The sequence below is a fragment of the Psychromonas ossibalaenae ATCC BAA-1528 genome, from assembly GCF_000381745.1.
Classification (GTDB): Bacteria; Pseudomonadota; Gammaproteobacteria; order Enterobacterales; family Psychromonadaceae; genus Psychromonas; species Psychromonas ossibalaenae.
In genome coordinates, this window is sequence record NZ_KB906974.1 from 61537 (window position 1) to 119207 (window position 57671).

39 protein-coding genes (1 of these 39 running past the window's edge) are annotated in these 57671 nt (G+C 44.3%); 27 read left to right on the forward strand and 12 right to left on the reverse strand.

What is annotated here, in order from left to right; translation table 11 throughout:
• The first annotated feature begins 684 nt into the window (after nucleotides 1-684).
• From G327_RS24045 to G327_RS0105905, 5 genes are all read left to right on the forward strand, one after another.
• Nucleotides 685-2520, forward strand: a complete 1836-nt coding sequence (locus tag G327_RS24045; RefSeq protein ID WP_019613831.1) for an alkaline phosphatase D family protein — start codon at nucleotides 685-687, stop codon at nucleotides 2518-2520.
• A 279-nt stretch (nucleotides 2521-2799) separates the two neighbouring features.
• Nucleotides 2800-3828 (forward strand): helix-turn-helix transcriptional regulator, encoded by a 1029-nt coding sequence (locus G327_RS25940; protein ID WP_019613832.1) that lies wholly within the window; start codon nucleotides 2800-2802, stop codon nucleotides 3826-3828.
• A 401-nt stretch (nucleotides 3829-4229) separates the two neighbouring features.
• The gene (locus G327_RS0105895) at nucleotides 4230-4472 is read left to right on the forward strand and encodes a hypothetical protein (RefSeq protein ID WP_019613833.1); all 243 of its coding nucleotides are present in this window, start codon (nucleotides 4230-4232) and stop codon (nucleotides 4470-4472) included.
• 293 nt (nucleotides 4473-4765) lie between these two features.
• Nucleotides 4766-6478: an ABC transporter substrate-binding protein gene (locus G327_RS0105900; RefSeq protein ID WP_019613834.1), complete on the forward strand. Its 1713-nt coding sequence runs from the start codon at nucleotides 4766-4768 to the stop codon at nucleotides 6476-6478.
• The gene (locus G327_RS0105905) at nucleotides 6465-7256 is read left to right on the forward strand and encodes a substrate-binding periplasmic protein (protein WP_019613835.1); all 792 of its coding nucleotides are present in this window, start codon (nucleotides 6465-6467) and stop codon (nucleotides 7254-7256) included. The genes G327_RS0105900 and G327_RS0105905 overlap by 14 nt, the downstream gene beginning before the upstream one ends.
• Nucleotides 7257-7327: 71 nt before the next feature.
• Here G327_RS0105905 and norW read toward each other — a convergent pair whose 3' ends face one another.
• Together norW and norV are read right to left on the reverse strand one after the other, a co-directional pair.
• A complete protein-coding gene (norW, locus tag G327_RS0105910) occupies nucleotides 7328-8479 on the reverse strand; it encodes an NADH:flavorubredoxin reductase NorW (protein WP_019613836.1) in 1152 nt (383 codons plus the stop codon).
• Nucleotides 8476-9960, reverse strand: a complete 1485-nt coding sequence (gene norV, locus G327_RS0105915; protein ID WP_019613837.1) for an anaerobic nitric oxide reductase flavorubredoxin — start codon at nucleotides 9958-9960, stop codon at nucleotides 8476-8478. The genes norW and norV overlap by 4 nt, the downstream gene beginning before the upstream one ends.
• Before the next feature lie 199 nt (nucleotides 9961-10159).
• Here norV and norR point away from each other — a divergent pair, with 199 nt between their 5' ends.
• Nucleotides 10160-11704: a nitric oxide reductase transcriptional regulator NorR gene (norR, locus tag G327_RS0105920; protein ID WP_019613838.1), complete on the forward strand. Its 1545-nt coding sequence runs from the start codon at nucleotides 10160-10162 to the stop codon at nucleotides 11702-11704.
• 75 nt (nucleotides 11705-11779) lie between these two features.
• Here norR and yiaY read toward each other — a convergent pair whose 3' ends face one another.
• Nucleotides 11780-12928, reverse strand: a complete 1149-nt coding sequence (gene yiaY, locus G327_RS0105925; RefSeq protein ID WP_019613839.1) for an L-threonine dehydrogenase — start codon at nucleotides 12926-12928, stop codon at nucleotides 11780-11782.
• Nucleotides 12929-14323: 1395 nt separating this feature from the next.
• Between yiaY and G327_RS0105935 the strand changes: the two genes are divergently transcribed.
• The 6 genes from G327_RS0105935 (at nucleotide 14324) to G327_RS0105960 (ending at nucleotide 22386) form a co-directional block, all read left to right on the forward strand.
• Nucleotides 14324-16387, forward strand: coding sequence for a bifunctional 2',3'-cyclic-nucleotide 2'-phosphodiesterase/3'-nucleotidase (locus G327_RS0105935; protein ID WP_019613841.1), 2064 nt, complete (start codon nucleotides 14324-14326; stop codon nucleotides 16385-16387).
• Nucleotides 16388-16561: 174 nt separating this feature from the next.
• Complete coding sequence (locus tag G327_RS0105940; protein ID WP_019613842.1) at nucleotides 16562-17335, forward strand: substrate-binding periplasmic protein; 774 nt, start codon at nucleotides 16562-16564, stop codon at nucleotides 17333-17335.
• A gap of 105 nt (nucleotides 17336-17440) precedes the next feature.
• Nucleotides 17441-18349: a M14 family metallopeptidase gene (locus G327_RS0105945; protein WP_019613843.1), complete on the forward strand. Its 909-nt coding sequence runs from the start codon at nucleotides 17441-17443 to the stop codon at nucleotides 18347-18349.
• 260 nt (nucleotides 18350-18609) lie between these two features.
• Complete coding sequence (locus G327_RS0105950) at nucleotides 18610-19329, forward strand: substrate-binding periplasmic protein (protein ID WP_026339208.1); 720 nt, start codon at nucleotides 18610-18612, stop codon at nucleotides 19327-19329.
• Between the two features lie 187 nt (nucleotides 19330-19516).
• Nucleotides 19517-21634, forward strand: coding sequence for a methyl-accepting chemotaxis protein (locus G327_RS0105955; protein WP_019613845.1), 2118 nt, complete (start codon nucleotides 19517-19519; stop codon nucleotides 21632-21634).
• Nucleotides 21635-21786: 152 nt separating this feature from the next.
• Complete coding sequence (locus tag G327_RS0105960) at nucleotides 21787-22386, forward strand: hypothetical protein (protein ID WP_019613846.1); 600 nt, start codon at nucleotides 21787-21789, stop codon at nucleotides 22384-22386.
• A 79-nt stretch (nucleotides 22387-22465) separates the two neighbouring features.
• On the opposite strand, the gene G327_RS0105965 is transcribed toward G327_RS0105960, so the two are convergent.
• Entirely contained in the window at nucleotides 22466-22885 is a 420-nt protein-coding gene (locus G327_RS0105965) for a VOC family protein (RefSeq protein WP_019613847.1), read from the reverse strand.
• A 264-nt stretch (nucleotides 22886-23149) separates the two neighbouring features.
• On the opposite strand from G327_RS0105965, the gene radD reads away from it, so the two are divergent.
• Nucleotides 23150-24883, forward strand: coding sequence for a DNA repair helicase RadD (gene radD / locus G327_RS0105970; RefSeq protein WP_019613848.1), 1734 nt, complete (start codon nucleotides 23150-23152; stop codon nucleotides 24881-24883).
• Between the two features lie 40 nt (nucleotides 24884-24923).
• On the opposite strand, the gene G327_RS0105975 is transcribed toward radD, so the two are convergent.
• On the reverse strand, nucleotides 24924-25532 hold the full coding sequence (locus G327_RS0105975) for a LysE family translocator (RefSeq protein ID WP_019613849.1): 609 nt from the start codon (nucleotides 25530-25532) through the stop codon (nucleotides 24924-24926).
• 74 nt (nucleotides 25533-25606) lie between these two features.
• Nucleotides 25607-26542, reverse strand: coding sequence for a LysR family transcriptional regulator (locus G327_RS0105980; RefSeq protein WP_019613850.1), 936 nt, complete (start codon nucleotides 26540-26542; stop codon nucleotides 25607-25609).
• A 161-nt stretch (nucleotides 26543-26703) separates the two neighbouring features.
• Here G327_RS0105980 and G327_RS0105985 point away from each other — a divergent pair, with 161 nt between their 5' ends.
• From G327_RS0105985 to G327_RS0105995, 3 genes are all read left to right on the forward strand, one after another.
• The gene (locus G327_RS0105985) at nucleotides 26704-27369 is read left to right on the forward strand and encodes an SDR family NAD(P)-dependent oxidoreductase (protein ID WP_019613851.1); all 666 of its coding nucleotides are present in this window, start codon (nucleotides 26704-26706) and stop codon (nucleotides 27367-27369) included.
• A gap of 304 nt (nucleotides 27370-27673) precedes the next feature.
• On the forward strand, nucleotides 27674-34891 hold the full coding sequence (locus G327_RS25945; RefSeq protein ID WP_019613852.1) for a PAS domain S-box protein: 7218 nt from the start codon (nucleotides 27674-27676) through the stop codon (nucleotides 34889-34891).
• Between the two features lie 41 nt (nucleotides 34892-34932).
• Entirely contained in the window at nucleotides 34933-35949 is a 1017-nt protein-coding gene (locus G327_RS0105995; protein ID WP_026339209.1) for an HD-GYP domain-containing protein, read from the forward strand.
• Between the two features lie 289 nt (nucleotides 35950-36238).
• Here the strand turns inward: G327_RS0105995 and glgC are convergent, their stop codons facing one another.
• Nucleotides 36239-37510, reverse strand: coding sequence for a glucose-1-phosphate adenylyltransferase (glgC, locus tag G327_RS0106000; protein WP_019613854.1), 1272 nt, complete (start codon nucleotides 37508-37510; stop codon nucleotides 36239-36241).
• Between the two features lie 621 nt (nucleotides 37511-38131).
• Here glgC and G327_RS0106005 point away from each other — a divergent pair.
• From G327_RS0106005 to G327_RS0106025, 5 genes are read left to right on the forward strand one after another with little or no spacing between them, the layout of a single operon-like run.
• Nucleotides 38132-39277 carry an efflux RND transporter periplasmic adaptor subunit gene (locus tag G327_RS0106005; protein WP_019613855.1) on the forward strand — a complete coding sequence of 382 codons (1146 nt, stop codon included), beginning with the start codon at nucleotides 38132-38134 and terminating at the stop codon, nucleotides 39275-39277.
• Nucleotides 39270-40580, forward strand: coding sequence for a TolC family protein (locus G327_RS0106010; RefSeq protein WP_019613856.1), 1311 nt, complete (start codon nucleotides 39270-39272; stop codon nucleotides 40578-40580). The genes G327_RS0106005 and G327_RS0106010 overlap by 8 nt, the downstream gene beginning before the upstream one ends.
• Complete coding sequence (locus G327_RS0106015; RefSeq protein WP_019613857.1) at nucleotides 40577-41794, forward strand: ABC transporter permease; 1218 nt, start codon at nucleotides 40577-40579, stop codon at nucleotides 41792-41794. The genes G327_RS0106010 and G327_RS0106015 overlap by 4 nt, the downstream gene beginning before the upstream one ends.
• Before the next feature lies 1 nt (nucleotide 41795).
• On the forward strand, nucleotides 41796-43076 hold the full coding sequence (locus G327_RS0106020; RefSeq protein WP_019613858.1) for an ABC transporter permease: 1281 nt from the start codon (nucleotides 41796-41798) through the stop codon (nucleotides 43074-43076).
• Nucleotides 43077-43096: 20 nt separating this feature from the next.
• Entirely contained in the window at nucleotides 43097-43816 is a 720-nt protein-coding gene (locus G327_RS0106025; RefSeq protein WP_019613859.1) for an ABC transporter ATP-binding protein, read from the forward strand.
• A 113-nt stretch (nucleotides 43817-43929) separates the two neighbouring features.
• Here G327_RS0106025 and G327_RS0106030 read toward each other — a convergent pair whose 3' ends face one another.
• From G327_RS0106030 to G327_RS0106045, 4 genes are all read right to left on the reverse strand, one after another.
• The gene (locus tag G327_RS0106030) at nucleotides 43930-44367 is read right to left on the reverse strand and encodes a universal stress protein (RefSeq protein ID WP_019613860.1); all 438 of its coding nucleotides are present in this window, start codon (nucleotides 44365-44367) and stop codon (nucleotides 43930-43932) included.
• A gap of 424 nt (nucleotides 44368-44791) precedes the next feature.
• Nucleotides 44792-44956: a hypothetical protein gene (locus tag G327_RS26795; protein WP_019613861.1), complete on the reverse strand. Its 165-nt coding sequence runs from the start codon at nucleotides 44954-44956 to the stop codon at nucleotides 44792-44794.
• A 37-nt stretch (nucleotides 44957-44993) separates the two neighbouring features.
• Nucleotides 44994-46361: a DegQ family serine endoprotease gene (locus G327_RS0106040; RefSeq protein WP_019613862.1), complete on the reverse strand. Its 1368-nt coding sequence runs from the start codon at nucleotides 46359-46361 to the stop codon at nucleotides 44994-44996.
• 91 nt (nucleotides 46362-46452) lie between these two features.
• Nucleotides 46453-46902: an Hsp20 family protein gene (locus tag G327_RS0106045; RefSeq protein ID WP_019613863.1), complete on the reverse strand. Its 450-nt coding sequence runs from the start codon at nucleotides 46900-46902 to the stop codon at nucleotides 46453-46455.
• A gap of 304 nt (nucleotides 46903-47206) precedes the next feature.
• Here G327_RS0106045 and G327_RS0106050 point away from each other — a divergent pair, with 304 nt between their 5' ends.
• The gene (locus G327_RS0106050) at nucleotides 47207-49213 is read left to right on the forward strand and encodes a cation:proton antiporter (protein ID WP_019613864.1); all 2007 of its coding nucleotides are present in this window, start codon (nucleotides 47207-47209) and stop codon (nucleotides 49211-49213) included.
• 157 nt (nucleotides 49214-49370) lie between these two features.
• Nucleotides 49371-51860: an ATP-dependent Clp protease ATP-binding subunit gene (locus G327_RS0106055; protein WP_019613865.1), complete on the forward strand. Its 2490-nt coding sequence runs from the start codon at nucleotides 49371-49373 to the stop codon at nucleotides 51858-51860.
• 176 nt (nucleotides 51861-52036) lie between these two features.
• Here the strand turns inward: G327_RS0106055 and G327_RS0106065 are convergent, their stop codons facing one another.
• Complete coding sequence (locus G327_RS0106065) at nucleotides 52037-52477, reverse strand: universal stress protein (RefSeq protein WP_019613866.1); 441 nt, start codon at nucleotides 52475-52477, stop codon at nucleotides 52037-52039.
• A gap of 684 nt (nucleotides 52478-53161) precedes the next feature.
• On the opposite strand from G327_RS0106065, the gene G327_RS24065 reads away from it, so the two are divergent.
• From G327_RS24065 to G327_RS0106085, 4 genes are all read left to right on the forward strand, one after another.
• A complete protein-coding gene (locus G327_RS24065; RefSeq protein WP_019613867.1) occupies nucleotides 53162-53629 on the forward strand; it encodes a CS1 type fimbrial major subunit in 468 nt (155 codons plus the stop codon).
• A gap of 84 nt (nucleotides 53630-53713) precedes the next feature.
• Complete coding sequence (locus G327_RS0106075; protein WP_019613868.1) at nucleotides 53714-54484, forward strand: hypothetical protein; 771 nt, start codon at nucleotides 53714-53716, stop codon at nucleotides 54482-54484.
• A gap of 46 nt (nucleotides 54485-54530) precedes the next feature.
• Nucleotides 54531-56999, forward strand: a complete 2469-nt coding sequence (locus tag G327_RS0106080) for a TcfC E-set like domain-containing protein (RefSeq protein ID WP_026339211.1) — start codon at nucleotides 54531-54533, stop codon at nucleotides 56997-56999.
• A gap of 94 nt (nucleotides 57000-57093) precedes the next feature.
• Nucleotides 57094-57671: the 5' portion of a hypothetical protein gene (locus tag G327_RS0106085; RefSeq protein ID WP_157601004.1), read on the forward strand. Its footprint extends 445 nt past the window's final position; 578 of the gene's 1023 nt are visible here — the first part of the coding sequence; its start codon is at nucleotides 57094-57096; the stop codon falls past the right edge of the window.

The window sequence follows — 57671 nt, forward strand, 5'->3', positions numbered from 1 at the left end:
TCTACCTCTACCTCTACCTCTACCTCTACCTCTACCTCTACCTCTACCTCTACCTCTACCTCTACCTCTACTTCAACCTCAACCTCTATCTCAGCAAAGTAAGTAAAACCTGCCTCCTGTCATTTTTGTTTAATGCTGCTGTTTTTATTTCGGCCCAATTGTGACCCTGCTCGAATAAAAAATATCGGGAATGTAAATGATAAGTTTGCGAGCTGTAATGATAACCGCTTTATAACCTGTCTGGAATAATCTATACCCGTTATCATTCAAGATGCAAAAATCAGCAAGTCGTAAGGTGAACATATTCTAGGCGTGAAGGTGAAGATCTAATGGGTTAAATCGAGACTTCATAACAACGAAAATGATTGCCTTACGGCTTGCCCTGTGGGTCACCAGCTCGAAAACCAATACTGCGTTGCAACATTTGATAAGGGCTAGCCATTGTCATCATGTTGTGCCTTGTCTTGGTGTCCGAGCTAGCGACTGATAAATGCATTTTGATTGGTAACGGGTATAAGTCCGTCCATTGAATGTAACAATTAACAAGCAGTTTTAACTCTTTTCATTGTGAACAGCAGTATTAATCGAATTCCACGGTGCAGCGCAGGTTATTTCGGCCGAAGGGCAGGCGCTTAAATGGATTTTAAATAGTTATCTTCCACTTAGAACAAGGAACTAATAGATATGAGTAATAAATTTACACGTCGTGATTTTCTAAGAATGTCTGCTGCAGGTGTCGGAGCAGTGGTTGTTTCATCAGGTTTAGCTGGTTGTAATTCAAGCGACAGCAGTGCAGGTATTGAAAGCGGCGGTGACAGCGGCGGCAGCCAGGGAGAAGTTAGTCTAGATAAGCGCAAAGCTTCGTTTAATCACGGTGTAGCCAGCGGCGATCCGCTCAGTGACAGGGTTATTTTATGGACTCGTGTTACGCCGCTGCTGCTTGACGGTGAAACGGTCGAAACAATTGCTGAGTTTGCCGTCAGCTGGGAAGTGGCAGAGGACAGCGGTTTTAAAAATGTGATCCGCACCGGCTCGACTAATACCAGCTATGCAAGTGATTTTACCGTTAAAGTTGATGCGGTTGGCCTTGATGCCGGTGTTGATTATTACTTCCGCTTTATTTACAACGGCGTAGTGTCGGCTGCTGCTAAAACTCGTACTCTTCCGGAGGGAGATGTTGCACAGGCCAGATTTGCGGTAGTCAGCTGTGCTAACTATCACTGTGGTTATTTTAATGTCTATAAAGAGATTGCTAAAGAAGACGGCCTTGATGCGGTACTGCACTTGGGTGATTATATCTATGAATATGGCGATGAACACTCCAATGTGGCGCTGTTTGAAAGCAAGTCCGGCGGTGCACAGCGTCTCACCGGTATTGGACCTAAAGGCGGCTGTATTACACTGGCTGATTACCGTAGCCGTTATGCGCTGCATCATCTAGAGCCGGAACTACAGGAAGCGCACCATAAGGTGCCTTTTATCACGGTATGGGATGACCATGAACTGGCTAACGATGTGTATATGGATGGGGCCGAAGCACATAATCCAGATATACACGGCCCCTGGGAGCCTCGCCGTGCAGCCGCTTTACAGACTTATTTTGAATGGATGCCGATTCGCCCTGCTTCCTTCGGTGATAACGAAACGATCACCCGCCAGTTTAAGTACGGCAATTTAGTTGATCTGATGATGCTCGATACCCGTATCGCAGGCCGTGAAGTGCCGCCTGATATGTTTAACTATATTGATTTCAGCAACGGTACACTGGATAAAGATAATTACCTGCAGGATGTTGCTCAGGAGCGCGGTATGTTAGGTGCCGAGCAGTTCCACTGGCTGTCCACTAAGCTGTATGAATCGACAGCCAAATGGCAGGTGATCGGTCAGCAGGTGCCGATGGCAAGACTGGAGATGCCGACTACGCCCTTTATGATGTGCTTTGGTGGTGCAGGTGCGCATACTCCGGCCATGATTGACGGACTTATTGATATTAAGAATCGTATGGCGGCTGGCGATCCGACCGTTAGCGATGCACAGAAAGCACAAGTCGCAGACGTTATTCCGTTCAGGTCTACCGCCTGGGATGGTTATAACAGTGAACGTAATATGCTTCTGCAGAATGCTAAATATCATGGCGCGAATTTAATCGTGCTGGCTGGAGACACACATAATTTCTGGGCAAACCGTCTAACGCTTGATAACGGTGAGTCTGTTGGTGTGGAGTTTGCTATCGGTTCGATCAGTTCATTTGGTCATGAAACCTACTTTAAACTTGAAGATGCCGATGCAGCAGAGATCGGTCCCCGCTTAGGTGCATTTGCCGATGATGTCGAATACTTTAACCTGTATCGCCGTGGTTTCATGCTGCTGAGTTTCACTCAGGCAGAAACCACGGCCGAGTTTAAGTATATTGATACGGCATTCAGCCGTGATTATAACAAGGTGGCAGGTCCGGTATTTAAAGTAGATGCTTCAGACTGTACTAAGGTGATTACGGTATCGGATCCGAATCGGCTGTAACGCCTGCCTATCAATTACAAAAAATCTCTGTTTAGGTTTGATGTAAATGATTTTTCCAGTATAACCTATTGTTATTACTACGAAATGGTTACTTGTTTTTTCAAGTAACCATTTTTTGCTTTAAGTGGTGGAAACGTTGACATTATTTTAGTGAAGCGCTTTACGCTGTTACGAAATGTTACGATATTGTTCTTTTGGATAAAGTAAATTGAAGCGCATAAACGAAAAATATAGAAGAGAAATTGGACTAAATTTATAAGCAGTATACAGGGAGAAATAATGTTTTATTTAAACAGTTGTGCGTTTGCTCTTTACCACATATTAAAAGAGATAGATCCCGAGAATAAGGTATTAAATACCATAAAGTTAGAAGCGTTTTCAGGGGCGGAAGCTTGTTTTATCAGTGAGCAACGTGTTTTACCGGTGTTATATGCACTCTATGAGACCGGGTTTTATCATCGTTTTGAGTTGAAATTCTTAGCAACAGCCGCTGACAGTTATGTTGAACAGGGACGTTGTCTTTCTGTGATGGCCCGAGGGGATCTTGGTAGTGTTGCCCGCAGTTATATCTGTAATGCACCAACTATGGGGCATTTTATTAAAAGGATGATTGCGGATATTACGTTCGGTAACCGGGCTCTGTCCTTTGATATTAAACACAGCAATGATTATGTTGAAATCAGGCTTAGTTTTAATAATGAAGAGAAAAATTTTAATCACGGGCAGGGCTTGTTATTTTTTATTGCTTATCTTGCTCAGCTGTTCTTTGGAAGGCAGGTGAAGATTGATTCATTTTTCTGTACTGAAGATAAACTGGATCTTGCGACATACCGCTCGCATGTATCGGGCACTTTAACCTCTGCTGGAGAAAATTACATTCGTTTTAAAAAGGATGATTTTGATCTGCTTAATAAGCATCATAATGCTTATGTAGATGATGAATTAAAATCAATGGTCCAGACATTAAGACCCTGCGAGCCTGATTTTGATAATATTAAAGAAGATGTATTAAGTAAAATTAAAGAGTACTTTTTAGAAACCAACGACTATATTTCAGCGGATGCAATGGCCCGTCAGTTTAATATGAGTCAGTCTACCCTGTATAGGAAACTCGAAAATGTTCATACCTCTTATCGCGAACTGGTTGAATTGACTCGAAAAGAGCTAGCGCTGACATTAATCAGAGAGAGTGCAGTTTCATTTGGAGAGATCAGCCATAAACTGGGATATTCTAATTTAACTGGTTTTAACCGAGCATTTAAGCGCTGGTTAGATATCAGCCCGACCGAATATAGACGTAATTTATAAATATGAAATTACTTTGTAGAAATAGCGCGGATGACAAAGGAAGACAGGTATGTCTTTTAACCCTTTTGAATCTGTGCTGCCTAACAAACTTCAAAATATCCAACAAAGCTCAACAAAACCGCTGCTGGAATAATTTATACTGCTCTGTCGTATAGAAGAGTCACTTGCGCTTGTCTAGGAAAGTTCTGCTTTTTCTGTTCTGTACGTATAATACCAATTCCATTAATTAAATGATCTATTTAGGCGTAGGAAAAATGGATGAAAGCAAGGCATTGATTGCAGTAACTAGTTTTTCTAATTACAAAATCAAGAACGAAGCTAGCGTCCATTTTAACCAGCATAAATGAACAGAAAATTAGTGGATTTGGTATAAATATGTAATTTAATTTAGGAAGTCATTCATGGAAAAAAAAGACAATATGCCGCTTTGGGCATACTGGGCTCTATTGGGAATAAAAACACGTAATACAGCGCTGAAATTTTTAATCGGCTCTTTGGTTTTATCGGTAGTTATCACTATTTACGGAATAGTTATTAAGGATTACTCCCTGGCATCACTTTTCTTCGTACCCTTATGGTACTTCATATCCATTAAATGGGTTGATGTCTATTCGACCTGGACACCGCCTGAGAATTCAGAATAAGCAATGTCTCAGATTTTTTAGAAAAAGGATTATTCGAGGGTCTTGTGTTTTTACTTTTTTGTGAAACACAAGCCTGTCAGCTTAAACCCGTAACTGTTTCAAATAATTACCTGCACCGCTTTACTCACCCCGCAAACAGCTATAGCCGTTAACTCTTCACCTTTTTCTTTACGTTTATAACCAGTTAGCTGCGGTTTACTAATTTCTACGCCTTAAATGATAACGGCTATAAATTGGCAAAGTTCAGCTGAGTCAGCCATAGTTGTAGCAGGCTTGTTGTCTGGGGACTGTAAATGGCTGCTTTTTCTATGCGTTTTATGGTTATTTTATTGCTCACTATGCTGCCGGATGTCTTGGCACAGGCCTCTGCTTTGCAAAAAAAAACGGCGCAAAAGTGGACTGCACAGGAGTTTCAGCCTTCAACATTAAATCTCAGTGAACAAATGCAGGAGATGAGCTGGTTTATTGAAGCGTCAAAACCTTATCAAGGCATGCAGATCCGCGTTGTATCAGAACGAATTGCTACTCATTGGTATGAAGCATCTGTCCTGGCAAAAGCCTTCTTTGAAATTACCGGTATTCACGTGGTGCATGAGTTAACCGGTGAAGATGATGTGATTAAAAAACTCTCTGCGCAGATTTTAACCGGTCAGAATATCTATGATGCCTATATTAATGACAGCGACCTTATCGGTACACACTTTAGATCCGGTGCGGTTGTTGCTCTCTCTGATTTTATAAAAGCTGAGGGGGCAGATGTTACCCTGCCTAGCTTAGATCTACAGGACTTTATCGGGCTTAAATTTACCACCGGCCCCGACGGCAAGCTTTATCAGCTGCCGGATCAACAGTTTGCCAACCTCTACTGGTATCGCCATGACTGGTTTAATCGTGCAGACTTTAAATCTGCTTTTAAATCGCTTTATGGTTATGAACTGGGCGTACCGCAGAACTGGCAGGCATATGAAGATATTGCCGCATTTTTCAGCGAAGATATTAAAGAGATAGACGGTCAGCGTATTTATGGTCATATGGATTATGCGAAAACGGATCCTTCTCTCGGCTGGCGAATGTCAGATGCGTGGTTTTCCATGGCCGGAGTTGGTGACCGGGGACTGCCTAATGGACTTCCCGTTGATGAGTGGGGGATCAGAGTTGAGCAGTGCCGTCCGGTGGGAGCAAGTGTAAGGCGCGGCGGTGCGTTAAACAGCCCGGCTGCGGTTTATGCGGTTGATAAATTTAAACACTGGTTAACTCAATATGCGCCTGAACAGGCTTCTGAACTGAATTTTACTCAGGCAGGGCAATGGCCGGGAAAGGGCATTATTGCCCAGCAGATATTCTGGTATACCGCGTTTGTTGCAGATCTCACCAAACCTGGATTAGCGGTAATGAATAGCGACGGAACACCAAAATGGCGGGTCGCACCTTCTCCGGTTGGTAAATACTGGCAGGGTGGTATGAAGTCGGGTTATCAGGATGCCGGGGCCTGGACGCTGCTTAAGAATACACCGCTGAAACGTCGCCAGGCCGCCTGGCTTTATGCGCAGTTTGTAGTATCTAAAACAGTCTCGTTAAAAAAAACCTTAGTCGGATTAACACCGATCCGCTTATCCGATATTGAGTCCGATGTGATGACAGAGCGTGCACCGTACCTGGGAGGATTAGTCGAATTTTACCGAAGTTATGGACGTGAAGTATGGACACCGACGGGAACTAATGTACCGGATTATCCCGGGCTGGCTGATTACTGGTGGCAGTATATTTCGCAGATTATTGAGGGGAAGGTTTCCACGCAGACGGGACTGAATAATTTTGCCGCTGCTGTAGACAGACACTTAGCCAGACTTGGTGAGTCGGCCCCGGGCAGATGTGCGCCAATGTTGAACCCGCTTTCCGAAAAAGGTTTCTGGCTGAATAGAAGCGGTTCGCCTAAACCGGCTATAAATGAGCATCCGGCGGGTAAGACTCTGCCTTATCTGGAGGCTGTCGATGTCTGGAAATAGTAAGAACAGTGATCATGTCAATCTGCTTTCCAATCAGATAAATATTCGTCTGACATCTTCGTGTAAAGCTGCCGTGTGTATTTTTTTACTCTTACTGCCTGTGTTTACGCTCCGCGCTGAGCCGATTAATATATTAACTTACGAAGAGTCTCCCTATGCTCTGATGGTCGGCAAAACCCAGAAAGGTTTATTGGTGGATATGCTTGCTGAATTATTTTCCCGTACCAGTCTGCAGTATAAGCTGCGCTTTATCCCTCTGAAAAGAGCGATAATCACCGTCGAGCGCAAGTCCGGTTATTGTGTTTTACCTATTGTCCGCAGTCAGGAGCGTGAAGCGAATTTTCAGTGGATCAGTCCGATGCTGGTTTCCCGTTACGGTTTATACAGTCAGGAAAAACGTTCAATTCCACTGGTTACTTTAAATGATGCTAGGCCTTATAAAATCGGCAGTTTCCTCGGCAGCGGTATTGGCGAATATTTAACGGATCTAGGGTTTGATGTCCAACTGACATCCCTGAGTGCTTTAAATCTTCAGAAATTAAAACGGGGACGATTTGAACTATGGGCGGAAGATCTGATAAGTGCACGGGAAATGATGCGTAAACAAGGCATTAAATTCGGCCGTCCGGAACTAGTTTTTTATACTTCTATCCGCGCCATGGCCTGCCATCGAACTATGCCGGTTGAGCAGTTAAAGGAACTGCACAGCGCGCTGCTTAGTATGTACCAGGATGGATTTATGAAAGCGTTATACCTTGAATATGGTGTTGAGATGTAAGTAGATAAATAAGTGGCTGTATCGACAGCCGCTTATATGTTTTGGGGGGAGAAAAAACAGTTTATCCTGACTCAGAGGACCGCAGGCAGTTGTCTAAGCAGAGGAAATGCCTGTTTCATATTATCTTGAGTGACCACAAAACCAATCAGCTGGTTTTTATCGTCAAATGCTTTAGCTGTCATACCCTGAGCTGCCGCATCAATCTGCCAGCGGGCCCCTGCCTGCGTGGTATTGCCGCAAAGCTGAATCGGGTAGTGCGGTGTTTTTACTTTCACCAGCATAGCCGGCAGTTTTATTTCACTAGGCCGGCCAAGCAGGGTTTTTGCCAGTGCATTGGCGCTTAATAATATCGGCTGTAGAAACGGCAGCAGTTTACCGTCTATTTCTGCACAGTCGCCAAGTGCGTAAACATCGCGGGCAGAGCTTTGAAGCTTAGAGTCAACGATTATACCGCGACCACAGGTGATTCCAGCTTCACTGGCCAGACGGGTATTGGCTTTCAGCCCGGCGGCAGAAATAACACCGTCAACCTGAAAAGTACGGCCATTACTGAGTGTGACATTAATACTCTGCTCGTCTGATGTCTGCTCAAGTCTGCTGACCTGCGTGCCGAGGTTAATATCGACCCTTGAATTTCCTAAGCTCTGGTACAGCTGGGCTGCTATAAAATCAGGCAGCAGGGCTGCTAACAGGCTCTTTGCCGGATCGACCAGCACAACCTGTCTGCCGCTTCGGTTTAAATCCATAGCAATTTCAGTACCAATCAGACCAGCTCCGATAACCAGCACCGATTCTGCAGTGGTGAGTTTCTCCTGAGCGGACTTATATTCAGACAAACTGTTTAAGGTGATTATCCTATCGGCAGCATCTCCCTCCGTCGGTGGTACAAAAGCGGATGCGCCCGTTGCTATAACCAGCTTGTCATAAGCGAATTGTTTATTATTAGCTGTTAAGGTTTTATTAAGCGTGTCGATTGAGTCGACCCTATGCCGGGTTAACAAAGTGATGTTGTATTCAGTGGCAAACTGTAATGCATTCATTCTGACTAGATCAGCCGCTGTTTGTTTGTTAGAAAACACATGGCTTAGATCCGGTTTGCTGTACTCGTCACCTTCGCAGGCGGTGATCACTGTAATCGCCTGCTGTGTATTTTCTCTACGCAGCGTTTTCACCAGCTGGTAGGCGGCAAAGCCGCTGCCGATAATAATAATTGGTTTAATCATGCTGCGCCAGCCTCGCTGTATTTTTCAAATACCTCTTTGCCAAGATTACACTCTGGACATAAGAAATAGTCAGGAACTTCATCCCAGGGGGTACCCGGTGCTACATCCTGATTGGGCTCACCCTCCGCAGGATTGTATACCCATTGACAAACTGTGCACTGCATAAGCTGCTCATCTGATGTTTGTTGGCTTACTGCTTGTACGGGCTGTTGTGCATTTTCCAGTATCACCGGCGTGGAAGCTTCATCGGCAGCCGGTTCAATATCTGTAACCGGATCCAGTTCATGTAGTGCCCATTGGTGTGCGATTACACGGCCATGTTCACGGCAGGCTAACAGAGCTTTACCATCCGGACGCCATTTGGCTTTTAAACTGATGCAGGTTTCAAAACCGGAATCAGTTAACCGTGAGTGGATGCGGTCCACTGCACCGCCGTTCCAGCCGTAGCTGCCGAATGCGCCGGCTTTTTTGTTTTTGAAGCGCAGACCGGTGATCTCTTCCAGCATAGCCGCTACTTTGGGCATCATGACATTATTCATGGTTGATGAACCGACTAGGATCCCTTTAGAGCGGAACACATTAGACAGGATTTCATTTTTATCATGGCGTGCAACATTAAATACTTTTACGCTGACGGCCGGGTCAACCTCGTGGATACCTTGCGCGACGGCATCAGCCATCATGCGGGTATTGTTAGACATGGTATCGTAAAAAATAGTGATATGGTCTTCCTGATACTGATCAGCCCACTGCAGGTATTTTTCAATAATCTGTATCGGATTATCCCGCCAGACAACGCCGTGCGCAGTGGCAATCATATCTACCGGTAAATTAAAGCTGAGCACTTCTTTGATTTTTGCCGTCACTAACGGGCTGAACGGTGTCAGGATATTCGCGTAATAACGCAGGCACTGATCCATTAATTCATTTTGATCGACCTGGTCGTTGAACAAACGTTCATCACAATAGTGCTGTCCGAATGCATCGTTACTGAATAATACCGCATCACCGGTCAGATAGGTCATCATGCTGTCCGGCCAGTGCAGCATAGGAGTCTCAATGAAAATCAGCTGTTTGCCGTTACCAATATCCAGAGTGTCGCCGGTCTTAACGGTGATAAAGTTCCAGTCAGGCTGGTGATGATGGCCGACAATTGAGTCGATCGCATTTTCAGTACAGTAGACAGGGGTATTAGGAATTTTGTTAAGCAGGGCGCTTAGTGCACCGGCATGATCTTCTTCAGCGTGATTGATAACGATATAATCAATGTCACTGAGATTTATTTCCATTTCTAAATTTTGAACAAATTCATGACTGAATTTATGATCAACAGTATCAATCAATACTGTTTTTTCTTCGCGGATCAAATAACTGTTGTAACTGGTGCCTTTTTCCGTTTTGTACTCGGTGCCGTGAAAATCACGTACTTCCCAGTCTCGTTGTCCGACCCAGTTAATGTTGTTTTTGATATGAATAGCCATTGAGGTACCTTATAAATATTATTAATAAAAAAGAAAACATATTTATAGTATTGCAACGGCTGTGCCAGGTTTGTAATTGCTTGTATTTAAAAGGTTATGTTAGGATTCAATAAGATTCACTGTCATAATGACATGTTTGATTTTGTGTCATAATGACAGTAAGATGTCCGAATGACATTGTATCAATAGGAAATTGTTTATGTTTTATGATTCAAAGGATCTGACGGAACTGGCCTTAGATTTAACCAATATAAGTTCAGAGCAGGACAGGTTTGAACGTTTATTAGCCACTATACGCAAGTTATTTAAATGTGATGCATCAGCTCTGCTGGCATTTAAAGGCGGCCAGTTTAGCCCCCTGGCAATTAACGGGCTGTCGCAGGATGTATTAGGCAGACGCTTTGCGCTGGATCAGCATCCGCGTATGGAAGCGATTGCCCGTGCAGGTGATATTGTTCGTTTTCCTGCTGACAGCAGTCTGCCGGATCCCTATGACGGACTGATCCCTAATCATACTGAAGAGCTGAAAGTACATGCCTGTATCGGCCTGCCGCTGCTGGCTGATCAGCAGCTGATTGGTGCCGTGACGATTGATGGTTTTGATCAGCATCAGTTTGATCAGTTCAGCGATGATCTGCTCCGCAAAGTTGCCGCTTTAGCTGCTGTAAGCCTTAATAATGCTATGCTGATGGAACAGCTTGAGAAACGCGGCGGCGATATCTCCCGCGTTGAACCTGTATTGTCCCATACAAATTCTAATCCTGAAATTATCGGCAGATCTCTGCAGATAAAGCGTTTACAGTCACAAATAGAGGCTGTTGCTAATACAGAACTGACGGTGCTAGTGACCGGGGAAACCGGAGTAGGTAAAGAGCTGGTTGCCTCTGCCGTTCATAAATTGTCATTAAGATCCCAGGCTCCTTTGATTTATCTTAACTGTGCTGCACTGCCGGAGTCGGTTGCTGAAAGTGAACTGTTTGGTCATGTTAAAGGTGCCTTCACCGGTGCGGTCAGTAACCGCAGTGGTAAATTTGAGCTGGCAGATAAAGGTACTCTGTTTCTCGATGAGATAGGGGAATTATCTTTGTCTCTGCAGGCAAAACTGCTGCGTGTTTTGCAGTCCGGCGATCTGCAGCGGGTTGGTGATGATCGGCGCTTACAAGTTGATGTACGAATTATCGCCGCGACTAACAGGGATTTAAATAAGGAGGTCGTCGCCAATAATTTCCGTGCAGATCTGTATCATCGTTTAAGTGTTTTTCCGCTGCCGGTACCGCCGTTACGAGAACGTGATAATGATATCTTATTACTGGCGGGTTTCTTTATTGAACGCTGCCGTACTAAGCTGGGATTAATGCACTTAAGTTTAGCGGAGCGGTGCCAAAGCAGGCTGCTTGATTATGCCTGGCCGGGTAATGTCCGGGAGCTTGAACATAGTATTTATCGAGCTTCGATTCTTGCCAGAGCAGAAACGCGTGATATACATGTTATTATCCAGGATCATCATTTTGATATTAGCGGGGGCAATGCTGGTTCTGTTAATCAATTCAGTACAGGTGCCGCTCCTGATCAGAAAAAAACGTTGATTGAGCTGACGTTAAAGGATGCAACCGAACAGTTTCAACGCCGTTATATTAAACAAGCATTACAACAGAATGAAAATAACTGGACTGCCGCGGCTAGAACGCTGTGTGTGGATGTTGGTAACCTGCATCGTTTAGCAAAACGGTTAGGCATGAAATAAAAAATCCGGCAGCACAAGCTGTCGGATTTTTATCATTAGCAGATGTTTGTTACCCGCCTAAACAGCGGGCTATTTTTACATTGCCTGACGGTAAATTTCAGTAATTTCAGCATGAGTCGCTTGAATTGGATTTGTAAATCCACAAGCATCTTTTAACGCATTTTCAGAAAGAACATCAAAATCTTCTGCCTTAACACCTAGATCTGTAAGACCTGCCGGGATACCAACATCAGTAGAAAGCTGTGCAATAGCTGCTAATGCTGCATCAGCACCTTCTTCATTTGACATGTTTTCTACATTTACACCCATTGCTTTTGCTACATCTTTAAGACGGGCTGGAGCGACTTTTGCATTAAAACGCTGTACATGAGGTAATAATACCGCATTACAAACACCGTGCGGCAGGTCGTAGAAACCGCCTAACTGATGCGCCATTGCATGTACGTAACCAAGAGAAGCATTATTAAATGCCATACCGGCCATGAATTGTGCGTATGCCATCTGTTCACGTGCTTCAATGCTCTGGCCGTCTTTAACAGCGGTGCGCAGGCTCTGCTGAATAATTTCGATTGCTTTAATTGCAACTGCGTCTGTGATTGGAGTTGCCGCGATTGAAACATAAGCTTCAACAGCATGAGTTAATGCATCCATACCCGTTGCTGCTGTTAAAGAAGCTGGTTTAGCAAGCATAAGTTCAGGATCATTTACAGACATAAGCGGCGTTACGTTTTTATCCACAATTGCCATTTTGATATGACGTGCTTCGTCAGTAATAATACAAAAACGCGTCATTTCAGAAGCAGTACCAGCAGTAGTATTGATTGAAATTAGTGGTAATTGTGGTTTAGGTGACTGGTCAACACCTTCATAATCAGCAATTTCACCGCCGTTAGCTGCAACAAGCGCGATGCCTTTTGCACAATCATGCGGTGAACCGCCGCCAAGAGAGATGATAAAGTCACACTGGTTGTCTTTTAAAATCTGTAAACCAGCTTCTACGTTACCAATCGTTGGATTTGGCTGAGTACCGTCAAATACAACTGTTTTTACTTCACTTGCAGCTAATAAATCTGAAACTTGTTTAACCATACCGATACTGCTTAAGATTTTATCGGTAACAATCAGGCCTTGTGTAAAACCTTGCGATTTAATACTCGCAACAGCATCACTCAAACAACCCGCACCCATTAAATTAACAGTTGGCATAAAAAAAGCAGAACTCATAAGTAACCTCTAGATTTGTTGTAAAAATATTTATGTATAGTTGATTAATTTGTTTATTAACGCCGCCACGGTGATCAAAAACATTCAAACATTCAGCTGACCAGATATAATTCTCAGTGATTCTGTTGAGTGCTTATATAGGGTACAGACCGTAAATAATTAAACTTCTGTTATTATCAATAAGATTTATTCTAATCCGTTTCTAATTTACGGCTTTAAAAACACTTAACTATAAGTAGTTGAAATAAAGTGCTTTTAGTTTGACCAATCTATATAGATAAGCAGATAAATGTTTGTTAAATGCTGACACCTTGTGGATTAATTAATTGAAATCAGTTTATTTACTAATCCATACAAAAAGTGTGAGCTATAGCTACAGAATAAAAATAACTGCGATTTTCAAAAAAAACGTTTACAAAATCTGTTGTCTTTATGTTTTTGTGACTGCTGGGGAAATCGTTGTTTTTGCTGATTAAATTTTGATTGTCTGGGGGCTGTTCAGATTGAATTTGTTAATTGTAACCCCGTTTTATAATCTGTTTTTATGTTTGCCGGTGCTTAAAATTTACTGTGTCAATAAAGGCGCATAACAGATAAAGTAGTTTTGTCGCCCGTTTTTCTGTCTTTAAAGTGCTGCAAATACAAATACTTATACTTTAATGGAGAATATTGGTCGTGTGCAGAGTTAATTTAATCGTTACTGCCGGCTTATTAAAAGAGATCTGATTTAAGCTTGTTTCAAAAAGCTCATTTGTTTAAGTGTTGAACATTTGAAGGCTCGTTTAAATTGCGGAATTTTGATGTTGTTTATTTGATATTTCTATATCTATCTATTTGTGTAGAAAACTAAAATAACAGCAAATAAAAAAAATTATTTTCTAACTTGTGCTTTAATGCAGTCTGAAATCAGGCATTTGAGCCTCTCATTTTGAGCTTTATCACACTTTTAAGTTTTCCTTTTCCGGCGTTTTTTAATCAGCTTTTGGATTTTTTAACAATTTGCTCACTTCCCCTTACCCTTTGTAACAAAGTTTGTTTTTCAATTTGTTAAGTCGTTGATCAGCAGGAGTAGGTAAATCTGCAGCTCTTGCTGGGCTGTTTGCAACAGCTGCAGAAGACTGGCCCGCAAGGGCATGTTTGATTTTTTACAGCTTAATTATTAATTATCACCTGCATTGCTTGTTTGTATTTAGCTGTAGATATTTCCCTGTGAAAAAGCTGAGTTATATTTAAGAACAAGAGCGGTCACTCTAACTTCCGTGTTATAAAAATGATAAGTCTTTGCCTTTAATTTATAAATAGTTATGAATTTATCTTTGTTAGCATGCGCTCCCTAGGTGATCAATTGTGCATCACTGAGACATATGAGATAAATTGTAAGAAGGATTAATTGTAATGGTAAACAAGTTAACAAAAGGCTTAGTGGCGTCCGCAGTACTGGCAGCTTTAGCCGGGTGTACTGCTAATGAAGATAAAGCTGCATCTGCGCAGGTGACACTGCGAATTATGGAAACCACGGATCTACATAGCAATATTATGGATTACGACTATTACCAGTCGCGAACGGATCCGACTATCGGCCTTGCCCGTACTGCCGGTCTGATCCATAAAGCCAGAGAAGAAGTCAGTAATATTGTACTGGTAGATAACGGTGATCTGCTCCAGGGTAGTCCGATGGGGGACTACATGGCTAAGAACGGCTTAAATGACGGGGATGTACATCCTGCTTATAAAGCGATGAATCGCCTCGATTATGATGTCGCTAATATCGGCAACCATGAATTTAATTATGGTTTAGATTACTTATATAAAGCCTTGAGCGGCGCTGATTTTCCTTATATCAATGCCAATGTTTACTGTGCAGCCGACGACTGCTGGAATGACGTTAAAGACGGTGAAAACCTGTTTACCCCGTATTTAATCCAAGACAAAGTCGTGGTTGACAGTAATGGTAAGGAACACAGCATCAAAATTGGTTATATCGGTTTTGTCCCGCCTCGGATCTTAACCTGGGATAAACGTCATCTTGAAGGGCGGGTGACGGCTAAAGGTATTGTAGAAACTGCTGAGAAGTTTATACCCGAGATGAAAGCTCAGGGCGCTGATGTGATTATTGCTATTCCGCATTCCGGTATCGGCTCGACAGAGAACCCGGGGGATCCCATGGCGCCTAATGCAACTTTTGCGCTGACTAATGTAGAGGGTATCGATGCAATCATGTTTGGTCATAGCCATTCAATTTTCCCGCATGCAAATTATGCCGATCTGCCTAATACAGATGTGGAAAAAGGCTTGTTAAACGGTGTGGCTGCCGTTATGCCGGGCCGCTGGGGTGATAACTTAGGGGTAGTTGATCTTAAGCTTGAACTTAAAGGAAAAACCTGGACTGTCACTGACGGGCGCAGTGAGGCTCGTCCTATTTATGACGGCGCCGCGCAAAAGGAACTGGTGAGTGCAGATTCAGGCATTCATAAGGCAGTAGAAAAGGAACATCAAGGTACATTAGATTTTGTGGATCAGCCTATCGGAGCATCCGCTTCCGAGATGTACAGCTTTTTAACACTTGTACAGGACGATCCTACGATACAGATTGTTGCTGATGCGCAGATTGCGCATGTTAGTGCTAATTTACCACCTGAATTGAAAGGCATTCCGGTATTGTCCGCAGCCTCTCCTTTTAAAGCAGGCGGGCGTTTTTCAACAGAAGCAGATGCAACCCAGTATGTCCAGGTGGATGCTGGCGAACTAACCTTTAAAAATGCCGCGGATCTGTATTTATACCCGAATACAATGGCTGCTGTAAAAGTTACCGGTGTAGAGGTAAAAGACTGGTTAGAGTGCAGTGCTAATCAGTTTAATCAGATTGATCCTGACTCTAGTGCACCTCAGCATCTAATTAACTGGAACGAGCACCGAACTTACAATTTTGATGTGATAGACGGGGTGACTTATAAAATCGATGTTACTCAGCCGAGTAAATTTGACGGTGACTGTGCGCTGGTTAATGCAGATGCCTCCCGCATTGTGGATTTAACCTATACAGATGCGGACGGTACCGTTGTCAGGGGCAGTGACTTAGATAACAAAGAGTTTATTATTGTTGCAAACAGCTACCGTGCTTTTTCAGGAAAGTTTTCCGGTACGGGCGCTGAATATGTTGCACTCGAGTTTCCCGATACCAACCGCGACGCATTAGCTGCTTATATTACAGCACAATCTAAGCCGAATAACAGCGGCGGTTATGACAGTATGGTTGACCCGCGTGCTGATTTTAACTGGGATTTTAAAAATATTGAGACAAAAACTAAACTTGATGTACGTTTTGAAACACAGAACAGTGCCAAAGCAGACAGTTTTATACAGAAAAATCAGTTACGTGAGATGATCAAACTTGATGAAACAAATGACCTTGGTTTTGCTGTTTACAAAATTGATTTAACAACATCACCCACTAAATAAATGCATAAAAGAGATTAACCACAGAGTAAACAATAATCCGCTGCTGATTCAGCGGATTTTTTGTTTATACAAAACTTATTGCGCTGGTGTTTTTGCTAAGATCTAAGGCGCTTAAAAAATAACGGCTAATCGGTTGTATAATTAGTGCACTGGGTGAAAAATAGTGAGTAATTTATGAAGTTAGCCGTCTCTCTTAAATATATGCTTATAGCCGGATTAGTATTTTTTAGTGCCTATGGTACAGCTAAAGAGATGCGGGTTGTTTTTTCTGATGGTTATCTGCCGTTTTCCTGGCAGCAGGATAACCAGATTAAAGGTATATTAAAAGATTTATTAGATGAAATTCTAGTACAGCGTATGGGCATAAAAGTCAGTTATGAAATATGTCCTTGGGCCCGGTGCCAGATGATGGTAAAAGAAGGTCAGAGAGATGCTTTATTTACGGTTTCCAGTACCAAGAGAGACAGGTACAGCATGAAAACGGAGCTGCCGCTGTTTATCTCTGATTTTTTTATTTATAGTGGTGCTAATAATAAAAATTTACCCCTGTTGCAAAGAGTTAAAAATTTAGAGTCATTATTAGCGTTAGAAAACTTGCGCTATGTTTATCTGCTTGGATCCGGCTGGCACGATCAGAACCTTGCGACTGCCCATCATGTTACTACGGTTTTATATCCAGCTAAGATTTTGGATCTTCTTAAATTCAATCGTGCGGATGTTTATATTGAGCAGGCGGTATCGATGAATTACCAGATAAAACGTTTAAATCTGAATCAGGGTATTATACAAATACCCGCGGTAATGGATCACACCAGCTGGCATTTGTATATTGGTAATAAGTCCGATTATATAAGCATACTGCCGCAGCTGGACCGCATGCTTGATAAAATGCAAAAAGAGGGGAGCCTGCAGAAACTACACGACAAAATATTTTCTAAATACCAGTAAATAAAAATCTTCGCAGTTTAATACATTAGGGCTTTTACAACTAATTTCCAATACACTAGTTAGATATAATCATTTTTTCCGAACACCTATAAAAGAGGCGTATTCATGAATCAGCAGCAGACCCCTTTAAAAAAATGGGGAAGTGAACAAAAAACAGCCTGGTTATCCAGACAGAAAAAGCACCGTTCTTACCAGGATAATGTAGTCAAGAGACTGAACGCTTTAACGAATAATTTTAACCTTATTCAGTATGGTCTGCTTGATTATGCCCTTGATCAATATCCGCTTTATGCCGTTACAACACGGTGCTGGGATAACAGAAAACCGACTGTTCTGATCACCGGAGGTGTCCATGGTTATGAAAGCAGCGGTGTCCACGGTTCTATTGATTTTCTGGAAAAAAGAGCATTAGATTATGTCGAAAATTTTAATATTATTGTGGCGCCGTGTGTCAGTCCATGGGGATATGAGACAATTAACCGCTGGAATCCGCAGGCTGTCGATCCCAACCGCTCTTTCTATGAAAACAGCCCGTCTCAAGAGGCCGCCTGTTTAATTAAATATATTAAGTCACTTAATACAAAGATCACTGCGCATATCGATTTACATGAAACAACTGATACAGACAACACTGAATTTAGACCTGCATTAGCAGCTAGAGATGCGCTGCCGCATGATAACTGGGATATTCCTGATGGTTTCTATCTAGTTGGTGACAGTGAAAATCCAGCAGACGATTTTCAGCGTGCGATCATCCGGTCCGTAGAAAAGGTAACTCATATAGCACCGGCTGATGATAATGGTAAGATCATTGGAAAGTCTTTAGCACAGCACGGTGTGATCAACTATGCCTGTCATAAACTGGGGCTTTGTATCGGTTTCACTAACGGGGTTTACTCAACTACCACGGAGGTTTACCCTGACAGCCCTAAGGTCTGCGACCAGGATTGTGTTGATGCACAGATAGCAGCAGTTAGCGGCGGGCTTGATTTTCTTATTTCGCAGCAGAACTGAGGTTGACAGCAGCTGCTGAGTGTCGCTTAATTTATTGGCCCTGACTCGAGAGACTGTTCAGGTGTTATTTATATGGATGTATAAAAGCTATATTTAAAGGGAGTTAAATATTAACTTATTTGTTAAAAGTGCAATGGTATATGAGTCATAGATATTCGTTTAGGACTCATCTTGTGTTTGTTCTTAAAGGGAGTTTAAGTCACCTCTGCTGTTTATTTCTGTTGTTTGCGGCTGGATCTGCCTGCGCCCAAGATAAGGCTTTGCCCCATAAAAAGGGCAAGAATGCAAAGTCCTTAGTGGTTGCTAGTGATCAATGGCCGCCGTTTCGTATGATTGACGCACAGGGAAATTTTTCTGGTTTTGATATCGACATACTAGAGGCGGTTGCAAAACTCACTGCTGTTGAGTTTAAGGTCAAACGCTACCCCTGGACACGTGCACTAAAAACAATGAGTATTGGCGGGGTTGATATGATGACCGGCCTGGCATATACCAAAGAGAGAGCGTTATATATCAATTATGTGGATTTTCCGTATTACAGCTGCTCACCTGCTTTTTATATGCAGAAACATTTACATAGTGATATTAAACAGTATCGCGATCTTTATCAGTATAAAGTCGGATATGTATTAGAGTCTGCTTATTTCGAGCCGTTTAATTCCGACCCTAAGATCGTACGTCATGGTGTGGTAACTGAAACCCAACTGTTAAAAATGGCGGCTAGAGGGAGACTGGATGTCTTTATCGGTACTGACTGTCAGGTTGATTATGAGATAACAAAAAGAGGTTTGTGGTCTAAGTTAAAAAAAGCCAGTTTCAGTCCTGCCGGAAAAGTAGATCTTTTTCTCGGAGTATCGCGGCGCAACAGTTCTAAAGAACTGCTTAATATGCTGCAGGTGGCTTTAATTGAACTGCAGGAATCCGGCCAGCTGAAGCAGATTGCCGCAAGGTATTTTTCTCCTGAAGCGCAAAACAATTAACGTCGCTTTTATTGTTTATATATTCCCGTTAGATCTTCACCTTCATTCTTAAAAACTACTCCTCTCTATTTACTTATTTTTACATTCATAATGCTTATGGGGGTATAAGCAATTTGCCTAATTTTTAAAAGGTGCATATTCTCTTGGTAGCGTGTCTGTTAATCAGCGCCAGTATCAGGAGGATGCAATGAGAAAATTATCCGTCAGTACTAAATTACTGTGGATCACTTCCGGTCTTTTTTTGGCGACAATCAGTATATTATCTGTCAGCTTATGGTGGGCATTGAGCAGTAAAAATGCACAGATAAGTGCAGAGGTTAAACAGGCGATTAATGAAGAGGCGATTGCTAAATTAGAAGCAAAAGCAGATCAATACGGGCAGATGATCGGCGGCTTTATCAATGAAGCATACCGCATTCCTTATTCGTTTGCCGGTACCGTCGAGCAGCTGTCCGGCACCGAACTGTTAAGCCGTGAAACAGTTGAAGCGAGTGTCGGCGCTGTTTTAAAGAAAAACAAGCAGTTATCTTCTATGTATGCACAGTTTGAAGCAGACGGCTTTGATGATGATGATGCACTGTATCTTTCGGACAGCAGCCATAGTGTACCGGGAGCCGGCAGTTTAGAGCTGTACTTTCTGCGTAACAGTGACGGCACTATTGAACAGGAGCAGGTTGATGATGCCGATGAAAAATATCTGGCCGGCGTTAATGAATTCGGTATCCGAAAATCGGAGTGGTATTTGTGTGCCAGAGATAAGAAAATGCCGTGTTTAATGGAGCCTTACCTGGATGAGGTTACGCCGGGTAATAAGATTCTTATGACTTCATTAACGGTACCGGTAATGAAAAACGGCAAATTTTCCGGCTTGATCGGTGTGGATATTAATTTACCGATATTTCAGAAGTTAATAAAAGAGCTGTCAGATAACCTTTATCAGGGACAGGCTAAGGTTACTTTACTGAGCAGTAAAGGTTTAATTGTTGCTTCAAGTCATTATGACAAAATTTCCCGCCCGCTGAAAGAAGCTATCAGTGCTGATTTTGCTTCTACGCTGCTGGCACTGCATAAAAATAAGGGACATTTTGAAAATGCACAGCAGATAGCCGTATCGCATGCGATTGATATTCCTTTAGCAGGCAGCCGCTGGTCATTAGTGATTCAAATTCCTAAAGATGTCGCCTTTAAACGCTCCATAGAGGTCAATGCTGATATGCATTCAATGGCACAGTCATTAGGCAGTCTGCAGTTGACTTTAGGTGTACTGGTTTCTGTTATTGCGGTGTTTAGTATCTGGATAGTTATCCGCAGTATTATTTCGCCCTTGAAAATGATCCAGAACAGGGTGGAAAATCTGAGCAGCAGTGAGGGGGATTTGACTCAGACAATTGAGGTTGAATCCCATGCCGAGTTGATTGCGCTAGGCAGCGGTTTTAACGCATTTATTACTAAGCTTAAATTATTAATTGTGGAGCTAAAAGAGCTTACCGGACAAACTCAGCAGGAAAGTTTATCGGTTGCGCAGATCGCTGAAAATATCCGCGATAATGTTAATCACCAGTATAAAGACATAGAAAGTGTCGTTACCGCAGTTAATCAGATGAGCGCTACCGCATTAGAAGTTGCTAAAGCCTCAGAGCAGACGGCGGCTGAAACGGATTCAATGAGCCGCAATGTAAAAACAAGTGAGCAGGGCTTAGAGATGGCGATGCAGTATGTGACCACCATGTCGGAAGAGTCAGTACAGGCAAAAGAAGCCGTCGGTAAAGTATCTGAGAGCAGTGATAATATCAGCAGTATTGTTGAAGTGATCCGCTCTATTGCAGAGCAGACTAACCTGTTAGCTTTAAATGCCGCCATAGAGGCCGCTCGTGCCGGGGAACAGGGAAGAGGCTTTGCAGTGGTGGCAGATGAAGTTAGATCGCTTGCTTCAAGAACTCAAAGTTCAACTGATGATATCACTAAACTTATAAATTCACTGCAGATTGATGTCAGCAGCGCATCGGATGTGATTGAACAGGGAACTGAAAAGGCGCAGCTTGCTGTCATTAAAACCCAGGAGTCACTTGCATCACTCAATGAAATGGTTGGACAGATTGGTGAAGTTTCTGATCAGGTTACACATATTGCAACGGCCGCGGAGCAGCAGAGTGCAGTAACAGAAGAGGTAAATAACAATATTACCGGAATATCCGATTCAGCTTCTGAGCTGGCATCATTGTCAGATCAGGCTCTGCACAGCAGTAATACTCTGGCCGAATTAGTTAAATCCCAGGATGAGCATCTGGGCCGATTGAAAACTTAAAGCATAAGATTTTTAATGATCTCGACAGGGCTGTATGCCTGCTTAAAATGCGCGCTTCTGCCCGGCGCTTCGATTAACTGTAATTGTTGATTGTATATTGTTGTTAAACTATTTAAGATCAGATCAATTTACTTTATTGAAAGGTTCAATCAATGATCCCGGAATTATATTTCATTTACGACTCCCACTGTCCGTGGAGTTACGCAAGTTTACCACTGGTTAATGCACTTGAGAAAGCCTACCCGGAAATGATCATTCATGTCTGGCATTGTGCACATTATGACGGCAGCGACAGCGCGGGTTATAAGCAGATGGATGATGCTGCGCATCAAAGTACGGTGAAATTTGGTCAGGAACATATCCGTTTTGTTGATAGTCCTAAAAATTCAACCATGACGGCTAATTTGATGGCCTGGCTGCAGAATAAACAGCCGCAGAAAACCTTAGCGGTATTAAATGCACTGCAGAAAGCGCATTTTATTGACGGTAATGTTTTCGGCTGCAAGCATGACTTTAATGCACTGATTGAGCAGTTTAAACTGTCACCTCCGAACAAAGTTTTTAGAGACGAGTTAAGCGATGAAGCTTTATATACTCAGTCTGATATTCAAGAGCTCCGCGAGTTTATCGGAACAAATGCATTTCCCGTTCTGTTATTAGCTGCGGATGATAACGCGACACTATTGAATCATTCTTTATATCTAGCTGATCCTGACGCCATTGTTGAAGCTGTAAAACGAGAATTAAAATAACTGCTTTACTTGACCGATGCTAACCAGATAATTTTAAATACCGCGCTTCTAACAGCGCGGTATTTTTTTATAAGCTGAATTAAATATTTAGGTTTCTCTGCGCGGTCAGATCGCTAAAATACTGTACAAACTCTACCTCGTTACCATCGGGATCGATAAAATATATATTCTGACGGAAAGGGTGCTCCGGTCCGCGTATTCTTGGTTTAAACCCCGCATTCTGCAGGCGGTGGGTAAGGCCTTCAATATCACCGACTTCAAAGGCAAAATGTGCGATACCGACCTGATGGCCGGTTAATTTTCGACTCTCCTGCTCACCGTTGTCATTTAATGTTAGATATAAATTGTGATCCCCAAAGTGAACCCAGTTCCTCGGTTTGCCGTACCATTCGGACTCACCGCCGTCACGAATTATCCATTCAGGAAAAGCCGCCTGATAAAATGCAAGGCTGATTTGAATATCTTTAACTACCAGGTTGAGGTGCTCTAATCTAATCATAATTTATTCCTCTTTATTCACTGCTATTTTAGTGCATATCGATTATTTATTCACTGTCATGTGCACCTGCCTGCGCAGTTTTTTTCTCTTAGGAATCAGGCTCCATCAGCCTGTTTTCTGATTTAGCAGTTATCAGCAGCCAGTATTAACGATTAGAAGGAGCTCGATGCCGCGTTGATAATATTTCAGCAAAAAATAACCGGATTTATTAAAATCAGGTTAAACTGCACCTTCCCTATAAGTTAATAACCAGTTATTCCTATTATGTATACTCTTCGCCCATATCAGCAAGACAGTGTTAAAGCGACCATTCATTATTTCCGTAAAAATTCAACACCTGCTGTGCTTGCGCTCTCTACCGGGGCGGGAAAAAGTCTGATTATTGCCGAACTGGCACGTCTGGCAAAAGGCAGAGTGCTGGTGCTGGCACATGTTAAAGAGCTGGTGGAACAGAATCACAGTAAGTATGAAAGTTACGGTCTGCAGGCGTCTATTTTTTCTGCCGGACTGGGCCGTAAAGAAACCGGGCAGCAGGTGGTATTTGCATCGGTGCAGTCTATTGTCAACAGCCTGGAGCAGTTCAGCGAACAGTTTTCTCTGCTGGTTATTGATGAATGCCACCGCGTACCGCAGGATGAAAACAGCGCCTATCAAAGGGTGATTAAACATCTGCAGGAAACCAATGGCGATATTAAAATACTGGGACTTACTGCGACACCATACCGCCTCGGACTTGGCTGGATTTATCAATATCATACCCGTGGCCAGGTGCGCAGCTTAGAAAAGCGTTTTTTCCGTGACTGCATATTCGATCTGCCGATCCGTTTTCTTCTCGATGAAAAATTTCTGACGCGTCCTAAGGTAATGGATATGGCGGTTATGGGTTATGATTTTTCTAGTCTTAAACCCTCAGCCTCCGGACATTATCAGGAAGCGCAGCTCGACAGCGTGGTCAAAAAATCAGGACGTGTGACCCCGCTGATTATCAAGCAGGTGATAGAGGCTGCTAAAGACCGCCTCGGCGTGATGATTTTTGCTTCGACGGTTAATCATGCGCAGGAGATTATGGGTTATCTGGCAGCTGAAAATGCGGCTCTGGTAATTGGTGATACGCCGCTTGATGAGCGTGACCGGATTATTAACGGCTTTAAAGAGCAGAAAATAAAATATCTGGTTAATGTATCGGTACTAACCACAGGGTTTGATGCGCCGCATGTGGATCTCATTGCTATTCTACGGCCGACGGCGTCTATCAGTTTATATCAGCAGATTGTCGGGCGCGGCCTGCGTTTGTTTCCCGCTAAAAAAGACTGTCTGGTGATGGAGTTTGCCGGTAACTGCTATGACTTGTATCAGCCGGAAGTCGGCGAGGCGAAGCCTGACAGTGACAGTGAAATTGTCAGCATTCCTTGTCCAGCCTGCCGCTTTAATAATAACTTCTGGGGGAAGCTGGATCCGGCCGGATTTGTGTTAGAGCATTACGGCAGGCAGTGTCAGGGTTACAGTGAAAATGACCACGGTGAGCGGACAGTCTGTGGTTACCGTTTTCGTGCAAAATTCTGTGAACTGTGCGGTGCTGACAATGATATTGCCGCACGGCGCTGTCATGACTGCGACCATGTGCTGGTGGATCCTGACAAGAAACTGCGTGAAGCAATGAAACTTAAAGATGCGCTTATTATGAGATGCGTTGATTTAAGGTTAGAAGCAGGTAAAAACAAGTTTGGAAAACCGCAGCTTAAGGTCACTTATATCAGTGATCAAGACGCTGAAATAAATGAATTCTGGCAGCTGTCGACAAAAGCGCATAAATCAGAATTTTTAAATAAGTTTATCCGTGCACATCTGATTGACCGTCATCGGCCGTTCACCGATACCGCGCCTTCAAAGATTGTTAATAATGAACATAGACTGCGCCCGCCGCAGGTTGTGATTGCCAGAAAGAGCGGCCGTTTCTGGACGATTCGCGATAAGCTGTTTGATCTTGACCAGTATTAGAAGGGTTAACAGCCAGCTGCTTAAGCCGCTGACTCGATATTTAAAAAGCGATGCGGGCGGCAACGGCTAATAGAGCTATGCCGGTCACTTTTTCTACTATATGTACATTATTGCGCAGCTTAGTCAGTATCGCAGACTGAGATAAAATAAGTGCTATCAGGCAGTACCAGAGAGTATCTATACCGCTGACGGTAGCGACCATGACGGCATTCTGCTGCCAGCCGGCCTGTGCATCAACAAACTGACTGAATAGAGCCAGAAAAAATATCGCCAGCTTGGGATTAAGAAAAGCGATCAGCAGACCTTCACGAAAACTCTGCTTTTTTGTTACTTTTGTTTCCTGCGTGATCATTTCAGCCATTGATGATCTGGACATTAATGCTTTGTAAGCCAGCCACAGTAGTAAAATCACACCTGCGTATTTAATCAAATTAAACAGCCAGGGTGTCGATTCAATGATGATAGCCAGTCCGATTACAGTTAATAATGCATATATAGCCACACCAAGACCATGAGCAATGCTGGTTAGAAAACCGTTTAAGCGGCCTCCGGAAACCGTGTGCTTTAATACTATAATCAGGCTGGGTCCGGGAGTCATGGCTCCCATTAAACAAATCGCAGCCAGGGAAATCCATGCGCTCAATTCCATTTTATTCTCCTATTGAATCTTCGAGTAATGCGCTTATATTAACTGACTCGGAGTATGAGTAAAAATATTTATTTCTACTTGTTGGTATGAAGTAATTTCATACCTTGGTTGATCGTTCTTTCCAGGTGTCCTTTGAGGTGCGGATAACATAACTCTCTAAACCATTTATGTTCGGCATTATGATGGTGTTTAGCGTGCCACAGCAGGTAATACTGCTGCGCTTTAATATCAACAGGTAAAGCCCTGATCTGCAGATCATAACGCTGCGCAAAATCTGCTGCTATATGCAGAGGTGTGGTCAGCATCGTATCTGTCTTCAGCAGTAGTTCAACGGCTGACTGGAAAAAAGGCACACTGGCAAATATTTTCCTGGATCGGCCGACAGCGGCGAGTGCTTTGTCGACCGGGCTGTCTTTGTCACCACCTCCGCTGATTAATATATGCCGGGCATGACAGTAGTCGTCAATTGAAAGTTGATCCGCACATTGTGGATGAGAAGAGCGAAACACCGCAACCAGCTGATCTTCTGCCATCATCTTGCCATGTACATTCGCAGGTATTGACTGGGCAATGGTTGATACTAGATCCAGCTGGTATTCCGATAATGCAGCTAATTGATCTTTCTGCCATAACTGGTATTGGATGCCTGCATGTGGAGCATGACGTTCAAGATTATGACAAATTGCAGGAAGAACGGCTTGTGCAACATAATCGCTGGATGCAAAACTAAACTTCCGACAACAGTTTGTGAGGTCCATGGTATTCGGCAGGTAGAGCTTATCAAGCTCCTGCAGCAGTGCGGGCAGCTGCTGCATCAGCTCTTCCCCTTTTCGGGTAAGCACAAAATTACTGCCTTCGCGGATAACAATCTGATCATGAAATGCATGACGAATTTGATGCAGCGTTTTACTCATTGCTGACTGAGTCACGTTTAAATTTTTCGCACTTTGAGTAAGATTGCGTGTCTGTAGAATTGAAATCAGAGCAGGCAGTAACTTGTAGTTATTCAATAGAATAGACCGTAGTAGATTAACAGGCTGTTATTTTAACCTAATGCGCTTAGATGTTAATAAATTAAACTTTTATGATAATAAAGCATAGGTTAGATCTCAGTGCCGGCTCTCGTGAATCTATAAAATGCACTGAAGTTAATATTAATTAAAGGATTTTTATGATTGTAATTACAGGTGCCAGCAGCGGGCTCGGTGCTGCGCTGGCAAATTTGTATCATCTTGACGGGCAGAAACTGCTGCTCAGCGGTCGTAATCAGACGCGTCTTAAGCGGGTTGCTGAAAAAATGTCTGACCGTGTGCTGGTGCAGCAGGCCGATCTCTGCAGTCCGGAGCAATGCGGTGCTTTACTGGACTCTCTTGAGCAGGTACCGGATACTGTCATTCACTGTGCGGGCAGCGGTTATTTTGGACCTATTGAAGAGCAGGATCCACAGGCTGTTAATAATCTGATACACAATAATATTAGTTCTACGATTTTCTTATTACGTGAATTAGTCAGACGCTATCGGGATCATAAAGTAAAAGTGGTGATTGTTATGTCGACAGCCGCACTTGCAGGGAAGGCCGGAGAGTCCACCTACTGTGCGGTTAAATGGGCCGTGCGGGGCTTAGTTGAATCCGTTCGTTTAGAGCTCAAAGGCCGGCCCATGAAACTGATTGCGGTATATCCCGGCGGAATGGCAACCGATTTCTGGCAGACCAGCGGCAAAGAGCTGGATACTTCTGAATTTATGAGCGCAGATGAAGCCGCCGCTATGCTTAAACAGGCACTGATCAGTACTGAACACGGTTTTGTGTCTGACATTACCATTAACCGCAGCTAGCTCCTTACTGCTCCGGGAGCTGTTTTCGGCAGTAATTTATTACTGCCTGCGCTGCTTTCTATGTTTTTTTATCAATCACAGTACAGGTATCCTGTCTGCAGGTTTTTAATTAATAAGTCATTGATCTAAACCTCCAATTTTCAAATATTCACGGCAGTGATAGAGATATTATTCTGACCTTCTACTATGCTCGTAGTAACTTTGTCCGCAAGGCGTCTTAGGACATTGTGCTGTATCTATTACACGATAATCATCGAGACACCTTTCAGCAGCATGCACTCAATAAAACGTATTGGAGTGAATAGTGAATAGAACTTTTCGAGATTTTAAAAGCAGTATTCTACTACTTGCTCTATTCGTGCTATTTTTTTCATCCGTCACCGTTTCAGGTGAAGAACAGCCACCGCTGCCGAACCCGCTAGAGTTATTTACCTCAGATGAGCGTCTCTGGCTTTCTGAACATCCTAAGATTCAGATTGCGATAAATGACTCCTGGCCGCCGATGGATTATGTGGATCAAAACGGTCAGCCTCGAGGTATCGGAGTCAGATTTATCAATGCACTTAACAAACGTCTGGATGATCGTCTGCAGATCGTTTCCGGGCCTTGGAAGCAGGTTTATGAGGCGGTTAAGAATAAAGAAATTGATGCGGTTATGGATTTCACACCAAAACCTGACCGAGAGCCATATTTCAACATTACTGAAGCTTATATAGATGTTCCTCACGCGATATTTGCCCGTAGTGATTATCCCTATTTGAATGGGCTTAATAAGTTAAACGGAAAAAAGGTCGGGCTGGAACGAGGTTTCCACGCCGTTAAGTTTTTTCGTGACAGTTACCCGGGTATTGAGCTTACTGAGTATAACTCAACCAGTGATGCGCTTGATGCGGTTTCTAAAGGTGATGTAGATGCTTATATCGGTAATCGCGCTGTGGCTATGTATATCATCGAAAATGAACTATTGAGCAATGTTCGTCAGCATGCAAAGATAAACGAAACTTCATCTGTTAATGCTATTGCCGTCCGCAAGGACTGGCCGATATTGAAAGATATCCTCAATAAAGCGCTGCAGAATATTTCTAAAAAAGAGAGAACAGAAGTTTTAGATCTGCGAGGGCTTTCTGAGTCTTCCCAATCCAGTGTGATGCTAACCAGAAGTGAACGAAAGTGGCTTGAAGAGCACCCGGTTATTAATGTCCATAATGAGAAAGACTGGGCGCCCTTTAATTATTTTGACTATGACACACCTCGCGGCCTTTCAATTGATTATATGAATCTGTTAGCCGAGAAGCTGGATATAAAGGTTAGCTATCGTACAGGCCCAAGCTGGAGTGAGTTTCTAGGGCTGATAAAGAATAAGAATCTTGATGTGATGCTCAATATAGTAAAAACTCAGGAGCGTCAGAAGTATCTGCTGTTTACCCAGCCGTATATGAAAAATCCCAATGTAATTATCAGCCGCAATGATAACCCCTTTGATAATATAGATGATCTGCAGGGACGTATTGTTGCGTTTCCCAAAGGCTTTTTTTATGAAGAGCTGCTTACCCGCGATTATCCACAGATAAAACGACTCGCGGTAGAAGATTCTTTAGCATCATTAAAGGCGGTAGCTCTGGGGGATGCTGATGCAGCCTTAGGCGAAGATGCGGTGGTTCGTTTCTTAATGAGCAAGAATTTATTGTCTAATCTGTATATCTCCGGCGAAGCTGATATTGGTAATCCCGATGTGGTTAACTTAAGGCTCGGTGTGCGTGATGACTGGCCTATGCTTCACTCTATACTTTCTAAGGCAATGTCTCAGGTCACGCAGGAAGAGATGACAGTTATTCAGCAGCGCTGGTTGAGTGAACTGCTGACTTCCGCGACTAAGAGTGCTAGCACGCAGGAGGCTTTAGGGGAGTCAGTGAAGAATCTGCTGCTGTCTATTTTTATTATTATTATGGTTATTCTGTCGGCACTGGCGCTGCTCAAACTGTCTGGACACAGTATCAGCGATCGCATTTTTGCACGGCGTAACTTATCTATACTGGTAGCGGTACTGGTGACTGCATTTCTGTCAATTGTTATTATTGCTGCACTTAATGCGCTGGACCGTATGGACAGACAGCTGCGGGAGGAGCTGGGGGAAACGCTGCTGACCGTTAACAACTCCATAAAACAGTCAATTGAACTTTGGGTGGATAGTCACTCCAGCGAGGCATACCGCATTGTTGATGATCAGCGTGTGCTGCCGCTGGTAAAAGGGCTGCTGGCTCTGCCTTTGAACACTGAGGTTCTGCAGCGTAGCGAGGAGTTAAGAAAATTTCGTAAACTCTATGGTCAGGAGAATAAAAGAAAAGCTGCAGTCGGTTTCTTTATTATTTCTCCTGACGGCAATAACCTGGCCTCTGAACGCGATAGTAATCTCGGGGAATATAATTTGATTATGGCGCAGCGTCCAGATCTGGCTGAACGGGTATTTAAGGGGGATAGTTTATTTATTCCTCCTGTCTTTTCCGATGTGCCTCTAAAGGATGCTACCGGGCGTATTGTTGTTGATGCACCCACCATGTTTTTTGCTGCTCCGCTGCGCGATTTATCAGGAAATGTTATTGCGGTGCTGGCATTGCGTTTTGATCCCGTTGAATATTTTTCTCGTATTGCCAGTGCCGGAAGAGTGGGTGAAAGCGGCGAGACCTATGTTTTTGATCGTCAAGCCCGGCTTATCAGCAAGCTGCGTTTTGCTGAACGGCTTTTGTCAATTAGCGATCTTTATCGCGACGGCTCGCAGCTGCTGAGCTTACGTATTCGCGATCCCGGTGGAAATTTATCCGAGGGTTACCGTCCGCAGAGCAGCCGTTCAGACTGGCCTTTGACCCTGGCTGTTGAACAGGCTCACAGCGGCCGTCATGGTATTAATACGTCGGGTTATAATAACTATCTTGGGGAGCCAGTCATGGGGGCGTGGAGCTGGTCCGAAGAAGTCGGCATCGGACTGGTCACTGAAATTGATCTCGAAGAATCTCTGCAGTCTTATCACAGTATGAAAGTTCTGGTGCTGGGAGCACTTGGAGGCATTACTTTTATCGCACTGCTGCTGACTGCTGTAACGGTATGGCTTGGTGAAAAAGCCAGGAGCAGTCTGACCGTTCTGGTACAGGAGCGTACCGATAAACTGCGCAAAGTGGTACAGGCTGTGGAGCAGAGTCCGCTGTGTGTGATAATCACCGATATAAACGGAACCATCGAACATGTTAACCCCACATTCACCCGTGTTACTGAGTATGAGCCTGGTGAAGTTATAGGTAAAAATCCTAGTATTCTTAAAAGCGGTGAGACCCCGTCAGAACAGTATGCAGATATATGGAAGACCGTTCTTGCCGGCAGTGTCTGGCGCGGCGAGCTTCTTAACCGCAAGAAGAGCGGCGAGCTCTACTGGGGCTCAATATCCATCGCCCCGGTTACGGATGAAGCGGGCAAAGTTACCCACTTTGTCGCGATGACTGAAGATATTACTCAGGCTAAAAAAGTGAAACTGGCCTTGAAGGAGGTTCAGGAGCGTAATGAGCTGATTCTTGACTCCGCAGGAGAGGGAATTTTCGGTCTGGATACAGCGGGCCGGGTAACATTTAATAACTGTGCTGCTGCCGACATGCTGGGTTACGGCATTAAGGAGCTTATTGGCGTTTCCATGCATGAGGCTGTTCATTATGCCTACAGCGACGGAAGTTATTACGACGAAGCTGACAGCCCGATGAGTGCAGTACTGCATGATGGTGCTGTACATCAGATAGATAATGAGGTGTTATGGCGGAAAGACGGTTTGTTTTTCTCTGTAGAATACACAGCCACTCCGATCAGCCATGACGGCGATATTGTCGGTGCAGTGGTGGTATTTCGTGATATTAGTACCAGGCTGCTTGCAGAGGCACAGGTCAATGCAAGCATGGAACGTTTTAGAGTTTTGTTTGAACAGGCGGCGGATGCTTATCTTATTATTGACGGGGAAAACTGTGTGGATTGTAATCAGGCTGCCGTTGATCTGCTGGGTTTTAGTAATAAAGAAGAACTGCTCGGCCGTACACCGGCTCAGTTTTCTCCAGAATTTCAACCGGACGGCAGCCGCTCGAAGAACAAGGGCGCCGAGTTGATTTTCACTGCATATACTCATGGAGGAGTCCATTTTGATTGGATCCTCTGCAAGAAAGACGGCACGGAGTTTCCAGTAGAAATAACACTGACACCGATTGAACTGAATGAAAAACCTGTACTGCTGGCTGCCTGGCACGATCTTACCGAAAGGTACGAGTCGGAAGAGGAAATTAAACGCATCAATTTCCTTAGTGATCTTGCCCTTGAGCTGACTCACAGCGGCTACTGGCATATTGACTATAATGAAGCGGATTATTATTACCAGTCAGAGCGGGCTGCTGAAATTCTCGGCGAAACAGTCAGAGAGGATGGCCGTTATCATCTTCAGGATCAATGGTTTGCACGTATGATAGAGGCTGATGCACAAACCGCCGCCAAGACACAGGAACGTTATCTGAGGGTGACGGAAGGTAAATACAGCAGTTTTGATTCGGTTTTTGCCTACCGGCGTCCCGTTGACGGCAATATTGTCTGGATTCATTCAGCCGGTAAAATAGTTCATGATGAATGCGGCAATATTCGCTATATGTATGGTGCCCACCAGGATATTACCGAGCAGAAGCTGTCGCAGGCGGCGCTCGCCAGTGAGCGGGAGCAACTTCAGGCAATTCTTGATTCTAGTCCGGTAGGCGTAAGTATCAGTATTGATTCCATTCTTAAACTAACTAATCCGCGTTTTTCTGAACTTTTCTGTCTCGGCAGCGGGGCCGATATGATGGATGCTTATGTTGAACAAAAAGATAAAGAAAACATGCTGGCTGTTATGCACAACCAGGGAACTGTTAATAACTATGAACTGCAGGCCTATGGTGCGGATCAAAAAGCGCGCGATTTTATGGTTACTTATCAGCCGATAGATTATCAGGGAGAGCAGGGCTATCTGGGCTGGCAGGTTGATATTACGGATCTCAAAGCCGTTCAGAATGAATTGACCCAGGCAAAAGCACAAGCAGAGGAAGCCACTAAGGCTAAATCGGATTTTCTGGCGAATATGTCCCATGAGATCCGCACACCGATGAATGCCATTATCGGGATGTCGCATTTGGCACTGCAGACTGATCTGAGTGTAAAACAGCGTAACTATATTGAAAAAGTGCACCTTTCCGGAGAGGCACTGCTTGGCATTATTAATGATATTCTTGACTTTTCAAAAATTGAAGCCGGCAAACTGGATATTGAAAACATTGATTTTCGTCTTGAAGAGGTGTTTAACAATATCGCCAATCTGGTGGGACTGAAGACGGAAGAGAAGGGCATAGAGTTTATGTTCAGCTTGTCGCCGGATGCGCCCAGTGCACTGATCGGCGATCCGCTGCGTCTAGGGCAGATTTTAACCAATCTAAGTAACAATGCGGTGAAGTTCACTGATTCTGGCGGTGAAATTGTCATTGCTATTGATGCCCTTGAGCAGGATGCGGAGCAGGTTAAATTACACTTCTCAGTGCGTGACAGTGGTATCGGTATGACACCGGAGCAGCAGTCTAAACTCTTCCAGTCATTCAGCCAGGCTGACAGTTCGACCACAAGAAAATACGGTGGTACTGGTTTGGGTCTGGCTATCTGTAAAAATCTTACCCAGCTTATGCACGGAGATATCTGGGTTGACAGTGAAAGAGGCCGCGGCAGTACCTTTCACTTCACCGTACAGCTGGGTAAGCAGCAGGGAGTGGAAACGGTAGATTGTTCTGTGGAAACTGAGCTGGATTCATTGCGCGTGTTAATCGTTGATGACAATGCATCAGCGCGGGAAATTTTAAGTTCGATGCTGAGTAGTTTCAGTCTGCGTGCGGATCAGGCTGGTGCCGGTGACAGGGCGATTACTCTGCTGGAAGAGGCTGACCATAGTGATCCTTACCAGCTGGTATTAATGGACTGGAAGATGCCGCATATGGACGGCGTTGAAACCACCCGTGCCATTCAGTCAAATTCTAAACTGAGTAAAATACCGCCGGTCATTATGGTGACGGCTTATGGTCACGAAGGCGCATCGCGGGCAACTGAAGGTGTCAGCCTAGCTGGTTTCCTCAGCAAGCCGGTTACACCGTCCACCCTCTATGATGCAATTATGGCGGCGATGGGGCATGAGGTAAGCGGCGAGAAACGCAGCAGCAATCGTCAGGAAGAGCTGAATAATGATATTGCGCGGCTGCACGGTGCTAAAATACTGCTGGTGGAAGACAATGAGATCAATCAGGAGCTGGCGTTAGATTTACTCACCAGCAACGGGATTGTTGCGCAGGTTGCTAATAATGGACTGCAGGCGCTTGAGCTGCTGGAAAGGGACATCTTTGACGGGGTTCTGATGGATTGTCAGATGCCGGTGATGGACGGCTATCAGGCGACCCGTAAGATTCGCCTTAAAAAATGCTTCACAGGTCTGCCGATATTAGCGATGACTGCAAATGCTATGGCCGGAGATCGGGATAAAGTGCTTGAAGCGGGCATGAATGATCACATTGCCAAGCCTATTAATGTTACTGATATGTTCCGGATTATGGCGAAATGGATCACACCTGCGGTGCCTGGTGTTGAAGCTGCGGTTGGCGTGGTTAGGCAGGAAAAAACGGTTGAGATCCCCGAACTGGACGGTATTAATACCGAAGCTGGTTTGGCCCGTACGCTGAATAACAGTAAACTTTATAGTAAGCTGCTGCGTAAAACTGCGTTAAATTACAGCCGTTTTGCAGACGAGTTTAACAGGGCTGCTGAATCCGCTGACTGGGCACTAGCGCAGCGCCTGGCGCATAGTTTGAAAGGTGTTGCCGGTAATATCGGAGCCGAGTCACTGCAGGCGGCATGCGCAGTTCTGGAGGCACAGGCCAAAGATAAACAAGTTGGCGAGACTGAACGTCGAATGATGGAAACGCAGCTGCAGCGGATTATTGTTTCACTTGCATCTCTGCCCGAGGACGCTGCAGAGATGGCCGTACAGGAGGTAGACATCGAAGCTGTTAATGAAGTGCTGACAACAATGGCGCGGCAGCTTGAAGACTATGATACAGCCGCACAGGATACATTAGATAATAACCGTGCGCTGTTCTCAGGGGGGGAGCTGAACTCGCTGGGTAAAGATATAGAGAAGGCGCTAGCTGAATATAACTTTGAACAGGCGCAGGCAGTGGTGGTTAAGATGCAGGATGCAGTGTCACAGGCTGCAAGTGCTGATAAGCAGCAGTTAGCCGGGCTGCTGCGGCATTTTGCCGAGCTGCTGATGAATAATAATGCCAGCGCACTTGATGTGATTGAAAGTGAGGGCGCATTTATTGATGCTTCAGGATATTCCGCTGAACTTAAAAAAATTCACCGTGCGCTAAATGAATATGATTTTGAGCTGGCGATGGTTAGTCTTAAACAAATTGCCGCGCAAGCTGGTATTGTTCTATGAATGTGCTGTGTCTGGTGCATTGACAGGGGAAAGTAATGAATATTAATAAGCAGACCGTTCTGGTTGTGGATGACACTCCTGAGAATATTGACGTGCTGGTTGGTATTTTAAAGCAGGATTATCACGTTAAGGCCGCCATTAACGGTCTAATGGCTTTGAAGATCGTACATGCCAGCCCTCCGGATATTATCCTGCTGGATATTATGATGCCGGGTATTGACGGCTATGAGGTTTGCCGGCGCCTTAAGGCAGATCACACAACCAGGCATATACCGGTCATTTTTGTTACCGCTAAAATCGCTCTAGAAGATGAGATTACGGGGCTGAATCTAGGGGCGATAGATTACATTTCCAAACCGATAAACCCTCCCCTGGTACAAGCACGAGTAAGAACTCATCTGGCATTGTATGACCAGAACCGGGCGCTGGATAAAAAGGTCTTTGAGCAGACGTTAGAACTGCACCAGACACGGCTGCAGATTATTCAGCGTTTAGGGCGTGCAGCTGAGTATAAAGATGACAACACCGGACTGCACGTTATCCGTATGAGTGAATATTCGCGTATTCTCGGCCTAGCCGCCGGCATGAATGAGACTGAAGCCGTCATGTTAATGAACGCAGCGCCGATGCATGATATAGGAAAGATTGGTATACCGGACGGTATTCTTAAAAAGCCCGGTAAACTTGATCATGAGGAATTTGAAATAATGAAAAGCCACTGTGCTATCGGCGAACAGATTATTGGTGATGATAAATCTGAGCTGCTGCAGATGGCTAAGATACTTACTCTCACTCATCATGAAAAATGGGACGGCAGCGGATATCCAAATCAGCTTAAAGGTGAAGAAATTCCGCGTATCGGGCGTATCGTAGCGATAACTGATGTTTTTGATGCATTAACCTCAGAAAGACCCTATAAACAGGCCTGGTCCGTTGAGGACGCGGTGGAACAGTTACAGAAAGATGCCGGTGGACATTTTGACCCGCAGCTGGTTGTACTGTTTATTGAAGAGCTGCCTAAGATATTAGAAATTAAAGAAAAATATGACGATAATTGATTTTTATCCCTCTTTATATACTGATCTTAAGATCACCTCGTCAGGATGTTTAGTTAAGGAGCTGCGAAAGCGGGTGCAGGCGAATGTATTAGGTGTGCTTTCGCATGCTAAAGTACAGAGGTTTATGCGGTGCCAGAAAATTACACACAGTTAAAGGGGGTTAATAAACAATGCTTAAGTGAAGGAGGCTGAAAGGGCGGGGGTTCTTACGATAACCTCTCCCATAGCGGCTGGTTAAGTTATCAGCAGATCGCCCCCGCAGGAGCGATCTGATTTATTTTAAACGCTGTTAATTCTGACTTTTAGCCAGTGCTTCAAGCATCTTGTTAGTGACCAGGGTAATTCCTTTTTCAGAAACCCGGAAGCCGTTGGCAATATCCTGCTCTTGATCGTAACCGATTACTAAGTCTGCCGGGATACGACAGTTACTGTCTACAATGACGCGGCGCAGTTTACAACGTTCTCCGACATGACTGCCGTGCAGCAGTACCGATTCTTCAATAAGGCTGTTAGAGTGAGTGTGAACACTGGAATATAACAGAGACTTGCGAATTGTTGAGCCGGAAATAATACAGCCGCCGGAGACTGTTGAGTCAAGTGCCATGCCGCGGCGTTCGTCATTATCGAAAATAAATTTAGCCGGCGGAAGCTGTTCCTGATAGGTCCAGATCGGCCAGGATTTATCATATAAATCCAGCTGTGGCTCCGGCTCTACCAGCTCCATATTTGCTTCCCAGAATGAATCCAGAGTACCTACATCTCGCCAGTAAGGCTGATTGTTACTGTCCGGATCTTTGAAAGCAAAAGCAAAAACATTGTGATCTTCAATAATTGACGGGATGATATCGTTTCCGAAATCGCGGCTGGAATCTGCGTTTGCACAGTCTTTTTCTAGCTGTTCGAATAAAAAGTCACTGCTGAAAACATAATTGCCCATTGAAGCTAAACATTGACCCGGCTTACCTGGAATTTCATTCGGCTCGGCGGGTTTTTCATCAAATGCGACAACTTTATTGTCGGTATTAACTGTCATCACACCAAAACTGCCGGCCGCTTCTTCAGTGTCTACCTCAAGGCAGCATACGGTCATATCGGCATTGTTTTCTACATGCTGCGCCAGCAGTACACCGTAATCCATGCGGTATACATGGTCGCCGGACAGTACCAGTATATATTTAGGACGTTCTGCTTTAATAATATCTAAATTCTGATATACAGCGTCTGCAGTACCCACGTACCAGTCATCACCACTACGTTGTGATGCCGGTAATACATCAACAAATTCAGCGATATTGGCTTTGAAATGTCCCCAGCCTCGGTTGATATGTCTAATTAATGAGTGGGATTTGTACTGAGTTGCAATGCCGACTCGATGAATTCCCGAGTTGATACAGTTTGATAAAGGAAAGTCGATAATGCGGAATTTACCGCCAAAATATACTGCAGGTTTCGCACGCCAGTCGGTCAATTCAAATAAACGGCTTCCTCGGCCACCGGCTAAAACTAATGCATAAGTATCTTTGGTAAGGTTACTAATATATCTATCTTTATTGTGCCCCATAAACGAATCTCCAAGTAGTTTAAATTTTATTGTCCGCCAACGTTAGTATTACAGCTGATATCCAGGCTGCTGAGCAGGTGCTGTTTTGTCATTTATAATTTTATGACTTCGGATGAAGCTAACGTTGTAAACGTTTACTTTTGTACCACTGAACAAAGTCTGATTCAATGCAATGACCACATAGGATATTTTTGATGGTTTTATTTGAGAGCAAGTTCATAAATACATTATTTATTTTGTTTACAAGTGTTTAATAATTAAGCACCGCAAAAGAGAGGGCTGCTTAGACAAAAGCTTTAATGACGATAAAAACAGCATTGTGAGTGACTATTCTTTGCTGTTGGCGGGGGAATAATCAGAAACTTCAGCTCGAGTTTTTATTTCTCTGGCTGTTTCAGCCTGGTTATTTTTGCAAGCAGGCACTGATAATGCCGTTATCGTGTTAAATCGTGCAAAAATACCGCAGCTGTTATTTTCAAACTATAATTGAAACATAATCCATACAATTATATACATGACAGTTGTCAGTGAGCGCCGTATTATCTGCTTTGCACTTAAATGGGTACAATCGGTCGAGTTTAGGCCTAGATTACAGACTCTCGCCTTTAAACGGATAATATTATGAAGAAACGCTGGATTGCAGCCGTTATTATAACGGTCGTTACGTTAGGTACTGTTTATTACTTCAACGCTCCTCAGAAAGAGGTTTTGTTTTTACCCCTAATCAAAGCTGAAACAGCTACCATAGAAAAGCAGGCTGTTGCCGTCGGACAGATAGTGCCGGCTCATTCCGTGCAGATTAAATCACAGATAGAAGGTATTGTCGGTGAAATTTATCACGGCGTAGGTGAGCAGGTAAAAGCCGGTACTGCGCTGATTAAAATTCGTCCTAATCCTACACCGCAGCGTTTAACGCAGGCGATCACGGAATTAATGTCGAGTAAGGCACAGCTTCAGTCTTCTCAGCAAAAACTCTCTAATTTAGAGCGCCTGGTCCGTGATGACGTTATTCCATCCAACTATGGGGAATATATTCAGGCAAAAGCGAATGTCAGCCAGAATAATGCCGATCTGCAGCAGAAACAGCAGAATTTAGATCTGATCCGCAGCGGGGAATCATCAGTGGGATCATCAAAGCTGACATCAACCATTACCGCGCCGATAACCGGTACAGTGTTAAGTTTGAATGTTGAAGTGGGTGAACCTATTATCTCAACTGAATCAAGTCAGTCAGCAACACAAATGATGTCCCTGGCGGATATGAGCGACATGATTTTTAAAGGCAGTGTCAGTGAGCATGATGCTGCCCAGCTGCAGGCCGGCATGCCGGTTACTATGATACTTGCGCCGTATCCGGAAATAGAGATGACAGGCATATTAAGTAAAGTCGCAGTGCAGTCTGAAAAACTTAATTTACAGCAGAACTCTTCATCCTCTAGCGAACAGCGCAGCTTTGATAATGGTTTTCAGGTGGAAGTGAATAAAATCCAGTTTCCGGCAGATCTGATTATGCGTTCTGGTTTTTCAGCTACTGCACAAATTACCCTGAAAAAAGCAGCACAGGTCACAACAATTCCAGAGCGTGCTCTGCAGTTTTCAGATAACCAGCCCGAAGTACTGCTTCCTGATGACTCGGAGCAGGGGTTTCACACCGTTCCGGTAAAATTAGGGCTGTCTGACGGAATCAATGTAGAAGTTATTTCCGGCCTGGAACAGGGGCAGGAGATTGTTGACAGCAGTATGATGGGAGCGCTTCCCGATGCCTAATTTATTCTTTTCACAATACCGTTTAATGGTCAGAGTTATCTCACGGCGCACACTTGTATTTCTGCCGGCCGCGCTGTTAACTCTAGCACCGTCGGTTTATGCGCTCACTATCGAACAGGCATGGCAGGCGGCTAAGATTTTTGATCCTGAATATCAGAAAGCACAGACTAATACCCGTATCAGTGAAACAGAGATTCGTTCAAGCCGCAGTGGTTTACTGCCGGGCCTGAGTGCAGGTGCAACCTCCAGCTGGAATGATAATGGTGATAACAGCAATGGTTATTCACTTAGTTTAAATCAAACCCTATGGGATAGTTCCAAATGGGCGGGGTTAGATGCATCACAGGCATCCTTTGTCAGTGCACAGCTGACAGAGCAGCAGGCACATAACAACCTTGCTCAAAAATTGATCACCGCTTACCTTGATTTAGCTAAAGCGCATGGTGATCTGCGTCTGGCGCAGCAGAAGCTTGATGAAGGACAGAAAATGCTTCGTATTACCGAGCAGCGTTACGCAGCAGGTGTATTGATGGTGACAGATGTTGAAGATATGCGAGCCAACCATGTTGACGAACAGGCGCTTATTCTGCAGAAACGATCAGAAATCGATACGCTGCAGGCTGCTTTGACGGCTTTAATCAACCAGGTGCCGGATGATATTGACGAGATCAGCACAACCGAGCTGAAACAGCCGCTGCTGCAGGTCAACAGCGAAGAAGAGTGGCTGGAACTTGCCCGCAGCAGCAGTCCGGAACTGCTGGCCGCTCAGCAGAGCTTAAAAGCCAGCCGCTTTCAATACCAGCAGGCTAAAGCCGGGTATTATCCTAGTGTACAGGGATCCATAAACTACAGCGATGATGACCGGCGTGCCAATGATGATTTAAGTGCCGGACTTACCTTGACCGTTCCACTGGATCTTAATGGTGCAACTCGTGCTAGTGTTGACCGTTCCAGCCTGCTGGTTTATCAGGCCAAGCAGGACGTTCGTATCGTAGAAATAAATATTAAGCAGACTATCGACAGCCGCTATAGTCAGGTGCTCCTGGACTGGCAGCGGGTGGAAATGGCGCAGCAGCAGGTTAAATCCCGAGAAAGGGCATTAAAAAGTAAAAAGAGAGTTTACAATGCCGGACTTGCAGACGTAACCGATATTATTTCTGCCCATAATAACCTGTTCAGTAGTAAAAATATTCTCCAGGCACTGCTTTATCAATACTGGCAGGACCGGGTATCGCTGCTTAAAGCCGCCGGACAGTTAAATGACAATACTGTTGAGCAGATTTCCAGAGCGCTTCAATCATGATACCTATGTTACAGCAGATTGTGCAGATGCTTTTTGCTCATCGTCTGCGCAGTCTGCTGGCCATTACAGCAGTTGTATGGGGAATTGTTTCAGTATTAGTCCTGATGGCATTAGGTGAAGGTTTTTATCAGATCAATGCCAGGCAGTTTTCATTATTAATGAGTGATACCCAGCTTGCTCTTCCGGAAGTAACCAGTAAACCCTGGAAGGGACGGCCTGCCCGCCGGGAGATTTCTTTCACTGAGCCTGAATTTCGTTTATTAGAAAAACAGTCCGCGATAAAAGCGGTGTCGGTCTTATACCAGAAATGGGATGCGTCGGTGACAGATATAACCGGGCATACGCTGCCCGGTTATATTCGCGGTGTAGACAATCATTATATTGATATGCGTAAAATAAAACTGGCTGCCGGCTCGCGAAATATTAGTCGTCATGATATCAACAGACACAGCCGTATTACCGTTATCGGCTGGCAGCTGGCGCAGCAGGGCGGTTTGTCTATCGGTGACAAGCTGCGGGTTAACGGTATTCCTTTTATTATAACGGGCATTACCCGGCAGAGTGAAGGCGGCATGTCCATGGGACGTGAAGATAATCAAGTGCTTATTCCCAGCAGCACGTTTACGGATCTGTGGAGCGATAAACCTGTGCAGGTGATGGTTACACCGGCCCCCGGCATTTCAGGCGTGGTGCTGCGTAAAAATTTATTGTCGTTTTTTGCCAGTCAAAAACACTTTGATCCTAGCGATAAACGTGCAATGTGGCTTCCTGATTTTAGCCAGGATGTTAAATTTTTTACCACTCTACTGCGCGGCATACAGTTATTTCTTGGTGCAAGCGGTGCGATGACATTAGCGGTCGGCGCATTAGGTGTTGCTAATATTATGTTTTTATCGGTAACTGAGCGAACCAGGGAAATTGGTGTGCGCCTGGCGATTGGTGCGACGCCGACTAATATCCTGGTGCAGTTTCTGCTCGAAGGGGGAATGCTGGTATCGATCGGAACGGTCATAGGCGTCGCTGTTTCTTATGTTTTAATCCTGCTGATGAATCAGATGGGCCTGCCTGACTGGCTCGGCACTCCGGTGATCAGTGTTGATGCGGTGTTAATGGCGCTCTCTGTGACCGTGGTTCTGGCATTGCTGGCTTCATTTTTTCCGGCACGCCGAGCTGCAAACCTGATCCCCGTTACAGCATTAAGTGCGAGGGCCTAACATGATTGCATTTCGTCAGATTATACAGGAGATGGCGGCTGAAAAGCTGCACCTTGGACTGACCATTTTAGCGATTGCCTGGGCGACCGTTTCTATTGCTTCTATGCTTGCGGTTGGAGAGGGATTACGGCAAGGGCTTATTCGTACCACCAGTAACGGTAACGGGGATCTAATTATTTTAACGGGTGGCTTTGCAACGCTGGATTACGGTAATTTTTCTAAAGGTAAACAGTTAAACCTGAAACCTGACGATGTTGATGTATTGCGGGCTTTACCTTCGCTGGCGCAAGTAGAACCAAGTGCTGTGTGGGCCTCTTCTGTCACTTTTAAGGACAACGGCACCTGGCAGCAGCCGCTGGCTGTTTATCCGCAGTATAAAGAGTTGACCGGTCTGCAGGTTACCGCCGGCGGGCGCTGGTTTAATCCTTTAGATATTAAAGAGCAGCGTAAAGTTATTGTGATCGGTAGAAATGCCGCAGTCAGTTTATTTAATGAAGATGATGATTATGACTGGGATAATACTCCTGATCTTGAAGCTTCGCCCATCGGCAGGCAGGTTAAAGTCGGTGAAGAAAAATTTACAGTTATCGGTATATTAAAAAACAACCCGTCTAATATAGAAAACGGCACCCCGATTGATTACGCGGTGTTTGTGCCTTTTACAACCTGGCAGCGCTTTCATGTAAATCCTTCATTAGGGGCAATAAACATTAAACCGGCACCCGGGGCTGATCGTGAAAAAGCGGCAGCAACGGCGCGCCAGGTTATTGCCCGAAAATATGGCGCCACTACTGAAGATATGCAGCTGGTGCAGGCTCAGGATATGCTTTTAAGGCAGAAAACGATGCGTCAGTTTTTAATTGCTCTGCAGAGCTTTCTGGGCATTATTGGTCTGGTAACCTTAGCTGTTGCCGGTATTGGAATCGCTAATGTTATGTATGCCACAGTAAAACGTGCAACGCGTGATATCGGTATTAGAATGGCTGTTGGAGCAAAGCCGGGCGCTATTAAACTGCATTATCTTATTCAGGCGTTTATTACGATTTCCATTGGCGGGGCGATCGGTCTGACGTTAACTTATGCGCTGGTGCAGCTGCTGCAGAATATTCCAATTCAGGGAAGCGGGTTTTACGATTATCTCGGACAGCCGACGCCGGAACTGTCATTTTCCATTGTCAGTGTCGTTATCTTTGCATTAAGTGTTATCGGTATTGCCGCTGCCTGGTTTCCTGCGAACCATGCAGCCGGTATTACCCCCTTAGAAGCATTACAAAGTGAATAATTTTTTATTAGAGGAAGAGCATGCCGTTAGTTAAACTTGAAGGTGTCACTAAGCACTACGAAAGTGGTGATGAAAGCGTCTATGCGCTGGATGATGTCAGTCTTATTATTTATAAAGGTGAGTTCTTATCAATTCTCGGCCCTTCGGGCTCCGGCAAGTCTACTCTGATGAATGTTTTAGGCTGCTTAGATAAACCTACATCGGGTTTCTATCAGTTAGATGATCACGATGTATCAACACTCAGCTGTAATCAACTGGCTGCAATTCGTAATAATAAAATTGGTTTTATTTTCCAGAGTTTTAATTTACTGGAATATGCAACTGCATTGGAAAATGTAATGCTGCCGCTGGTCTATGCCGGGGTTAATATTAAAAAGCGTCGGGCTAAAGCAGCAGAGCTGCTGAAACGGGTTGGATTAGAAGATCGTATGAGTCATAAACCTAATGAACTTTCCGGCGGACAGAAACAGCGTGTTGCCATTGCTCGTGCACTGGTTAATGATCCGCAGATTATCCTGGCCGATGAGCCGACCGGCGCGCTGGATTCAAAATCAGGTGCTGAGATTGAAGCGCTGTTCAGCGAGCTGCATCATGAAGGGCGTACACTAATTGTGGTAACTCATGATATTTCTCTGGCTCGCCGCACCAAACGTATTATTAATATTAAAGACGGGAAAGTCGTAGAAGATGAAATACTGGATCGTTCATCGGCAATTTATAGGAGAAGAGAAGGGGATTAAAGGATAAAGCGTTTGATAATCAGCTTATTGACCTTTCTTGGGGGCAGGGCCTGTCTGTTATAGAAAACAGGCCCTATGTTAACGAGTTCAAAATTACTGTCGATCACCCGCTATTATTCTTTAAGATAAACAATTAATAAGTCTGAAACGGCTGTTTTTACGAATTTACTCACTGAAGTTGTTATATTACTCCAGAGATCATGATGGTGTCCGCAAACCAGCAGATCCACATCCTTATTTATAATTGTTGTGTGCAGTTTGTCGTTCAAATCACCCATTACCACCCAGGTGTTGGTGACCGGGTAATCAACCTGATCGGCTAACTCCTGCAGCTCTTGAGTAAGTCGTTCGACCTCCTGTACATTATCATCATGTACTATCAGCTTACCCGTTTTCGGCTGGCGTAATGCTATGTTGCTTACATACTTAACATCAACAAAAATAAATGAAAGCGTACAATTAGCATCTTTAGCTAACGAGACACCTTTATCGATCACTTCCTTACTGGATTTAGATAAATCAACAGCAACTAATATATGTTTATAGCTCATGTAATCCTCCAAATTTGATCTCTCATTGTTAATCGCAATACATAAAACAGGTAAACAATCTATAGGTTAACCTTAAGGTTGTTATCAGTCTGCTTCCGGTATTTATTATTTATAACTGGCTGCACTGCTGAAATTTTTTAAAGCTTTGCAGACTTTTATGAAATAAAAATAACCGCTTAATAAACCTCATAGTTAATTAGTATTAATGTATTTTATGCAGTGTAAAAACACATTATTAATGTGTTTAGTCTAAGTTTAGCAGCACTATTGTATTTTTCATTTACTTACGAGTTTTTATTGCCGTCTTTATACATTATGCAAAATACCCATAGCAGTTATTTCGATTTGAGTAAGTAAGAACCTTTGTTCCTACTGGAGGCTGAAAACCCCTCTCTTTGTGTTGCTGAGCATTCATTTAGAATAATTAAACCTCATTGATAAAAGGCGGCTGCAGCAGCGTACCTGCTGTTTGTCTTTGTGAATCTGTCTGGCTAGAGACTGTCCATGCATAAAAACTCAGTGCAATGAACAATATAATGCAGGCAAATAGTGACATTACCAGTATACGAATTTTCAGTTTAGATCTCATGACTGCCGCCTCCTAAAACTCTCCCTGCCTGACAGCGTTAGCGGATAATAACAAACAATGAGCGTCCGCCGCGTTTAATCTGCAGAACCAGCAGTTTATCTTTCATCCCGACCGCCTGATTCAAGGACTGTAAGTTGTAAACCTGCTGTCTATTGGCCGCCGTGACAATATCACCCACTTTAAGGCCGTTATATGCTGCAGGTGAATTGTCATTTAAAGCAGTAACCACTACCCCGCGGTTATTACGGGTATTTTCAAATTCGACACCTTCAAGCAGGGGATTAAAGCGCTGCTCGTTGAGGGTGATCATTTGAGGATCGCCGATTTTTACGATCAGCTGTTTTTCATCGCCGTCCCGAAGCAGTGTTAATTTAACCTTGTCTCCGATATTTTTAATTCCGATACTGCTGCGCAGCTGTCCGGCTGAGCGGATAATTTTTTTATCCGCTTTTAAGATAATATCTCCGGGAAGAATGCCGGATTTATCAGCCGGTGAATCTTTAACTACGTCGGTGACCAGTACACCGAGCTGGCCGTTTTTCAAATTGAATGCCTGATGCAGATCCGGGGTAATATTATGAATACTGATACCAAGTTGTCCGCGTTGAACCTCGCCGTTAGCAATTATCTGCTCCATACTGGCTTTTGCCATATTAGCCGGAATTGCAAAACCAATACCGATATTACCGCCTGAGGGGGCGATAATTGCGGTATTGATACCAACCAGCTGCCCGGCTAAATTAACCAGTGCACCGCCTGAATTACCCGGGTTAATTGACGCATCGGTCTGAATAAAATTTTCATATCCCTCAATACCTAAACCGCTTCGCCCGAGCGCACTCACCACACCTGTGGTGACGGTTTGCCCTAAACCAAAAGGATTACCGATAGCGACCACGAAATCACCCACTTCAAGCTGATTTGAGTCTGCTAGCTGTACTTGTGTGAGGTTATCTGCATCAACCTGCAGGATGGCAATATCTAAGTCCGGATCGACCCCGACTAATGATGCGTTATAATTGCGGCCGTCAGTCAAAGATACCTTTATTTCCTGCGAATTTTTTATGACGTGATAATTGGTCATAACAATACCGTCCGATGCATTAACAATGACACCTGATCCGGCACTCTGCTGGCGTTTCTTTGGTCTAGACTGCTGCTGTCTAGGCTGATCCGGAATATTGAAAAAATGTCTGAAAAACGGATCGTTTAACAGCGGATTGATATTCTGCCTGTGTGTTGAGTATGTGGATATATTAACAACTGCCGGGTTAATTACTTTGAGCATCGGCGCGAGAGACGGGTAAGGTTTTCCGTCCACATCCCTATAAGGAATGGCGGCTGAAGAGAGTTGAGAAAAGAGTATTAATACACTCGCAATAATTACTGCGGATAATTTATTCATTTAGATGCCTCCAGTGAATGTGAATAAAATATTGTTGTCATTAATAAAACGGCCGTGGCAGTGCTGCTGCCGCGGACCTATGTTAAAACAGTTAATCTGATTTGTGCTCAATAACGTTTGACCGATCATTGATGCTGATAGATTTAGGTTTCATTGCTTCCGGTATCTCTTTAGTTAAACCGATAGTAAGTAAACCGCAGCTGAGATCTGCACCTGTTACTTCTACATAATCAGCAAGGCTAAATTTTCGTTCGAAGGCGCGGTGGGCAATACCCTGATGAAGATAGCAGCGCTCCTCATCCTGCGCTTTTTTACCACGAACAGTGAGTACACCTTGTTCCACACTGATATCAAGATCCTCGCGAGTAAATCCCGCTAAGGCTAATTGAATGCTGTAGCGCTGGTTATCAATTGCCTCAATATTATAAGGTGGAAAGCCTGCCGTAACGGTATCAGCACTTAATGCGTTGTCTAAAAGGTCGGCAAAACGGTCAAAGCCGATACTGTTGCGATATAGAGGGGTAAAATCAATTGCTTTCATGTTCTTATCCTCCGTTAGAAGCAGTAAAAAAATAAATACAACATCTGTCGCTGCACCACTCTTAGAGCCGCTGCACCGACATTAATATTACTAAGGCCGGTATGAAAAAACACAAGTATGAAACATAAAGTTTGATTTATTTTTGATTCCTGTTGTTTTGTGCACTCAGGCTGGTGCTTATTTTTCTAAAACCTATTACTAACTGCCTGTATTTTAGATAACTATTGGCACATACTTAATCAGTTAAAGGTTGTGTCGGTAGCTTTTTTGACTAACGTTAATTCTCTACAGGAAATCCTAGACAGTGAATTATTCAGGCTCTGAAATATTAATCGCGATACTGGTTTTTCTGTCAGCGGCTGTGATCAGCAAAGCGGCTGCAGTGCGTCTGCGTATCCCTTTTCCAATTGTGCTGATGCTGGCTGGGCTTGTACTGCACAGTTCACAGGAAGTACTGGCATTACCGCTTAACGCATTAACTTCAGAAGAATTCTTTCACGATATTATCCTTATGCTCCTCCTTCCAACCATAGTCTTTGAAACGGCTTACAATATGGACATCAGCAAACTGTCTGCTAACCGTCTGGCAATATTTGTACTAGCGGTGCCGGGCGTATTAATTTCTACCTTAGTTGTGGCTGCATTAGTCTATCTGTTTACCCCGCTTAACTGGCAGTTCGCTCTGCTTCTGGGGGCCGTTTTGAGTGCTACGGATCCCAGCGCGGTTATCTCGGTGTTTCGTCAGCTTGGGGCGCCTAAAGATCTGATTATGCTGATTGAAGGTGAAAGTTTGTTCAACGATGCTACGGCCATTACGCTGACGAAGATACTGGTGCTCAGTTTTGCCGCTGCACAGGGATTCCTGCCGATGCTCTACAACGGCAGCAGTCTTTTTTTAATAAGCCTGTGCGGAGGGAGCTTATGCGGCTGGATACTCGCGCGTCTGCTGCTGCAGCTGTTCAATAAAATACCGGACGACCCTTTCCTGGAAATCAGTCTCAGCCTGTTGTTAGCATTCGGCAGTTACCTGTTTGCAGAAAAGCTTCTAGATGCCAGCGGTATAATTGCAGTAACGGTGGCGGGCATCACTCTGGCAACCCGGTCGCCGCTCCCAATTTCACGAAAGTCGCAGCAGTATCTGAATCATTTATGGTCTTACCTCTCGTTTATGGCCATGGCCTGCATCTTTCTGATGGTGGGTTTATGGATGGATTTGACGCTGCTGTGGCAGAATGCTGGAGTATCACTGATTGTTCTGGGGGCATTGTGGTTGTCTCGTGCATTGACTGCATATGCTCTACTTCCGCAGATAGGGCGCCTGCAGCATCAGGCTAAAGTTGTGTGCATTGAATACCGGCATATTGTCTTTGTCGGCGGCATGCGTGGTGCGGTAACTATGGCGCTGGCAATGGGCCTGGTGACACTGACCGAAGATCAAACGATTCTGTCAGTGACGGTCAATGTGGTGTTTTTAACGACTCTGCTTCAAGGACTGTTAATTTCACCCTTGGTTTCCTATTTAGGTTTAAAAGCACGAGATGTAAATGACAGTATTGCCTGTACGGAACTCACCTTGTCGGCTCTGCGCCATAGCCGCAAAGTGCTGCAGCCTCTATTTAACTCTACGTTTGCTAACACCGGTGCACCGCAGGAATTTTCCATTAAACTGACGCTGCTGATCGAATCGCAGGAGAAGCAGCTTAAGCACTGGGTCAGCACGGAAGTCGGTCCGGTTGGTTTATGGCACCGACTTATGCTGCGCTGTGCCAGTATCGAAATAGGTCATCTGTATCGATTATTTGATCAGGGACTGATCAGAACGGTTGTTTTTGAAGCACTGAAAAACTCATTAGATGAGCAGATGGAGGCGGTTCGTCATCAATATCAAAGACCAGCATTTGCTCAGCTTCCTGGACAGCTTTCCGGCTTCTACCAGAGGAGAAAATCCAAGCTGACTGCTGCGACGCAAACACAGATAGAGCTTGAATATGAGATGGCCTGGGCCAGGTTATTCAGCTGTAATACCGTGCTCGATGCATTAAAAACATGGAGTGAGGAAGAAAATATTCCAGCGCCTGTCGTAGCAGGAGTCGCTAAAATATGGCAGGGCTGGCTGATGAGTTGTGAAGCAAAAATTGCACTGATAGAAGAGAAGCATCCGGTGATATCAGCTGGAGTGCAGCGCAGGCTGTTAAAAAATTACCTGATGACTGCACAATCCGAGTATTTGCAGCAGTACGTACAGCAGTATTTGATCACAGAGGCGGATGCGGAGCATATCAAGGCTTTGCTGAAATCATTGCAAACTTGATTTTATATGATGAAAAACATAATGCTCAACAGGGTAACTAACACAATAATAATGCAAGGAATTTTTAGGAAACTACACTTAGGTCAGTAGTATGAACTGTTTACGCAAACAGTTGTTTAGCGCTGAGAATGAAAGTAGATACATATAGGAGTAGACAATGACTGACTTAGTTACCCCTGCCGGTTCGGGGGCAATGCTTCATAATTATGTGCAGAAAAGTACCCAGAGGGTGATTAACTGTCTGGAGATGGCGTTTGCTGAGTTAGCCAGTCTGCAGCAGAACGTACTTACTGCAGACTTTCTGCTGCTGGCGCTGCTTTCTCAGCCGGACAGTGAAGCGCGTAAAGTACTGCAGGAACTGCTCCCAGATACAGAGGAGTCTGTTAAGCGTATTATCGGGCAGGTTCGCCAGCAGTATCGTAATGTTTCAGCAACACAAGCGCAGCAGATAGTTGCATCCCGGGAAATTCCTGAAGTATTCCGCATTGCCTATGGTGAAGCAAAGAACCTGGGTGATGATTATATCGGTACCGGCACGCTGCTGATTGCGCTTTTTGATAAGGAAGCCGGGCCTGCGGCGGTTCTGCTGGAAAATGAAGGCATGACAGCGGATGCCGCGCGTCAGACCCTTAAACGCATCCGGGCAGGGCGTACGCTCAACAGCCAGGACGGTGAAAGCAAGCAGGATGTGCTGCAGATCTATACCAAAGATCTGACCGAAATGGCGCGTAACGGTGAACTGGATCCGGTTATCGGGCGTGACGATGAAATTGCTCTGATCATCCAGACACTTTCCCGCCGTAAAAAAAACAATCCAGTGTTGATCGGCGAACCAGGTGTCGGCAAAACAGTGATCGTGGAAGGGCTGGCGCAGAGGATTGTAGCCGCCGATGTGCCCGATACGCAGCTTAACAAACGCCTGCTTGCTTTGGATATGGGAGAACTGGTTGCCGGTGCCGCCATGCGCGGCGAGTTTGAAGAGCGTTTAAAGTCGGTACGTGATGCGGTTATCCAGGCCGGCGGCAAAGTCATTTTGTTTATTGATGAACTGCATACTGTTGTTGGTGCAGGAGCAGGTTCCGGCGGGCTTGATGCGCCCAGCCTGCTTAAGGCCGCCTTAGCTCAGGGAAGTCTGCAGGTTATCGGAGCGGATACGCTGGATGAATATCGAAAATATGTAGAGGTAGATAAAGCACTGGAGCGGCGTTTTCATCCGGTGCTGGTGAGAGAGCCGAGTATTGAAAACACGGTTGAGATATTAAAAGGTATTGCTCCGCGTTATGAAAAACATCATAACATTCATTATTCGCCGAATGCTTTTGAAGCGGCTACGCGTTTAGCTGAACGTTATATTACTGACAGACGTTTACCAGACAAAGCGGTGGATCTGCTTGATGAAGCCGGATCCCGTAAACACTTAAGTATCACTGCTATTCCACAGAATCTACGCGATTGTGAGCGCAGGCATCAGAGGCTGCTGCGGGATAAAACCGACGCTTTTAATGAACAGAATTTTGAGCAGGCCGCGCAGCACCAGATGGAAATACTTCAAGTTGAAGAACAGCTTAAAAGTGTACGCAGCAGCTGGCAGCTGGGACGCTCTAAAGAAGATGATATAGTAAGTGAAGATGATATTGCTGAAGTTGTAGCACGCTGGACGGGCATTCCTGTTGCTCGTATGGTGGAGTCCGAGTCAGATAAACTGGCTAGAATGGAGGAAAAACTGCACAAACGCATTGTCGGACAGGAGGATGCGGTGCGTACGGTGGCGGATGCTATCCGCAGAAACCGTTCCGGTATTACTTCAAGCCAGCGTCCCATTGGATCGTTCCTTTTTCTAGGTCCTACCGGAGTCGGAAAAACTGAGCTGGCGCGTGCTTTGGCGGCTTTTCTTCTTGACGATGAGTCAAGAATTGTCCGTTTAGATATGTCGGAGTATATGGAGCGCCATGAAGTTTCCAAAATGATTGGTGCGCCTCCAGGATATATTGGTTATGGTGAAGGAGGGCAGTTAACCGAGCGTGTTCGTCATAATCCTTATACTGTGGTGCTGCTTGATGAAATGGAAAAAGCCCATCCCGATGTGTTTAATATGCTTCTGCAGATTCTCGAAGACGGGCAGCTTACGGATGCTCTTGGTCGTACCGTGTCATTTCGTAATACCGTGCTGATAGGTACTTCTAACCTTGGGACTGACACGCTGCAGCCCGATAAACGGCGTATCGGTTTTGTGCACTCGGAAATGCCCAATTATAAAGAAGCGCAGCAGCTGGTGATGCACGAAGTTAAAAAGTTCTTTAAGCCTGAATTTCTTAACCGTCTTGATGATATTATTGTGTTTCACTATCTGGAAAAAAACCATGTTCATCAGATAGCTGAGATGTTCGTCACGGAGCTGGTGGAGAGAATGCTGCTCAAAGATATAAAGCTTGAAGTGGATAAAGCGGTTATTAATAAACTGTCACAGGACGGCTTTGATCCCATCTACGGTGCTAGACCTTTACGCCGGGAAGTGGAGCGTCAGATTGAAAACCCGCTGGCAATGAAAATAGTAAAAGGTTTATGCCCGGATAACAGCCGCGTGCAGGTCAAGGTTAAAAACAAAGAGGTTGTCTTTAAAATTAGTGCTGTTGACGGGGGACTTTAGAGATTTTGAAATATTTTTTATGATTTTTACTGACCAGCGCCAGCTCTTGTTAGTAAAAATGAAAGCCCGTTCTGGCTAGGTTAAACTCAGAAAACAGATACTGCTCACGGGGCGGTAATAAACGCCAGGTTAACATTAAAGCTGCTGTCAAAACCGCCCGTAACCCGTTGACTGTATTAGTCTTCTTTATCAAGGTAAACAATAAGCAGATCGCTGACTGCGGTCTTGATAAATTTTTTCACTGACGTTGTCATATTGCTCCAGAAATCATGATGGTGTCCGCAAACTAAAAGATCTATATCCAGCCCTTTAATTGCCGTATGCAGTTTCTGATTTAAATCTCCCATTACCACCACAGTCTCTGCGACTGGGTAATCACAGCGGTCTGCCAGTGCTTGAAGCTGTTGGTGCAGCTCATGTTTTTCTTTTTCATTATTCATCGCGGCTAATTTTTCAACTTTCGGCTGAGCCAGTGCGATACTGCTGACAAAACTAACATCCACAAAAATAAATGACAGTTTAGCATCTGCATCTTTGGCCAATTCAACAGCTTTATTGATCACTTTCTCACTGGATTTAGATAAATCAACAGCGACTAATATATGTTTATAGCTCATGGTATTCCTCCCTATTTTATCTCTTGTTTTAACAGCAGATACATAAAAAAATTCACCTGACGGCCGCTGTTTTCCAGCTTGTTATTATTCACCACTGTTTATTCGGCCCTGCATCAATTGATGCGTTTGATTTGGTGAAAGCAAAATAACGAAAGCCTAAAATCTATTGTCTGCCAGTAATAATTTAATTTATGCGCCCCACAACAGATCATTAATCTGCTTACTATAAGTCTAGCACCAGTAGTAGATTTTTCATTTACCTATGACTTATTAATAGTCGATGTGAGTGCTTATTATCACTTTGTTAAGCGGCTCATTTTGTTGGGTGAAAAAATCATCAACGAACAACGTTGAGAAGAACGCCTGGTTGCTTTTTGTACTGGCAGGATGGGTTAAAATTATTACGCCTATAACTTAATAGATGCATTACTGCCTATAGAGGGGTGTTTTTGTGTCTTTCTTGATGTTGATTGTGATATTTATGTCAATGACTCCTGAGAAAGTGGCTTTGATTACATAAAAACATACCTCTTTAAGTGTAAATAAAGGATTAAAGGGCTTTTATTTTTATCTCTGCTCAGGTTTAATAAGCCTACTTATTTAGGAGTATAAATAAGCCCAATGGAAATGATGTGCTCAGTTAAAGCATGTCGTAAATAAACACGGATTTTAAGGATATATGTTATGAAAAAGTTATTAGTTGCCACTGCTTTAGTTACCACTATGTTTTCTGCCGGCGCACTTGCGGCGACAGGAGACCAGATAACTAAATCAATTCAAGTAACAGCAACTGTACCGTCATCAACATTTTCAGTTGAGCCTACGGCTGGTCAATGGCCAACTCAGGTTGAACTGAATTACGATGTGAATGTTGGTTTTGATTCGTGGAATACAACGCTTAAATCCGTTTCAGGTGATGGGGTAAACGCATCTTTGATGGGTACACCTATGCTGGTAAGCGGTCAGCACAGTATTCCATTAATCGTTACCGTAGGCACTCAGGTGCTTGACAATACACCCAGGAAAGTTGCCGATGACGCGGCTGTTCACGGGATTGCGTTAAGTGTTACTACCGACAATAGTGGTTATGCCACGTTTGAGGCGGGTAACTACTCGGGCACAGTACAGCTGGTATTTGAAGACAATATTTAATCTTTTCACCCATACCTGCATGGCTTACGTCATGCAGGTATTTTTACTTTGTATCCCCTGAATAAAAATAATTAAGAGGTTTTGATGTTTAACAAAATACTTCCCTTTACTCTTGCGCTGTTTTTTACTGCGGGCGCTGCGGCATCAGTAAAAACGGTTACGGTACCGCAGGAGATGACCGTACTTACCTCTGATAATTCCAGTTCAGTGCTGAAAATTAGAAGTGCTGATAAAACAGAACCCACATATATTAAAGCTTCGGTATTTGAAGTTGACGAGAGCAGTATCGGAACCGGTAAAGAGATACTGACCCCGGTTGAAGGCGAGTTGAAAAAGAACGGCTTGGTCGTGCAGCCTGAAAAATTTGCCATGGCACCCGGCGGCTCTTCCACGGTAAGACTTATTTATACGGGCAAGGAAGCACGCCAGGATCGTTATTTTAAGATCCGCTTTCAGCCGGTATTAAAATACGATCTTATAGGTGAAGCGGAAAAAGATGAGGCTCTGGATGCCAATCTTTTCTTTTCTATTACCTCAACGGGTTTTGCCGTAGTGCCGAAAAAACAACCCGAGTACGCACATACAGTCAGCAGTGCTGATTTTACGACCGATATAACGAATGTTGGTGACAGTTTGATGCTGCTGCAGGACTGCACTGTCTGCGTTGACAGCGCCTGTATTTCAGAAACTGAAAAACGTCTGACACCGGGACGCACTATTAGCCTTGCAGGTGAACCAGAGGTAGTAGCAGACTTTAAGAAAGAAAATGGCAAAGCGCCTTCCGGACGCTGGCAGTGTGATCTTATCACGCCGAATGGTGAGGATAAGATGCAGGTTCTTCAAGGCAAGTGGTAGAAATGTCATGTTATTTTCTTATAAACATAACCAGGGAGTGGTTAAGATGTTTAAATTTTTCAACGCAGGCGGCGTGTTTCTGCTGCTTTGCAGCGGGCCGGTTTCGGCAACCTTAGTTTCAGATGCTGAATCCAAATTCAGCTCTGGCGTCCCGGAGGGGTTTGAGGGACTGCTGGAGGTCAATTCTCAGCCTATTAACCTAAATTATCGCGGTAAAGTGATCCACGATGGTTTTTTGCGCAAAGAGCAGGGAGCCGATTATTTTGAATCGTTATCGAGTCAGCAGGTTCGCTTAGATCAGAGGATAAAATGTTCGCAGAATGCGTTTATCTACACTTTATTAAACTGTGCCGATCAGGAATATGATATTGAAGTGACTCTTAGTGAGATATATAAAGGTGATGAACACTATATTTCGCTTACCCCTAGTTATACTTTTGTGAAACTGGTTAACCAGCGTTTTGACATTAAAGATGCTGACAGTGCCGCTGGTTTTCCAAGCAGCCAGCGTGAATATATTGCTGACAGTTCAGTTGACAGTGTCAGCGGTGCGCTGGGGTATCATGCTAATGTCTCCTACGATGAACAATCAGAAAAAACGCGCAGCACAGTATCAGTAAACAGCCTGGTTTCTTACCAGGCGTTATTATTTGAATTTTCACCTACTTTCGAAGCGCAGACCGGCAGCATAAAAACAGACTCCCTGACAGGCTCCTATTCTGAACAAGACTCTCGTTATACTCTTGGTTTTCGCGGACGCCATAATGCGCGGTTAACTTCTTCTACGGTGAATTTAGCACCAAATAAATCAGTGATCGGTTTCTGGTATACTCAGACCGACGATTTACTGCGTTCCTCGGAGCAGGGGACGGGTGAACCGCTTTATACTTTCATGCCCTCTGCAGGAATGGTTGAAATATATCGTGGTGAGCGTCTGCTTTATGTGAACCGCCATCCGGGCGGTCCGGTTGAAATCGCCACGTCAGACTTTCCAATTGGTTCATATAACGTCAGAATAGTTAGGAAACCACAGGGAACAAAAGCGCTGGAGCCGATTGTTGTACAGCTGCACAACAGCAAAGCGACCAACAAATTTTCTTATATGCTCGGGCTGAGTCAAGATGAAGATCTGGGGGGCTATATATCGCTAAAAGAAAGTAATGGTGAATATGATGTTCCTTATTTAGGTTTGGCTTACCAGAGCCCGGTTATTCAGGTTATTGACGGTAGTATGTCCTGGTATAATGTTGATACGGTGAACTACGTTTCGGCAGGTCTTGATATCATCCGTCTATCCCCCTTTACTTTTAATGTTGATACACAAATTTCCGAGCTGGGAGACTGGGGCATTGGTTTTAACGGCGCTTATCGACATACTCTTTTTGATCATGATGCATCATTATCATGGTCGCTGCAGACTGAAGAAAAGCGTGGTCTAGCGAAGGATGTTGCCAATATAAGTGCATTTTATTATCCGCAGGCGCAGTTTGTTGACTCGATCAGTTTGAATCTGACCGGGCGTCAGTATAAGTATGAAAATAATTACACTGATGAAAATACCTACTCAGAAATGTCTGTTTATCTTAAGAAGGATCTCAAGAGCCTTGTTAAACTCCCGGTGGATCTTGGTCTGTCCTTCTCTCAGAACTCTGAGGGTGATCTGACGACGATGCTGACAGCCTCTTTCTCCTTTGATTCACTATATGATGCAGACGTTACAGGCTCTTATTACCGTAATGGCGATAACAGTAATGCAGCTGAGGTTGGGATTTCAAAACGCTTTGAAGATTCGGCTGTCCGTCAGATCGGCGGCAGCGTGGGCGGCGGTGAGGATTATATCAACAGCTCAGTATTTACGGATCTGGATTTCCAGTACAGTGATATTCATCTAGGCCTGCAGAACACCATGGTCAGCGGTGACGGTTCCAGCAGTAACGGTTACGGATCGATGCGCGGCGGTGTGTACTTTTCCGGGGATCAGTGGGCACTGGGTAAGTCCGGTATTCAATCCGGTATTATTGTTGATGTAGACGGCAGTGACGATGTTGCTGCTGGTACCGGCGTGTACGCCAGTATCAGTAATGCAGACAGTGTCGAGCTGCGGGGCGGTTCGCAGGTGATAGCGGTTAATCCTTACAGCGAAACGGATGTCCTGCTGACAACTATCGGCGCAGTTGCAGATGTTTACGAGATTAACTCGGTGAATTACCGTGGTAACTTTGCTTATCATGAACTGCAGCTGCGGGAAACGGTTGCCATTGCCGGCATGGTGTCTACTGCAACTATTCAAGATGAGTATGTTAGGGTGAAAAATCATGAGTCTTCGCTGAATATTGCGCTTGAAAAGGGACGCGAAGAGAAGAGTGCTTTTTTCCAGCTGACCGTGTCTAAGCAGCATCCGACGCTGGCGATATATGACGGTGAGGAACTGTTATGTACAAAAAATTTATCGGAGCAGCTGGACAAGGCTAAAAACGGTTTCTTGTACGTAGGAGACATTAGTTGTGAAAGTTAAAAGGCATATTCAGTGCAGTAAACTTACTGCGCTGTTATTTTTCAGTATTTATCTCCTTTATCATATTAGTCAACCGGCATCCGCTGCAATTTTCATGTCAGGTATTAAGCTGGCTTACCACCCAGGCAGTCTCGGGCATACTTTTGAAAGAGTTTCTGGAGTAAATAAAGCAGTAGGCTGCCCAGATCCAGATCCAAAGGCAGTGCCTTTTAAGATTAGAAAGGGTTTAGAAAAAAATATGTTAGGCCAGGCTAATAAAGGAAACAAATTCGGAATATGGAAATTCGGTGGCGCTGAGGTTATTACTTTGTCTAATGTGCGTGGAGGGGAGATGGATCTGGAAATAAGTTTTCTCGGCGCAGAAATGTATGACTCAGGAAACAGGTCGGAACTTTTTGCGGACAACGTTTACATCGGAGATAGCTGTGCAAAACAGGATAAAGGAGGCATGAATAAGAATCGCTTTGGCTATCGTCACTGGCCTATTACGGGGCCTTTTACCTTCGCTGCTACTCTTGGCAAAGGGCAGATGTACTTTAGAGTTGAATTTGCTGCTGAAATAATTAATATGAATGGTTATCAGTCGGGAAGTTACACATTAGCCGCTCCGCATACGTTTAGTCTCAATACTATTTCATATGGTTATTCAACTGTAATTGGTAACCAAACTGA

Bases quoted from the DNA above. Each gene is read 5' to 3' on its own strand.
- G327_RS24045 (WP_019613831.1), top strand. From the start codon at position 685: ATGAGTAATAAATTTACACGTCGTGATTTTCTAAGAATGTCTGCTGCA.
- G327_RS25940 (WP_019613832.1), top strand. From the start codon at position 2,800: ATGTTTTATTTAAACAGTTGTGCGTTTGCTCTTTACCACATATTAAAA.
- G327_RS0105895 (WP_019613833.1), top strand. From the start codon at position 4,230: ATGGAAAAAAAAGACAATATGCCGCTTTGGGCATACTGGGCTCTATTG.
- G327_RS0105900 (WP_019613834.1), top strand. From the start codon at position 4,766: ATGGCTGCTTTTTCTATGCGTTTTATGGTTATTTTATTGCTCACTATG.
- G327_RS0105905 (WP_019613835.1), top strand. From the start codon at position 6,465: ATGTCTGGAAATAGTAAGAACAGTGATCATGTCAATCTGCTTTCCAAT.
- norW (WP_019613836.1), bottom strand. From the start codon at position 8,479: ATGATTAAACCAATTATTATTATCGGCAGCGGCTTTGCCGCCTACCAG.
- norV (WP_019613837.1), bottom strand. From the start codon at position 9,960: ATGGCTATTCATATCAAAAACAACATTAACTGGGTCGGACAACGAGAC.
- norR (WP_019613838.1), top strand. From the start codon at position 10,160: ATGTTTTATGATTCAAAGGATCTGACGGAACTGGCCTTAGATTTAACC.
- yiaY (WP_019613839.1), bottom strand. From the start codon at position 12,928: ATGAGTTCTGCTTTTTTTATGCCAACTGTTAATTTAATGGGTGCGGGT.
- G327_RS0105935 (WP_019613841.1), top strand. From the start codon at position 14,324: ATGGTAAACAAGTTAACAAAAGGCTTAGTGGCGTCCGCAGTACTGGCA.
- G327_RS0105940 (WP_019613842.1), top strand. From the start codon at position 16,562: ATGAAGTTAGCCGTCTCTCTTAAATATATGCTTATAGCCGGATTAGTA.
- G327_RS0105945 (WP_019613843.1), top strand. From the start codon at position 17,441: ATGAATCAGCAGCAGACCCCTTTAAAAAAATGGGGAAGTGAACAAAAA.
- G327_RS0105955 (WP_019613845.1), top strand. From the start codon at position 19,517: ATGAGAAAATTATCCGTCAGTACTAAATTACTGTGGATCACTTCCGGT.
- G327_RS0105960 (WP_019613846.1), top strand. From the start codon at position 21,787: ATGATCCCGGAATTATATTTCATTTACGACTCCCACTGTCCGTGGAGT.
- G327_RS0105965 (WP_019613847.1), bottom strand. From the start codon at position 22,885: ATGATTAGATTAGAGCACCTCAACCTGGTAGTTAAAGATATTCAAATC.
- radD (WP_019613848.1), top strand. From the start codon at position 23,150: ATGTATACTCTTCGCCCATATCAGCAAGACAGTGTTAAAGCGACCATT.
- G327_RS0105975 (WP_019613849.1), bottom strand. From the start codon at position 25,532: ATGGAATTGAGCGCATGGATTTCCCTGGCTGCGATTTGTTTAATGGGA.
- G327_RS0105985 (WP_019613851.1), top strand. From the start codon at position 26,704: ATGATTGTAATTACAGGTGCCAGCAGCGGGCTCGGTGCTGCGCTGGCA.
- glgC (WP_019613854.1), bottom strand. From the start codon at position 37,510: ATGGGGCACAATAAAGATAGATATATTAGTAACCTTACCAAAGATACT.
- G327_RS0106005 (WP_019613855.1), top strand. From the start codon at position 38,132: ATGAAGAAACGCTGGATTGCAGCCGTTATTATAACGGTCGTTACGTTA.
- G327_RS0106010 (WP_019613856.1), top strand. From the start codon at position 39,270: ATGCCTAATTTATTCTTTTCACAATACCGTTTAATGGTCAGAGTTATC.
- G327_RS0106015 (WP_019613857.1), top strand. From the start codon at position 40,577: ATGATACCTATGTTACAGCAGATTGTGCAGATGCTTTTTGCTCATCGT.
- G327_RS0106020 (WP_019613858.1), top strand. From the start codon at position 41,796: ATGATTGCATTTCGTCAGATTATACAGGAGATGGCGGCTGAAAAGCTG.
- G327_RS0106025 (WP_019613859.1), top strand. From the start codon at position 43,097: ATGCCGTTAGTTAAACTTGAAGGTGTCACTAAGCACTACGAAAGTGGT.
- G327_RS0106030 (WP_019613860.1), bottom strand. From the start codon at position 44,367: ATGAGCTATAAACATATATTAGTTGCTGTTGATTTATCTAAATCCAGT.
- G327_RS26795 (WP_019613861.1), bottom strand. From the start codon at position 44,956: ATGAGATCTAAACTGAAAATTCGTATACTGGTAATGTCACTATTTGCC.
- G327_RS0106040 (WP_019613862.1), bottom strand. From the start codon at position 46,361: ATGAATAAATTATCCGCAGTAATTATTGCGAGTGTATTAATACTCTTT.
- G327_RS0106045 (WP_019613863.1), bottom strand. From the start codon at position 46,902: ATGAAAGCAATTGATTTTACCCCTCTATATCGCAACAGTATCGGCTTT.
- G327_RS0106055 (WP_019613865.1), top strand. From the start codon at position 49,371: ATGACTGACTTAGTTACCCCTGCCGGTTCGGGGGCAATGCTTCATAAT.
- G327_RS0106065 (WP_019613866.1), bottom strand. From the start codon at position 52,477: ATGAGCTATAAACATATATTAGTCGCTGTTGATTTATCTAAATCCAGT.
- G327_RS24065 (WP_019613867.1), top strand. From the start codon at position 53,162: ATGAAAAAGTTATTAGTTGCCACTGCTTTAGTTACCACTATGTTTTCT.
- G327_RS0106075 (WP_019613868.1), top strand. From the start codon at position 53,714: ATGTTTAACAAAATACTTCCCTTTACTCTTGCGCTGTTTTTTACTGCG.
- G327_RS0106080 (WP_026339211.1), top strand. From the start codon at position 54,531: ATGTTTAAATTTTTCAACGCAGGCGGCGTGTTTCTGCTGCTTTGCAGC.